General features: G+C 46.7%; 52 protein-coding genes, 1 tRNA gene and 1 pseudogene (2 of these 54 running past the window's edge). 48 read left to right on the top strand and 6 right to left on the bottom strand.

Annotation, left to right across the window (positions count from 1 at the left end; translation table 11 throughout):
- The 8 genes from mraY to sigE all read left to right on the top strand — a co-directional run.
- A protein-coding gene (gene mraY / locus DWZ45_RS03030) for a phospho-N-acetylmuramoyl-pentapeptide-transferase (RefSeq protein WP_022360215.1) crosses the window boundary here: on the top strand, window positions 1-601 show its 3' portion. It extends 356 nt beyond the left edge of the window; only the last 601 of its 957 coding nucleotides appear in the window; the start codon falls outside the window, past its left edge; it ends in the stop codon at window positions 599-601.
- 10 nt (window positions 602-611) lie between these two features.
- The gene (gene murD, locus DWZ45_RS03035) at window positions 612-1,961 is read left to right on the top strand and encodes a UDP-N-acetylmuramoyl-L-alanine--D-glutamate ligase (protein ID WP_106999726.1); all 1,350 of its coding nucleotides are present in this window, start codon (window positions 612-614) and stop codon (window positions 1,959-1,961) included.
- 239 nt (window positions 1,962-2,200) lie between these two features.
- Entirely contained in the window at window positions 2,201-3,355 is a 1,155-nt protein-coding gene (locus tag DWZ45_RS03040; protein ID WP_118467536.1) for a putative peptidoglycan glycosyltransferase FtsW, read from the top strand.
- Window positions 3,356-3,461: 106 nt separating this feature from the next.
- On the top strand, window positions 3,462-4,745 hold the full coding sequence (gene murA, locus DWZ45_RS03045) for a UDP-N-acetylglucosamine 1-carboxyvinyltransferase (protein WP_118467538.1): 1,284 nt from the start codon (window positions 3,462-3,464) through the stop codon (window positions 4,743-4,745).
- Complete coding sequence (locus DWZ45_RS03050) at window positions 4,717-5,490, top strand: cell division protein FtsQ (protein WP_227589531.1); 774 nt, start codon at window positions 4,717-4,719, stop codon at window positions 5,488-5,490. Before murA ends, DWZ45_RS03050 begins: the two co-directional genes overlap by 29 nt.
- Before the next feature lie 200 nt (window positions 5,491-5,690).
- Window positions 5,691-6,917, top strand: a complete 1,227-nt coding sequence (ftsZ, locus tag DWZ45_RS03055) for a cell division protein FtsZ (protein WP_022360220.1) — start codon at window positions 5,691-5,693, stop codon at window positions 6,915-6,917.
- A gap of 354 nt (window positions 6,918-7,271) precedes the next feature.
- A complete protein-coding gene (locus tag DWZ45_RS03060) occupies window positions 7,272-8,060 on the top strand; it encodes a sigma-E processing peptidase SpoIIGA (RefSeq protein ID WP_182426620.1) in 789 nt (262 codons plus the stop codon).
- 55 nt (window positions 8,061-8,115) lie between these two features.
- Window positions 8,116-8,874 carry an RNA polymerase sporulation sigma factor SigE gene (gene sigE, locus DWZ45_RS03065; RefSeq protein WP_106999729.1) on the top strand — a complete coding sequence of 253 codons (759 nt, stop codon included), beginning with the start codon at window positions 8,116-8,118 and terminating at the stop codon, window positions 8,872-8,874.
- Here sigE and DWZ45_RS03070 read toward each other — a convergent pair.
- Window positions 8,828-9,895, bottom strand: a complete 1,068-nt coding sequence (locus DWZ45_RS03070; RefSeq protein ID WP_118467544.1) for an acyltransferase family protein — start codon at window positions 9,893-9,895, stop codon at window positions 8,828-8,830. The genes sigE and DWZ45_RS03070 overlap by 47 nt on opposite strands.
- A gap of 242 nt (window positions 9,896-10,137) precedes the next feature.
- On the opposite strand from DWZ45_RS03070, the gene sigG reads away from it, so the two are divergent.
- The gene (gene sigG, locus DWZ45_RS03075; RefSeq protein ID WP_106999731.1) at window positions 10,138-10,914 is read left to right on the top strand and encodes an RNA polymerase sporulation sigma factor SigG; all 777 of its coding nucleotides are present in this window, start codon (window positions 10,138-10,140) and stop codon (window positions 10,912-10,914) included.
- 451 nt (window positions 10,915-11,365) lie between these two features.
- A complete protein-coding gene (locus DWZ45_RS03085) occupies window positions 11,366-12,154 on the top strand; it encodes an SseB family protein (protein WP_118467546.1) in 789 nt (262 codons plus the stop codon).
- 119 nt (window positions 12,155-12,273) lie between these two features.
- Here the strand turns inward: DWZ45_RS03085 and DWZ45_RS03090 are convergent, their stop codons facing one another.
- On the bottom strand, window positions 12,274-13,047 hold the full coding sequence (locus tag DWZ45_RS03090) for a type III pantothenate kinase (RefSeq protein WP_118467548.1): 774 nt from the start codon (window positions 13,045-13,047) through the stop codon (window positions 12,274-12,276).
- 309 nt (window positions 13,048-13,356) lie between these two features.
- Between DWZ45_RS03090 and DWZ45_RS03095 the strand changes: the two genes are divergently transcribed.
- The 15 genes and pseudogenes from DWZ45_RS03095 to DWZ45_RS03165 all read left to right on the top strand — a co-directional run bounded on the left by DWZ45_RS03095 (window position 13,357) and on the right by DWZ45_RS03165 (window position 28,594).
- Entirely contained in the window at window positions 13,357-14,946 is a 1,590-nt protein-coding gene (locus DWZ45_RS03095) for a peptide chain release factor 3 (RefSeq protein WP_118467550.1), read from the top strand.
- A gap of 247 nt (window positions 14,947-15,193) precedes the next feature.
- On the top strand, window positions 15,194-15,643 hold the full coding sequence (locus tag DWZ45_RS03100; protein WP_022360228.1) for a GatB/YqeY domain-containing protein: 450 nt from the start codon (window positions 15,194-15,196) through the stop codon (window positions 15,641-15,643).
- 32 nt (window positions 15,644-15,675) lie between these two features.
- Entirely contained in the window at window positions 15,676-17,079 is a 1,404-nt protein-coding gene (pepV, locus tag DWZ45_RS03105) for a dipeptidase PepV (protein ID WP_106999736.1), read from the top strand.
- 154 nt (window positions 17,080-17,233) lie between these two features.
- The gene (locus tag DWZ45_RS03110) at window positions 17,234-18,226 is read left to right on the top strand and encodes an FAD-binding protein (RefSeq protein WP_118467552.1); all 993 of its coding nucleotides are present in this window, start codon (window positions 17,234-17,236) and stop codon (window positions 18,224-18,226) included.
- A gap of 368 nt (window positions 18,227-18,594) precedes the next feature.
- The gene (locus tag DWZ45_RS03115; RefSeq protein ID WP_118467554.1) at window positions 18,595-19,893 is read left to right on the top strand and encodes a dicarboxylate/amino acid:cation symporter; all 1,299 of its coding nucleotides are present in this window, start codon (window positions 18,595-18,597) and stop codon (window positions 19,891-19,893) included.
- A gap of 266 nt (window positions 19,894-20,159) precedes the next feature.
- Window positions 20,160-21,176 carry an aminopeptidase gene (locus DWZ45_RS03120; protein ID WP_118467556.1) on the top strand — a complete coding sequence of 339 codons (1,017 nt, stop codon included), beginning with the start codon at window positions 20,160-20,162 and terminating at the stop codon, window positions 21,174-21,176.
- 518 nt (window positions 21,177-21,694) lie between these two features.
- Entirely contained in the window at window positions 21,695-22,711 is a 1,017-nt protein-coding gene (locus DWZ45_RS03125) for an aminopeptidase (protein WP_118467558.1), read from the top strand.
- Between the two features lie 518 nt (window positions 22,712-23,229).
- Window positions 23,230-24,216: a LysR family transcriptional regulator gene (locus tag DWZ45_RS03130; RefSeq protein ID WP_106999740.1), complete on the top strand. Its 987-nt coding sequence runs from the start codon at window positions 23,230-23,232 to the stop codon at window positions 24,214-24,216.
- A 300-nt stretch (window positions 24,217-24,516) separates the two neighbouring features.
- The gene (gene ispH / locus DWZ45_RS03135) at window positions 24,517-25,368 is read left to right on the top strand and encodes a 4-hydroxy-3-methylbut-2-enyl diphosphate reductase (protein WP_118467777.1); all 852 of its coding nucleotides are present in this window, start codon (window positions 24,517-24,519) and stop codon (window positions 25,366-25,368) included.
- Window positions 25,349-26,431 carry a 30S ribosomal protein S1 gene (rpsA, locus tag DWZ45_RS03140; RefSeq protein WP_022360427.1) on the top strand — a complete coding sequence of 361 codons (1,083 nt, stop codon included), beginning with the start codon at window positions 25,349-25,351 and terminating at the stop codon, window positions 26,429-26,431. The genes ispH and rpsA overlap by 20 nt, the downstream gene beginning before the upstream one ends.
- A gap of 106 nt (window positions 26,432-26,537) precedes the next feature.
- Window positions 26,538-26,630: pseudogene (locus DWZ45_RS03145) on the top strand (EamA family transporter); the annotation flags it as partial.
- Window positions 26,631-26,922: 292 nt separating this feature from the next.
- Entirely contained in the window at window positions 26,923-27,237 is a 315-nt protein-coding gene (locus DWZ45_RS03150) for a PadR family transcriptional regulator (RefSeq protein ID WP_022360428.1), read from the top strand.
- Between the two features lie 13 nt (window positions 27,238-27,250).
- Window positions 27,251-28,072 (top strand): DUF1700 domain-containing protein, encoded by an 822-nt coding sequence (locus DWZ45_RS03155; RefSeq protein ID WP_118467560.1) that lies wholly within the window; start codon window positions 27,251-27,253, stop codon window positions 28,070-28,072.
- Window positions 28,073-28,084: 12 nt separating this feature from the next.
- Complete coding sequence (locus tag DWZ45_RS03160) at window positions 28,085-28,345, top strand: hypothetical protein (protein WP_118467562.1); 261 nt, start codon at window positions 28,085-28,087, stop codon at window positions 28,343-28,345.
- 54 nt (window positions 28,346-28,399) lie between these two features.
- Window positions 28,400-28,594, top strand: a complete 195-nt coding sequence (locus tag DWZ45_RS03165; RefSeq protein ID WP_118467563.1) for a small, acid-soluble spore protein, alpha/beta type — start codon at window positions 28,400-28,402, stop codon at window positions 28,592-28,594.
- A 75-nt stretch (window positions 28,595-28,669) separates the two neighbouring features.
- Here DWZ45_RS03165 and DWZ45_RS03170 read toward each other — a convergent pair.
- Window positions 28,670-28,752 (bottom strand) — tRNA-Leu (locus tag DWZ45_RS03170).
- Window positions 28,753-28,959: 207 nt separating this feature from the next.
- Here DWZ45_RS03170 and DWZ45_RS03175 point away from each other — a divergent pair.
- From DWZ45_RS03175 to brxL, 20 genes are all read left to right on the top strand, one after another.
- The gene (locus DWZ45_RS03175) at window positions 28,960-29,298 is read left to right on the top strand and encodes a zf-HC2 domain-containing protein (protein ID WP_022360432.1); all 339 of its coding nucleotides are present in this window, start codon (window positions 28,960-28,962) and stop codon (window positions 29,296-29,298) included.
- 38 nt (window positions 29,299-29,336) lie between these two features.
- Complete coding sequence (gene polA, locus DWZ45_RS03180; RefSeq protein ID WP_118467565.1) at window positions 29,337-32,009, top strand: DNA polymerase I; 2,673 nt, start codon at window positions 29,337-29,339, stop codon at window positions 32,007-32,009.
- Between the two features lie 19 nt (window positions 32,010-32,028).
- Complete coding sequence (coaE, locus tag DWZ45_RS03185; RefSeq protein ID WP_107000385.1) at window positions 32,029-32,610, top strand: dephospho-CoA kinase; 582 nt, start codon at window positions 32,029-32,031, stop codon at window positions 32,608-32,610.
- A 7-nt stretch (window positions 32,611-32,617) separates the two neighbouring features.
- Window positions 32,618-33,415 carry an MBL fold metallo-hydrolase gene (locus DWZ45_RS03190; RefSeq protein ID WP_022360435.1) on the top strand — a complete coding sequence of 266 codons (798 nt, stop codon included), beginning with the start codon at window positions 32,618-32,620 and terminating at the stop codon, window positions 33,413-33,415.
- 261 nt (window positions 33,416-33,676) lie between these two features.
- Window positions 33,677-33,949 (top strand): ACT domain-containing protein, encoded by a 273-nt coding sequence (locus DWZ45_RS03195; RefSeq protein ID WP_022360436.1) that lies wholly within the window; start codon window positions 33,677-33,679, stop codon window positions 33,947-33,949.
- 30 nt (window positions 33,950-33,979) lie between these two features.
- Window positions 33,980-35,344 (top strand): PFL family protein, encoded by a 1,365-nt coding sequence (locus DWZ45_RS03200; RefSeq protein WP_118467567.1) that lies wholly within the window; start codon window positions 33,980-33,982, stop codon window positions 35,342-35,344.
- A gap of 12 nt (window positions 35,345-35,356) precedes the next feature.
- On the top strand, window positions 35,357-36,535 hold the full coding sequence (locus tag DWZ45_RS14790) for an SAM-dependent methyltransferase (protein ID WP_338126559.1): 1,179 nt from the start codon (window positions 35,357-35,359) through the stop codon (window positions 36,533-36,535).
- 8 nt (window positions 36,536-36,543) lie between these two features.
- Window positions 36,544-36,765, top strand: coding sequence for a hypothetical protein (locus DWZ45_RS14795; protein ID WP_118467568.1), 222 nt, complete (start codon window positions 36,544-36,546; stop codon window positions 36,763-36,765).
- A gap of 314 nt (window positions 36,766-37,079) precedes the next feature.
- Complete coding sequence (locus DWZ45_RS03215; RefSeq protein WP_106999747.1) at window positions 37,080-37,298, top strand: helix-turn-helix domain-containing protein; 219 nt, start codon at window positions 37,080-37,082, stop codon at window positions 37,296-37,298.
- 14 nt (window positions 37,299-37,312) lie between these two features.
- Window positions 37,313-37,918: a DUF1819 family protein gene (locus tag DWZ45_RS03220; protein WP_106999748.1), complete on the top strand. Its 606-nt coding sequence runs from the start codon at window positions 37,313-37,315 to the stop codon at window positions 37,916-37,918.
- Window positions 37,919-37,928: 10 nt separating this feature from the next.
- Window positions 37,929-38,489, top strand: a complete 561-nt coding sequence (locus DWZ45_RS03225; protein WP_106999749.1) for a DUF1788 domain-containing protein — start codon at window positions 37,929-37,931, stop codon at window positions 38,487-38,489.
- A 13-nt stretch (window positions 38,490-38,502) separates the two neighbouring features.
- Window positions 38,503-42,051 carry a BREX system P-loop protein BrxC gene (brxC, locus tag DWZ45_RS03230; protein ID WP_118467570.1) on the top strand — a complete coding sequence of 1,183 codons (3,549 nt, stop codon included), beginning with the start codon at window positions 38,503-38,505 and terminating at the stop codon, window positions 42,049-42,051.
- A gap of 9 nt (window positions 42,052-42,060) precedes the next feature.
- Entirely contained in the window at window positions 42,061-43,506 is a 1,446-nt protein-coding gene (locus DWZ45_RS03235; protein WP_118467572.1) for an SEFIR domain-containing protein, read from the top strand.
- 37 nt (window positions 43,507-43,543) lie between these two features.
- On the top strand, window positions 43,544-46,990 hold the full coding sequence (gene pglX, locus DWZ45_RS03240; protein WP_118467574.1) for a BREX-1 system adenine-specific DNA-methyltransferase PglX: 3,447 nt from the start codon (window positions 43,544-43,546) through the stop codon (window positions 46,988-46,990).
- A gap of 42 nt (window positions 46,991-47,032) precedes the next feature.
- Window positions 47,033-48,421, top strand: coding sequence for a hypothetical protein (locus DWZ45_RS03245; protein WP_227589541.1), 1,389 nt, complete (start codon window positions 47,033-47,035; stop codon window positions 48,419-48,421).
- A 15-nt stretch (window positions 48,422-48,436) separates the two neighbouring features.
- Entirely contained in the window at window positions 48,437-48,676 is a 240-nt protein-coding gene (locus DWZ45_RS03250; RefSeq protein ID WP_106999754.1) for a DUF3791 domain-containing protein, read from the top strand.
- On the top strand, window positions 48,673-49,143 hold the full coding sequence (locus DWZ45_RS03255; protein WP_118467576.1) for a DUF3990 domain-containing protein: 471 nt from the start codon (window positions 48,673-48,675) through the stop codon (window positions 49,141-49,143). The genes DWZ45_RS03250 and DWZ45_RS03255 overlap by 4 nt, the downstream gene beginning before the upstream one ends.
- Entirely contained in the window at window positions 49,140-49,358 is a 219-nt protein-coding gene (locus tag DWZ45_RS03260; RefSeq protein ID WP_118467578.1) for a DUF3791 domain-containing protein, read from the top strand. The genes DWZ45_RS03255 and DWZ45_RS03260 overlap by 4 nt, the downstream gene beginning before the upstream one ends.
- 86 nt (window positions 49,359-49,444) lie before the next feature.
- A complete protein-coding gene (pglZ, locus tag DWZ45_RS03265; protein WP_118467580.1) occupies window positions 49,445-52,042 on the top strand; it encodes a BREX-1 system phosphatase PglZ type A in 2,598 nt (865 codons plus the stop codon).
- 20 nt (window positions 52,043-52,062) lie between these two features.
- Window positions 52,063-54,180, top strand: coding sequence for a protease Lon-related BREX system protein BrxL (brxL, locus tag DWZ45_RS03270; RefSeq protein WP_118467582.1), 2,118 nt, complete (start codon window positions 52,063-52,065; stop codon window positions 54,178-54,180).
- 142 nt (window positions 54,181-54,322) lie between these two features.
- Here brxL and DWZ45_RS03275 read toward each other — a convergent pair whose 3' ends face one another.
- A complete protein-coding gene (locus tag DWZ45_RS03275; protein ID WP_147353094.1) occupies window positions 54,323-55,216 on the bottom strand; it encodes a selenium metabolism-associated LysR family transcriptional regulator in 894 nt (297 codons plus the stop codon).
- 341 nt (window positions 55,217-55,557) lie between these two features.
- Here DWZ45_RS03275 and yedE point away from each other — a divergent pair, with 341 nt between their 5' ends.
- Genes yedE through DWZ45_RS03290 form a run of 3 tightly spaced genes read left to right on the top strand, consistent with a single transcriptional unit; the run spans window position 55,558 to window position 57,216 of the window.
- Window positions 55,558-56,706 (top strand): YedE family putative selenium transporter, encoded by a 1,149-nt coding sequence (gene yedE / locus DWZ45_RS03280; RefSeq protein WP_338126562.1) that lies wholly within the window; start codon window positions 55,558-55,560, stop codon window positions 56,704-56,706.
- A gap of 19 nt (window positions 56,707-56,725) precedes the next feature.
- Window positions 56,726-56,947 (top strand): sulfurtransferase TusA family protein, encoded by a 222-nt coding sequence (locus DWZ45_RS03285; protein ID WP_106999760.1) that lies wholly within the window; start codon window positions 56,726-56,728, stop codon window positions 56,945-56,947.
- A 32-nt stretch (window positions 56,948-56,979) separates the two neighbouring features.
- Window positions 56,980-57,216 (top strand): DUF3343 domain-containing protein, encoded by a 237-nt coding sequence (locus DWZ45_RS03290; RefSeq protein ID WP_106999761.1) that lies wholly within the window; start codon window positions 56,980-56,982, stop codon window positions 57,214-57,216.
- Window positions 57,217-57,439: 223 nt separating this feature from the next.
- On the opposite strand, the gene DWZ45_RS14800 is transcribed toward DWZ45_RS03290, so the two are convergent.
- Both DWZ45_RS14800 and udk read right to left on the bottom strand, forming a co-directional pair.
- A complete protein-coding gene (locus DWZ45_RS14800) occupies window positions 57,440-57,574 on the bottom strand; it encodes a hypothetical protein (protein WP_338126560.1) in 135 nt (44 codons plus the stop codon).
- A 48-nt stretch (window positions 57,575-57,622) separates the two neighbouring features.
- A protein-coding gene (gene udk, locus DWZ45_RS03295; protein ID WP_338126561.1) for a uridine kinase crosses the window boundary here: on the bottom strand, window positions 57,623-57,671 show its 3' end. The gene runs 404 nt beyond the window's last position; only the last 49 of its 453 coding nucleotides appear in the window; its start codon lies off the right edge, out of view; its stop codon occupies window positions 57,623-57,625.

The raw sequence follows: 57,671 nt of genomic DNA on the forward strand, positions 1-57,671 counted from the left end.
AGGTATTTTTGCCTATTATATTGTAACCTCACCGGACATCGGAACAGGGATGCTGATTCCATTTACCGGCAAGTATTTACAGCTTCCGGTCTGGCTGTTTGTACCGGCACTGTTCTTCATCATTCTGGGAACTGACAATGGCGTGAACTTCACAGATGGTCTGGACGGCCTGTGCACCAGTGTGACGATTCTGGTAGCAACGTTCTTTACGATCGTGGCGATCGGGGAGAACAGCGGCATTAGCCCGATTACCGGCGCAGTAGTTGGAAGTCTTCTGGGCTTTCTTCTGTTCAATGTCTATCCGGCGCGTGTGTTTATGGGCGATACCGGTTCACTGGCACTCGGCGGTTTTGTCGCTTCCAGTGCCTTTATGATGCAGATGCCGATCTTTATCGCGATCGTGGGTCTGATTTATCTGGTGGAAGTATTATCTGTTATTATTCAGGTAACCTATTTTAAGAAGACGGGCGGAAAGCGTTTTTTCAAGATGGCGCCGATCCATCACCATTTCGAGCTCTGCGGATGGTCTGAGACCAGAGTCGTAGGCGTATTTTCGATTATTACGGCAATCCTTTGCCTTATAGCATACTTAGGATTATAGGAGGAAGATTATGAGTCAGAAAGTATTAGTAGCAGGAACAGGTATCAGCGGTATTGCAGCTGCAAAGCTCCTTCTCTCAAAAGGCGGAGAGGTAGTGCTTTACGATGGCAATGAAAAACTGGATCCAGAGGAGCTGAAAAAGAAATTTGACGAAGGCGCGACGATCACGTTCGTCCTCGGAGAGCTGAAAAAGACGGATTTGTTAGGCGTGGAGCTGGCAATTTTAAGCCCAGGCATCCCGACCGATGCACCGTTTGTAGAGATGATTCGTGAAACCGGTATTCCGATCTGGGGCGAGATGCAGCTTGCATATCACTGTGCCAAAGGACGTATGGCAGCCATTACCGGCACGAACGGAAAGACAACGACGACTTCCCTGACCGGCGAGATCATGAAGTCATTCTATGACAGCGTATTTGTAGTTGGAAATATCGGTGAGCCGTTTGCATTCCATGCATTGGAGACAACGGATGAGACCGTAACCGTTGCAGAGGTATCGAGCTTCATGCTGGAGACCATGACCGATTTCCACCCGAATGTAAGCGCTATTTTAAATATTACCCCGGATCATCTGGATCGTCATAAGACGATGGAATGCTACATCGAGACGAAAGAGAGCATTACCAAGAACCAGAAAGAGGGCGATGTCTGTGTCCTGAACTATGAGGATCCGGTACTGCGTGAATTTGGTGAGACTTTAAAAGACATCAAGGTGGTATATTTTTCCAGTCTGCGCACCCTGAAACAAGGTTTCTACCTGAAAGAGGATGAGATTGTATACAACGACGGCGAGAAAGAGACCGTGATTGTCAATATCCACGATCTGAAGCTACTTGGCCGTCATAACCATGAAAATGTTATGGCAGCGGTTGCTATCAGTATGAACATGGGCGTTCCGCTGGAGAAGATCCAGAAGGTGATCAAGGAATTCAAGGCAGTTGAACACCGCATTGAGTTCGTAACCGAGCGTTTTGGTGTCAAATACTACAACGATTCCAAGGGAACCAACCCGGATGCAGCGATGCAGGCGATCAAGGCGATGCCGGGACCGACCTTATTAATCGCAGGCGGATATGATAAGCATTCCGAGTTTGACGAGTGGATCGAGAGCTTTGGCGGAAAGGTACGCTATCTGGTGCTGATCGGTCAGACCCGCGACAAGATTGCCGAGTGTGCAAAACGCCACGGCTTCAATGATATCATGTACGCGGAAGATCTGCAGGAGGCTGTACAGGTATGTGCATCCTACGCAAATCCGGGCGATAACGTCCTGCTTTCACCGGCATGTGCAAGCTGGGGGCAGTTCAAGAACTTTGAAGAGCGCGGACGCAAATTCAAAGAGTTTGTGAGAAATTTGTAATACCAAGGTTCAAAGGTCGGAAATCCGACGCAAGATTGCTTGCAGGAGGAATTGTGACTTTTGAGAATTGCGGAGTGCAAAGCACGCAGCAATTCGGTATTGGAAGAATAAAGGCTTAATGTATTTAAGGGGTCTGTCGCAGCCGGCATTTGTCTGCGGCAGCCCTGATTTGAAGGAAAAACTGCCGTTTACAGGCAGAATTTCGAAACTGTAACAACAAAAAGCAGGGGAGTGGAAGTATGCCGGAACCGGGAAAAATTAAAAAGAAAAAACCACATCGGTTTTATGATTACAGTCTGCTGTTTACCATCATTTTCCTGACGGTATTCGGACTGATCATGATTTACAGCGCGAGCTCCTATAAGGCGCAGCTTGATTACGGCAATCCGGGATATTTTATGCTTCGTCAGGCGGGCATCGCGGGTGTCAGCTTTGTTGCGATGTATATCGTCTCCAAGATAGATTATCACTGGTTTGCGCGGTTTGCGATGCTGGGATATATCGCTTCATACGTGACGCTGCTTCTGACGCGTTTTACACCTCTGGGCGTGGCATCGCATGGTAAGAAGCGCTGGCTGCGCCTGGGACCGCTCCAGTTCCAGCCGACCGAGATTGTCAAGATTTCCCTGATTCTGCTTCTGGCGGTTCTGATTGCCAATCTGGGCGTGCGGATCAACCAGCTGCGGGCAGTCGGATTTATCGTGGCGCTGTCGGCGCCGCTGGCACTTTTGGTTACGGCGAACAACTTAAGTTCTGGTATCATCATCTGCGGCATCGTGTTTGTGATGCTGTTTGTGGCGTGCAAGATCAAATGGCCGTTTTTCCTCTGCATCGGAAGCGGCGTCGGACTTCTGGCGGTCGCCCCCTATATAGGGCATCTGCTGGTAAAGCTCCATATCCTGAAGGATTATCAGCTGGGACGAATCAATGTCTGGGTCAACCCGGTGCAGTATGCTCGTTCCGGCGGTTATCAGGTGCTCCAGGGTCTGTACGCGATCGGTTCCGGCGGTCTGTTTGGAAAGGGACTGGGCGAGAGTCTTCAGAAGCTCGGTTTCGTGCCGGAGGCGCAGAATGATATGATTTTTTCGATTATCTGTGAGGAATTAGGTCTGTTTGGCGCGATTTCGGTCATTCTGATTTTCATGTTTATGATTTACCGCTTCATGGTAATTGCTGGAAATGCACCGGATCTGATGGGTGCGATGATCGTGATCGGCGTGATGGCACACATCGCGATTCAGGTTATCCTAAATATCGCGGTTGTTACGAATACGATCCCGAACACGGGTGTTACGCTGCCGTTTATCAGTTACGGAGGTACGTCCGTCATGTTCCTGATGCTGGAGATGGGGATGGTGTTAAGCGTCTCGAACCAGATTAAGCTGGAGCAGTAGGAATATTTGGCGGAGTTACATATTTACTTCGGGAAATGTAGAAAATGAGAACCATTTTCTCTCGTTGGCATATAATAATACATAGATGCCGGTGGGAGGGGATTGTTTGGCTTTCATCGAGATTCACGGACCGTGCCGGATTCAGGGCGGACTCACGGTGCAGGGGTCGAAAAATGCAGTTTTGCCGATGATGGCGGCGTCGGTGTTAAACCGCGGAATTACCGTGCTTGAAAATGTCCCCAGAATACAGGATGTGTTCTGTATGATGGGGATTCTTGATTCTCTGGGATGCCGGTGTGCGTTGCACGGAAACCGTCTGGAAATCGATACTTCGAAGATGAATGGCTGGCGGATCGAGCAGAAAGCGATGGGGAGAATGCGCTCGTCCATTATGCTTTTGGGAGCGCTCCTGGGACGCTTTTGCGAGGCGGGGGTCTACAGCCCCGGCGGATGTATGATCGGAAAACGTCCAATCGACTGGCATTTGCGGGCACTCCGTGCGCTGGGCGCGGAAATACAGGAATCGGAGCCGGACGGCTTCCTGCATGCACAGACAACGGGACTTCGCGGGGCAGAGATTATTTTTCCGTTTCCGAGTGTCGGCGCGGTGGAAAATGCCCTGTTTGCCGCTGTGGCAGCGGTGGGGCGGACGGTTCTGCGGGGATGCGCGCGGGAACCGGAGATTGGACAGCTGTGCCATTTCCTAAATGGTATGGGGGCATCGATCCGGGGGATCGGGACGGATGCGCTGATAATAGAAGGCGGATTGCCGCTCCATGACAGTCGGTTTGTGATCGGCGGCGACCGGATCGTAGCCGGGACCTATCTTCTTGCCGCTGCGTCCTGCAGCGGTGAGGTGATCGTGGACGGCGTGCAGACACAGGAGCTGCGTGCATTGACCGGGGTGCTGGAGCATATGGGCGTTTCGCTTTATCAGGAACCGGAACTTATATATGTACACAGCGGACAGCGCCTGCGGGCGGTATCGGTGAAAACCGGACCGTATCCGGCGTTTCCGACCGATCTGCAGCCGTTTTTGATGGCGGCGCTGTCACGGGCAGATGGAACCAGTATGCTGCGGGAGACGGTATTTGAAAACCGGTTTGGCACAGCGGCGGAGCTTCAAAAAATGGGGGCGAACATCGAATGCAGCGGGAACATTGCCCGGATTGACGGAGTGGAAACCTTGCGGGGAGCTTTGGTGCGTGCCCGTGATCTGCGGGGCGGCGCAGCCCTGACGGTGGCAGCCCTGGGGGCGGACGGATGGACCAGAGTATCAGAATGTGAACATATTGAGCGGGGATATGAAGATATTTGCCGGGACTTGCGGGCATTAGGAGCAGAGATCCGGCGCCGGGAGGATGATGGAGATAGAGAAGATACAGAATGAAAAAAAGACAGAGGAAAAGGTATGGCGCCGCCGTGGAAAAAAACATATCTGGATCACGGCGGTAGCACTTCTTGTGGCAGCCGCGTTTTTTGTCGGTCTGTCGCTGCTTCAGATCAATACAATCCATGTCAGTGGAAACCGGCAATATACGGCAGAGCAGATAGAGGCGTCTATTTTCGATTCGCGGCTGAGCCGGAATCCGGTGTTCTGCTATCTGCAGTACCGCTTCCGGCCGCACAAGTCAATTCCGTTCGTGCAGGATTACAAGCTGGTGTTCCGCAGCCCGTCGGACGTGGAGGTGATCGTCTACGAGAAGAGTGTGGTTGGTTACGTTTCCTACATGAACAGTCGGATGTATTTTGACAAGGACGGCATCATTGTGGAGAGCACAAGCGAGACATTGCCGGGTGTGCCGAAGATTGCCGGACTTTCCTTTGGACATATCGTGCTGCATCAGCCGCTGCCGGTCGAGGATATCAGCGTTTTCAACGAGATTCTGAACCTGACGCAGGTACTGTCGGTCAACGAGGTTGCGGTGGACGAGATCCGTTTTAATAAGGAAAAGGAAGCGACGCTTCAAATCAGGAGCTTGAAGGTTGAGCTGGGAAGCAACAGTGAGATGAACGGGAAACTTTCGGAGCTGACGGATATTCTGCGGGATTATCCGGATCTGTCCGGAACCCTCTATCTGGACAGCTACGATGAATCGAATGCAAACCCGATGTACCGGTTTGATAAAAACTAGGAAGAATCGGCAAATTCCGTTACTGGCACGTATGCGTGAACAGTAACATTGTGACTGGTTTATTGAAAATTTATAAAAGAAACGATTGATTTTTTGCTGAAAATCAAATATAGTATTAGGTAGGCTAGATTTAAAAGACCCTAATTTTAGTATAAAGATGATAAAACCGGAACAGATGGGAAAATGAAGGAGGAAGTATCTTGTTAGAGATAAAGATAAATGAAGCAGAGAACTCTGCCAGAATTATAGTAGTAGGTGTCGGCGGAGCCGGTAACAACGCTGTCAACCGTATGATCGATGAAGATATTGCCGGTGTAGAATTTATCGGTATCAATACAGATAAGCAGGCACTGCAGTTCTGCAAGGCGTCCACAGCTATGCAGATTGGTGAGAAGCTGACCAAGGGACTTGGTGCAGGCGCAAAGCCGGAGATCGGTGAGAAAGCAGCTGAGGAAAGCCAGGAAGAGCTGGCACAGGCTCTCAAGGGTGCAGATATGGTATTCGTTACCGCAGGTATGGGCGGCGGTACCGGTACAGGTGCAGCTCCGGTTATTGCACGTATCGCAAAAGATATGGGCATCCTGACGGTCGGCGTTGTCACAAAGCCGTTCCGTTTCGAGGCAAAGACCCGTATGAGCAACGCGCTCAATGGTATCGAAAAACTGAAAGCAGCTGTCGATACTCTGATCGTTATCCCGAATGATAAACTTCTTGAGATCGTAGACCGCCGTACCACGATGCCGGATGCACTGAAGAAAGCAGATGAGGTTCTTCAGCAGGCAGTACAGGGTATTACCGACCTGATCAATGTTCCGGGTCTTATCAATCTTGACTTTGCAGATGTTCAGACCGTTATGGTGGACAAGGGTATCGCTCATATCGGTATCGGTCATGCGAAGGGTGATGACAAAGCACTTGAGGCTGTTAAGCAGGCTGTATCCAGCCCGCTGCTTGAGACAACCATCGAGGGTGCAAGCCACGTTATCATCAATATTTCCGGCGATATCAGCCTGATCGAGGCAAATGACGCAGCCAGCTATGTACAGGAGCTTGCAGGCGACGATGCCAATATCATCTTCGGTGCGATGTACGATGAGAATGCACAGGATGAGGCGACGATCACTGTTATTGCGACTGGACTGGATTCCCACGGTGTGAACACACCGGTCGCAAAAGCGATGACTGAGTTCAAGACTCCGTTCAAGGCAAAGACGACTGGCAATACATACGCTCAGCCGGCAGCACAGACTGCAGCGGCAGCGCAGCCGACCTACAAGGCACCGACCTTCCGTGCACCATCTGCAGCAGCACCGGCACAGCCAGTCGCTCCGAAGGAAGCACCGCAGTCGGCACCGGCACAGCCGTTCCGCCCGATGCGCCAGGAAACACAGATCAATATTCCGGATTTTCTGAGAAATAAGAAATAATATAAGAGTGAGAGATGAACTGCTCTTGCTTTAGTAAAAATACAAAATATATACAGAAGCAGTTGCTTTTGGAAGAGACACGCATTAGAAGTGAAAATTTCTGATGCGTGTTTTTTTTGTGTAATAGGAAATTCCTTGGAATCCCCTATTACACAAAAAGGCACTGACGTGCCAAGGCACATTCTTTTTTATCGTCGATTCAGACCTTCGATTTATGTCGAATCTATTCAAATTTCACGTTTTTCCCCCGATTTTTGGCGATCAAAACAGGCGTTTTGCGCCCTCGGTTTGACAAATTTTGCGGAACTTTTTTCTTATAATATCCCGTGTCGGACAGAAAGGTGGGAAGAGACAGTGACCTATCGTGTGTATGCGGATGTCATCCTGCTGCAAAATCTGGCAGCGGATTTCCTGCTTCTGTCGGTGGTGAAGAATTGCCTGCGTCTGCCGGAACGCCGGTATGGGCGGTTGGCAGGGAGTCTTCTGGGAGCCGTGTATGCGTTAGGAATGGTGTTAGCTCCGGTTCCGCTGGGATATGCCGGGCGGATGCTCCTAAGCGCCACGATGAGCGTGCTGATGGCATGGACGGCATTTTCCATCCGTAGGAAGTCGGAGGCGGCAGAAGCTGCGATCGGGCTTTACATAGCATCTATGCTGGCGGCTGGCTGCATGGAACTGGTTCAGCCGCTTGGAATACGGGTGAATCTTCTGTTCTGGCTGTTTACCGCGGGGGGCAGTTTTCTGATTCCATCTGCGGTGTGGCGGTTTGGTATGCAGCGGTGTATGAAGCTGGAACACCAGTACGCGGTAACGCTTTTTAACAAAGGCAGGGAGCGGCATGTGCAGGCGATTCTCGACACAGGCAACCATCTGACGATGCCGCTTTCGGGGCGTCCGGTGCAGGTGCTGGATGCGTGTGCGGCAGAGAGATTTTTTTCCTGGGAGGACGGTGTCCAATACATCCCATTTCGGAGTGTCGGAAAGGGCGGCGGCGTGATTCCGGCATATCAGGCGGAGCGGATGGAAGTGTCCGGTCAGGGCGGTATGCGGGTGATTGAGAAGCCGTGGATTGCCATTTCACAGGAGGCGCTGTCGCAGAAGGGCGAGTATCAGATGCTGCTCAATGAAAAATATTGGTTGTGAAGAAAAACAGCCGTTATGGTCTGAACCATAGCGAACAACATAAGGGGGAAAGCGTATGTTTATAAAAGTTTCAGTTCCAGGTCAGTTTCGTTTAAAAATGATGCCGTCGTTCCGGTCATTTCTGATGCACCGGGACGGAGAAGTTCATTATATCGGGGGAACCGATATCCTTCCGGCACCGTTTGACAGTGTGCGGGAGGCGGAGGTTTTAAGAAAATTTGGAACCAGTGAGGATAAAGAGGCGCGTTCAGCGCTGATCGAACACAACCTGCGCCTGGTGGTCTACATAGCAAGAAAGTTTGACAACACCAGCGTGGGAGTGGAAGATTTGATTTCGATCGGGACGATCGGTCTCATCAAGGCGATCAACACGTTTGACGTGGATAAAAATATTAAGCTGGCGACCTATGCATCCCGTTGTATTGAAAATGAGATTCTGATGTATCTCCGGAGAAATAATAAGACGAAGCTCGAGGTTTCGATCGATGAGCCGTTGAATGTGGACTGGGATGGAAATGAATTGCTTCTGTCGGATATTTTGGGAACGGATGAGGATATTATTTACCGGGATCTGGAGGATGAGACAGAGCGGAAACTGTTGAATGCGGCGATCGACCGCCTGAATCCGCGGGAACAGAAAATCGTGAAGCTGCGCTTTGGTCTGGGGAGAGAGCAGGAAGATGAAATGACCCAGAAGGAGGTTGCCGACCTTCTGGGTATCTCGCAGTCATACATATCGAGGCTGGAAAAGAAGATTATGAAACGCCTCAAGAAAGAAATTTCGCAGCAATGCGGTCTATACACCAGCCGATAAGTGCTGGAAGAAACAGACCGATCAGGATGTAAAACGGACCCATTTCATAGCGGAAGGAGACCGGGAAGTTGGAAAGCGTTTCCGGTATTTCCTTCAAAATGAAGCGGGCATAGGCAAAATCGATCAGCTTGAACAGCGTGAAATGAATCGCCATAATGTCAAAAGAATGGCGTCCTAAAAAGGCAAGGACCCTTGCCAGCGGTTTGATGCGCTCGGACAGGTCGGAGAGCGAAAGGACGAAGTAAATTCCAATGATGGAGATCGGATAAAATAAGACGCCCGGAATGTGCATGCTTGCCAGATCGATGAAAATGTGAAGCTTTGTGTTCGTCAGGTGCAGAAGCAGGGCGCTTATCAGGCAGCCGTACCAGACCGTATAGTGGCGGAAATTGGAGAAAAACTGCTGCATCAGCCAGGCGATGAGATAGACCGGAACAACGAGCAGCGCCGCCTGCAGATTGTAAGGGAGCGGGCAGCTTCTCATATTTAAGAAGACACCGGCAAGGCCAATCAGGATGCATGCAAATGCACATACAGGAAGCTTGACATTATCTTTCCGGGTAAAGCGGGCAGCTGCGCGTCCAAACCAGACGCATCCGGCAAAGAGTCCGGAGGACACCAGCCAGACCGGCAGAAACCAGAGGGCACCCTGAACCTGTTCCGGGGAGTTGAAGGAAAGACTGCTCATCCATGCCGTAAGCATTCTGGTGTGGTTGTAAAGTTCCTGTCCCGCATAGAGCCTGTGCGTCACAAAAAAGTTGTGGAGCAGGACAAAAAACAGCGTGTAGAACATATACCTGGGCCATGCACCGGCGAGACGGGAGCCGAAGTAAAGAAACGGCGTATCCCCGTATTTCGTTTCATTATAAAAATAGCCTGTGATAAAGAAAAACAGCGCCAGGTGGAACAGATAGACGAACGCACCGGCGAAATATCCGGTATGCCCCAGCACGATCGCAATAATGCCCCATCCCTTTACGATATCCCAGTAGAGGGAACGGGCTTTTTTTTGTGTGTTCATGAATGGATCTCCTTGTGGTTGAATTTTATTTTCTATAAATAATATTGATCGTAAAATCCTTGAAAATATATTTTACTATGGAACGGCAGAAAAGGCAAGAAATTGGAATGAGTGAAAACGGTTCTCATTTGTCCGGGTATAAATGAGCTTTGAATTGTCCATTCTAATGTATAGGTGACAAAACAAAAATCAAAACGATTCAACCGTTTGCGTTGATCGTCCATCATACGGAGGGAATGGAAATGCCGGTCTATAAAGTGGAAATCTGCGGGGTCAATACATCCAAGCTGCCTCTTTTAAGTAATGAGGAGAAAGAAGAACTGTTTCGCCGGATTCTAAAGGGCGATCGGGAGGCAAGAGAACAGTATATCAAGGGGAATCTGCGGCTGGTGCTCAGTGTAATACAGCGCTTTTCGGGCAGCCGGGAAAATGTGGACGATCTGTTCCAGATTGGCTGTATCGGCCTCATCAAGGCGATTGATAATTTTGATATTACCCAGAATGTCCGTTTTTCGACGTATGCGGTTCCGATGATTCTGGGGGAGGTGAAACGGTATTTGAGGGATAACAATTCAATCCGGGTCAGCCGGTCGCTCCGCGATACGGCATACAAAGCGATCTATACCCGTGAAAATCTGCTGAAAAAGCAGTCAAAGGAGCCGACACTCTGCGAGATTGCCAAAGAATTGGGAGTCAGCAAAGAGGAGATAGCGTATGCGCTCGATGCTATCCAGAGCCCGGTCAGCCTGTACGAACCGGTCTATACGGACGGCGGCGATCCGCTCTACGTGATGGATCAGCTCAGTGACAAGAAAAATTCAGAGGAACATTGGGTCGAGGATCTGTCGCTGGGGGAGGCGATGCAGCGCCTGCCGGACCGGGAACGCCGCATTATTGATATGCGCTTTTTTGAGGGAAAGACCCAGACGGAGGTTGCCGAAGAAATCCATATTTCGCAGGCGCAGGTGTCACGGCTGGAGAAGAGTGCGTTAAAAAGCATGAAGCATTATTTGAGCTGAATGTTGATAGGGATTGTGTTATAGGGATTGTGTGAGATTCTTCTGATTGATTGTTTGGCGGCTCTGTGTTAGAATATAGAAGATATAGTCTGCAAAAAGAATCTGAAAATCAAGCAGATGACTGTTATCTGAACTGGGGTTGAGCGGAGTATTCCATCTGATATAGTGATAAAGGCAGCTTGGCGATGCGGCGCTCAGGCAGTCATGGACAGCAGACAGAGTAGAAAAGACAGGCGCAGGCAGATTGAGCCTCGCGCATGATAAAATGTACTCTCGGAGTCTTTTCTGCACTCGCTTTTGTGGCTGATTTTCCGCCAGCCGTACCCGAATTTCATCAACGTACGCACCGCGTACGCCTCAGAAATTTGGGCACAGCTGACAAAAAATCATCTCACAAAATCAAGCACAGAAAGATTCCGAGAGTACATTAAAAAGAGCCGGAGGAATTCAAATGGAGAAATTACGTGAGCTGATGAAAGAACATCAGGATAAAGCAGATAAAAAAGTGATGGGAGAGGTTCTGGAGCTGCTTCAGAGAGAGCCGGGACTGTTTGTTGTGACTGTCCATGTGACGAAAAACTTCTTCCTGGGTGCAGAGAACGGCAAGGCGGCTGCTTTCCTTTACACCAGCCGCGAGTATGCAGATGAGTTCGTGAAAGGGCTGGAGATGGTCGGCGTAGAGACGAAGGTACTGGAGATCCGCCCATTACAGCGTATTTCCTTTTTCAACGACCTCTACCGCAGCGGTTTTGAGGCAGTTGTGATCGACAAGGGACAGGAAAATCATATGTCCATGTCGCTGTTCAGCATCATCGAGAAACCAAAGGATACATCCGAGATCGTGATGAACCCGTCCCTGGTCCGTTCTGCAAATCAGTTCTATCAGGCACTGGTACAGCACCAGGCATTCCCACAGATGCAGGATCTGATGTGCAAAGAGCTTTACGGTGCGCGTCTGCTGGTTCCGGTTGCTGACCCGCAGAAGACGACGGCAGTGCCGGTTCTGACCACCGGAAAGGGTGTACGCTATTACCCGGCATTTACGGATTTAGTAGAATTTGGCAAATTTGACCGTAAACATCAGTTTGGAGCGATGGAAGTCCGCTTCCGCGATCTGAAAAAATATCTGGATTACGTGAATGGAATCGTGGTAAATCCGTTTGGATTTGCACTCCGTCTGGACGGCGAGAAGCTGGATCGGATTGAGAAAGAGAATATGAAGCTGAAGGTTGTAAAATAAATGCTGCTGTGACCGTGACCGGTAATGAATAGATGTCAGCATAATAAACTGTGATAAAAAGGCTGTCTCCCATCAGAATGTATCATATAGATGCATCTGCCGAGAGACAGCCTTTTTGATTATTCGGTTCTCCTGTTTTTTTCATATAAATGTAATAATCCCTTCATCAACAGCGCCCCATCATACGTGATCGTATGCGAACAGAGCGGCAGGACAATCTTGGAGATGCCGCCGGTGGCGATGATGGAAGTTTTCTCTCCGAGTTCTTCCTCGATGCGATCCAGCATACCGTCGATCATCGCGGCATTGCCAAATATGACGCCGCTTCTCATGCAGTCTATGGTATTTTTGCCAATGACACGGCGCGGCGTATCGAGGCTGATGCGCGGCAGCTGGGCAGTGCTGGCGCTCATGCTGTCGAGGGAAACGCGAAGTCCCGGCAGGATCGCGCCGCCGACATAGCGTCCGTTTTTGTCGATGACAGACATGGTCGTAGCGGTTCCCATTTCGATGATGATGATTGGCGGTTCATGCTCTGCAAGGGCACCGACTGCGTTTACGATCATATCGCTGCCGACGGATTTCGGGTTGTCCATCAGGATGTTTAAGCCGGTTTTCATGCCGGAACCGACCAGCATTGCGTTTAGTCCCGTTATTTTACGGATGGCGGCAAGAATCGTCCGGTTAAGCGGCGGAACGACCGAGGAGACGATCGCACCATCAAGCTGATCTGGGGCGATATGGTAAATTTCAAGAATACTTTTCAGCGCCACGGCATATTCCAGATTCGGTTTTCCGATGGTGGTCGTGATGCGTTCTACAAAATGCGTTTTTTTTGCGTCGATCACGCCGATAATAATGTTGGTGTTTCCAACGTCGATAGCTAGAATCATAAAATAACTCCTTTATATCTCCTGCATCTCTACAATAATCAACATCTCTTATAAAATGTTGATTGTATAGTTATCGCAACGGTTTCATATGTTCAACTGTTACTATTTATTATATATCCACGTTAATAGTATGATTATATGTTTTTTAAAGAAAAGGATCAAGAAGAAGATGAAAAATGTTTTTAAGATCTGTTACCGATCGCGCGTGAGTGAACCGTAACTTGGACTTGCGTATTCGTTTAAAATAATATAGAATAAATACGTTTAGACAAAGTTAAAGAATGGTAGTAAGTTTGGAGGAAGATTTTTTTGGAAAATATAGCGGAGCAGATCAAAAAACGGCGTACATTCGCCATTATTTCCCACCCGGATGCTGGTAAGACAACCCTGACGGAGAAGTTTCTTCTCTACGGAGGCGCGATCAACCTGGCTGGTACGGTCAAGGGAAGAAAAGCGGCCAAGCACGCGGTTTCTGACTGGATGGAGATAGAGAAGGAGAGAGGTATTTCGGTTACCTCTTCCGTATTACAGTTTAATTATGAGGGATTCTGCATCAATATCCTGGATACACCAGGACATCAGGATTTCTCGGAGGATACCTACCGTACTCTGATGGCAGCCGATTCGGCGGTCATGGTCATCGATGGTTCTAAGGGTGTCGAGGCGCAGACGATCAAGCTTTTCAAGGTTTGCGTTATGCGCCACATCCCGATTTTTACCTTTATCAACAAGATGGACCGCGAGGCGCGCGATCCGTTTGAGTTGATGGATGAGATCGAGAGCGTGCTCGGCATCCGTACCTGCCCGGTCAACTGGCCGATCGGCTGCGGTAAGAATTTCAAGGGCGTGTATGACCGTGCCACAAAGAAGATCACAACCTTCACAGCAGCAATGGGCGGACAGAAGGAGGTTGCATCTGAGGAGTTCTCGTTAGAGGGCGATGAGGTTAACTCCATCATCGGTCCGGACTACCATCAGCAGCTGATGGATGATATCGAGCTTCTGGACGGCGCATGCGATGAGCTGGATATGGAGCGTGTCAGCCGCGGAAATTTATCCCCGGTATTCTTTGGTTCGGCGCTGACAAACTTTGGTGTAGAGACATTCCTGGAGCATTTCCTGAAAATGACAACCTCGCCGCTGCCGAGAAATACGACAACCGGCATGGTGGATCCGTTCTCTCCGAATTTCAGCGCGTTTGTCTTCAAGATTCAGGCAAATATGAACAAGGCGCACCGCGACCGTATCGCATTTATGCGTATCTGTTCCGGCAAATTTGAGGCAGGCATGGAAGTAACGCATGTGCAGGGCGGACGCAAGATCCGTCTCTCCCAGCCACAGCAGATGATGGCGCAGGATCGAAAGATCGTCGAGGAGGCATATGCGGGCGATATCATCGGTGTATTCGATCCGGGTATCTTCTCGATCGGTGATACACTCTGTACAGGTGAAAAGGTAGAATTTGAAGGCATTCCTACGTTCGCACCGGAACATTTTGCACGCGTGCGCCAGATGGACACGATGAAGCGCAAGCAGTTCATCAAGGGCATCAGCCAGATCGCGCAGGAAGGTGCGATCCAGATCTTCCAGGAGTTCAACACAGGTATGGAAGAGATCATCGTCGGCGTAGTCGGCGTCCTCCAGTTCGAGGTACTGACCTACCGTCTGGAAAATGAGTACAATGTAGAAGTCAAGCTGGAAAAACTTCCATATGAGTACATCCGCTGGGTAGAAAACGCTGACGAGATCGATGTAGCCAAGATTCAGGGAACTTCGGATATGAAGCGGATCAAAGACCTCAAAGACAATCCACTGCTTCTGTTTGTCAACAGCTGGAGTGTGGGAATGGTGGAAGAGCGGAATCCGAAGCTTAAGTTAAGCGAGTTTGGGCGTAACTAAAGCCATGCAGCGGAAAGCACCGTTTCAGCGAATGGAAAATTTATTTTTCAGGCGCTGAAAGGGGGATTTCTGCTATACGGCGCAGCCGGACAGGGGTGTGAAACCGCAGGTTTTGCACCTCTGGGCATGGTAAAACAAGAGAGAGTCCCTATCGCACCACTGGGCATGGTGAAACAAGAGAGGGTTCCCATCGTCCCACCTGGGCATGGTGAAAATATAGAAAAAATCAGAAAAGGAGACATTTCATATGAGCAGAGTAGATGTAGTACGTGCAGCCATGGTAGAAGCCATGAAAGCAAAAGACAAAGCAAGAAAAGATTCCTTATCCATGCTGTTATCCGCACTGAAAAATGCGGAGATCGACAAGCGTTCTCCGCTGACTGAGGAAGAGGCGGACGCAGTTGTAAAGAAAGAGATCAAGCAGACGAAGGAGACTCTGGAACTGGCTCCGGCAGATCGTGCGGATATCCGCGAGGAGGCACAGGCACGTCTGGCAGTTTATCAGGAATTTGCACCGGAGGATCTGACCGAAGAGCAGATCGCAGAGGTGATCAAAAGTGTTCTGGCAGAGCTTGGCATTGAAAATCCGGCACCGTCTGACAAGGGCAAAATCATGAAAACCCTGATGCCGAAGGTAAAGGGCAAGGCAGACGGAAAGGTAGTGAACCAGGTATTGGCTGGAATTCTGTCCAAATAATAACCAAAGGAAAAGAACGAGGCGGAAGATTTATGTATAAAAAGAAAATCGAGCAGTATATCGAGGCGCACAAGCAGGAGATGTTAGATGACATATGCACGCTGTGCAGCATCAACAGCGAGCGTTCGGCATACCAGGAGGGCGATCCGTTCGGCGAAGGTCCGAGCCGCGCACTGGCACAGGCACTCAAAATGGCGGAAGAGTATGGATTTTCCATCAACAATTACGATAATTATGTAGGAACCGCCGATTTAAACGACGGTGAGCACCAGCTGGATATTCTGGCACACCTGGATGTTGTCCCGGCAGGCGAGGGCTGGACTGTGACACAGCCGTTTGAACCGATTGTAAAAGACGGAAAGTTGTACGGACGCGGCACGGCGGATGACAAGGGACCGGCGGTAGCAGCTCTGTATGCGATGCGTGCGGTCAAAGAACTGGGAATCCCGGTGACAAAAAATGTCCGCCTGATTCTGGGAACAGATGAGGAGTGCGGCAGCAGCGATATTGAACATTATTATAAAGTGGAGAAGGAAGCGCCGATGACATTTTCCCCGGATGCTTCGTTCCCGGTTATCAATATCGAAAAAGGACGTTTCCCGGGGCATGTGACAGCTTCTTTTGAGGTATCGACGGAGAATGCGCGGATCCTGTCTATCGAGGCTGGCATCAAGATCAATGTTGTTCCGGGCAAGGCGCATGCGACAATTACAGGACTGACCGAGGAAGAGGTACGTCCGATGGCAGAGGGCGTGACGAAGGAGACTGGCGTACAGTTTGAACTTCAGGCAGAGGAAGATGTGATCGTGATCACCGCAGTCGGTGAGGGCGCACACGCCTCGACACCAGAGGAAGGCAAAAATGCGCTGGCATCCCTGCTTCTGCTTCTGGATCGCCTGCCATTTGCATCCTGCGGACAGACGAAGCTGATTCACAGCCTGACTGAGTGCTTCCCGTGGAATGATACCGAGGGTAAGGCGCTTGGCGTGGCGATGCAGGCAGAAGGATCCGGAGCGCTGTCTCTGGCATTCACGATGCTTACGATGACGGAGACACGGATGGAAGCGTACTTTGACGGACGTTTCCCGATCGGCGGCAATGATGACAACCTGTTGAAACCGGTGGAGGCAAAACTTGCGTCCCACGGCATGAAGTTAGAGTCCCCGCAGCTGCGAGAGCCGCATTTTGTAGACGGCAATTCCGAGTTTGTCAGAACACTTCTAAATGCTTATGAGCTTTATACCGGCAACAAGGGCGAGTGCAACTACACCGGCGGCGGCACATATGTGCATGACCTGAAAAACGGCGTTGCATTTGGCGCGTCGATGCCGGGCGTGGACAACCGTATGCATGGGGCGGATGAATTTGCCTATGTGAGTGATCTGGTGGCAAGCGCGAAGATTTTTGCACAGGTGATTGCGGATTTGTGTAAGTAACAGAAAATTTCGTTTTTTCCGCCGTAAGAATTAAAGAAACCTTAATTGATTCGCCGCAGGTTCTATGTTAGACTGAAATCCATAACCGAGAGGTACTGTGCATGTTTGAAGACGGCTGCAGGAACTCCGGCGAGAGGGAAAGGAGAGAACGATTATGAAAAAATCATTCCATACAGTTAAAAAGGCAGGGATTCTGACGGCGGCAGCGGTTCTGGGAACAGCGGCACTGGCGGGATGCGGCAGTAAGGCAGATATGGCAGAGAGTGCAGCGGCAAGCGAGGAAGCAACCGAAGCGGCCGGAGAGGCAGAAGCATCGGATGCACAGCTTGTCATCGCAGGCGGAGACAGCGCCGGACTGATCGCGGCGGTTCAGGCGGCAGCCGAGGGCATGGATCCGTCGAAGATCCTGATTCTGGCACCGGGCGAAGAGCTGGCGGCAGATATGACGGAGATGGCACCGTATGTCAATGCAGCCGATACGGATGAGCAGTTCCAGGCGAATCTTACGGATGATTTTGAGATTTATCTGTCCGATATTATGACGGCAGGAAATAATACGAACAATTCGGATATGGCGGCATATGTATCGGAGAACAGCGAAGAGGCGAAAGACTGGCTTGCCGACACACTGGGAATGGAGTATGGCGATCTGGCACAGGAGGCAGGTTCCTCGGTGGCCCGCAGTTTCCCGGCAAAAGAGGGAAATCTGAACGAGCTTGCACAGGAAGCGCTGCTTAAAAAAGTCGAAGAGCTGAAGATTCCGGTTGAATATAAGGCAGAATTAAAGAGCGTCGCTTACAATGAAGAAGGTGCGCTTGACCGCATCACTGTGACGGTGGACGGCAAGGATCAGGAGATTGACTGCCTGGCACTGGTAGCGACCGATGTCTCCCTGATTCCGGTTTTTGAGGAATCTCAGGTATATGAGGCAGATGGAAAGGCAGCTGCCTTGGTTGTCAGCAACAATGCGGAACAGCTAAACAAAGATAGCGGCGAGCTGATCAATGGTCTTTATGCAGCAGGTCCAATCCTGTCAGCGGCAGTAGACGGTGAAGGTGTGCTCTCCGGCAATGAGTTGACCGAGGCGGTTATGTTTGGTTCGACTGCAGGAACAGAAGCAGCGGTTTATGTTTCGGATAACCAGTAAAAGCTAAGCTGGTTCACCTGTAATGCCATTTCTAAAACAGTAGATGATGCAGACGAAATAAATAGAAATAAAATATGGAACCTTTAAGAAGAAGGTTCAAGCAAGAAGCGGGTAAAAGCGAAAAAACTTTTACCCGCTTTTGGTATTTTACAGAAAACAGCACGGAACTGATTTGCAAAAATAAAATTGTTTTTATTACGGAGACAATACCTAAAAAGTAAGTTGGAACTAACTCTGTATCACTGAATTATTATAACTTATTCGCGATTCGATATATTTGTTTATAATAATCTGGCTTTTTGATACTATGTAGTCAAACCTCATGAGGAACACGAGAAATAAAAAACCATTACATAAGGGGGTATTACATGGTGGAGAAAACTAAAAATGGGGCGGAGAAAAAAGAAACTCCGTTGTACGTGAAAATATTCATTGCATTGTTTGCAGGTATTGCGTTTGGTTACGTCTTAAATTTTATGGGCGGCGTGGAGAATGAGATCATTAACGGATATGTCCTTCCGTTCTTCCAGTTCATTGGAGATTTGTTTATCAAGTTGATCAAGATGATTGTCGTTCCGCTGGTGTTCTTCTGTATCATCGACGCGGCGCTCTCACTGGGTGATATCAAGAAACTTCGAAGCATCGGCGTTAAAACCATCATCTGGTTTTTAGCAACTGGCGGTATTTCAGCAACCATCGGTCTGATACTTGCCAATATCATCAAACCGGGACGCGGCTTGCAGCTGGGAACGGCAGAGACAGCAATGGAGGTGAAAGAACTTCCGGGTATCTACCAGACACTGCTCGACTTAATCCCGTCCAACCCATTTCAGGCACTGACAAGCGGCGAGATGATGCAGATTATCGTCTTCTCCCTGTTTCTTGGATTTGCCATCATCAGCATTGGCAAGGAAGCACAGCAGTTATGTGACATCATCAGCCTTTGTTCACGGACGATGTTTAAGGTTATCGACATGATTCTTGGAATCATCCCTTACGGCGTATTCAGTTTGATGACTGTAGCACTTGCAAAATATGGCGTTGCCATCTTCGGACCGGTTCTGAAATTCATCTTAACTGATTATCTTGCCTGCATTATCATGAGTACTGTTGGATACGGCATTTTCCTTACCGTGATTGGAAAGGTAAATCCGATGAAGTTCTGGCGCAAAGCGTTTGAACCTTGGATGATCGCATTTAGTACCTGTACTTCTTCAGCAGCTCTTCCGGTATCAATGGAAGTAGCACCGAAGAAGATGGGCGTTCCGAGAGATATTGCGAGTTTCGTACTTCCACTTGGATGTACCGCTCAGATGAACGGAACGTGTGCATACTTTGGTATCGTTGTTCTCTTTGCCGCACAGCTGTACGGCGTAGAGTTAAGTATTCAGCAGCAGATTATGCTGGTTGTACAGGCGACCTTCTTAAGCGTTGGCTGTGCAGCAACTCCGCAGATTGGTCTGGTTATCAGCTTAACCCTGATGACCCAGATGGGACTTCCGCTGGATGCATACGCGCTGGTAGCTGGAATCTATCGTATCATCGACCAGATTCACACATCTACTAACTCTGTAGGCGACCTGGTAGCATCTGTCTGTATCTCTGAAATGCAGGGTGAATTGAACCACGATGTTTTCAATCAGGTAGAACAGAAGAAAGCAGCGTAAGGCGGCTGGAAAGTAGTTAACAAATATGTGAATCAGTATATCATCCGGAAAATGGAAATAGGTAGATTGACCGAATGCTTTGAGCGAAGAATATTCCGGCTTAAGAGGCAGGAAATATTCAGATAAAACGGCACATGGGGCACCCGGCCCTGAGAAGAATCTGTTTTCCGGATTCAAATAAAAAAGAATACAACGCAGAAAATGCGAACCTTTTTGCAACGGCGCAAAAAATCAGAAAAATCAGATAAGAAAAGGAGATTTGAATTATGAGTGATAACAGAATTATCGAATGTATGGAACGTGCACAGTATCTTCTTGGCAACCTGATGGCTGTAAAACCGGGCGAGGAAGTTTTGATTGTCGTTGACCCTCAGACCGATGAGAGAATGACCCAGGCGATGGCAGCAGCCGCTTTAAACTGTGGCGCTGAGTACGGTGTATACATGATGCCGATTCGTGGAAAAGACAAAGCAACCATCTTCCCGAAATCCCTGGAACTTGGCATGGATGCCTGCGATGTATTTGTCGGCATGACTACTGCATCCGGTGCAGCGATTTACAATAACCACTTAAAAGAGCTCATCAACCAGAAGAGACTCCGTGAGGTTTCCATCTGCTTAAGAAACATCGACAACTTCACACGCGGCGGCGCACTGGCTGATTATGAAGCTGTTTACGCAGACGGCGAGAAGCTGCAGGCAATCTGGAGAGGCCACAAGATGGCTCACATCACCACACCGGCTGGTACAGACCTTTACATGGAAATGAACCAGATGGAGCCGATCATCGAGTGTGGTATCGCAAGAAATCCGGGCGATGCAATGGCGTGGTCTGACGGCGAAGTTTCCTTAGGACCGGTTATCGATACAACCCACGGAAAACTGGTAATTGATGGACCTATCTGCTACTACGGCTGCCCGACCACACCGGTTGAGTTAAAGATTGAGAAAGGTCGTATCGTAGAAGTAGTCGGCGGCGACCCGAAGATCTGCAAAGAGATCCGTCGTCAGATTGCAGAAGTCAAAGATTCCGACAACATCGCAGAGATCGGACTTGGCCTGAACCCGGCTTGTATGTTCAACGGAGACTTCGAGGAAGAGAAGAAGGCAAGAGGAACCTGCCACATCGCAATGGGCAACGGCTTCTACTATGGACAGCCGGCACGCTCGACCGTACATATCGACATGGTACAGTACAATCCGACCGTTATCTTCGACGAGGGAACACCAGAAGAGGTTCTGATTGTAAAAGACGGCAAGGTTGTTTGTTTGGGCGACAAATAAAACTATTGCATCCAACTAGACAGTTCACCCCAATTATAACCATATAAATATACCTTACTGTTTTGTATGACGCCAGGAATCCCCGTTCAGCCAGTGTATCGGCTGAACGGGGATTCTTGGTATTTTTAAGTCTGATTTGGATGTGAAGTACCGCCTCCCGAGCAAGAAAAACAGGTGACATTGAGCCGGTATGGAACTGCGGCTGGATGGCAAGCAAGCCGATGCAGGCGATTATCGTCCTGCTGTACGGCAGTACCGTATTCTACGCAATTTTCAGCGCACTGGGAATGCTTCCAGCAGGATGGTAAACCCCTTATCACGAAATATTTATAACATATTCGCAAATGGGTATATTTGTTTATAAGTGTGTGCGGGTTTGATAGTATATAGTCAAACCTCATGAGGAACAGAAAAAACTAAATAAACAGCTATGAAACAGAGAACAATGACAGGCAGATAGCTTAAATCGGCTGGATGCAGAGACTGTCAAATAATAACAAAAGCGAGGAGAATGAGTTATGAGTGATAACAGAATTATCGAATGTATGGAACGTGCACAGTATCTTCTTGGCAACCTGATGGCTGTAAAACCGGGCGAGGAAGTTTTGATTGTCGTTGACCCTCAGACCGATGAGAGAATGACCCAGGCGATGGCAGCAGCCGCTTTAAACTGCGGCGCTGAGTACGGCGTATACATGATGCCGATTCGTGGAAAAGACAAAGCAACCATCTTCCCGAAATCTCTGGAACTTGGCATGGATGCCTGCGATGTATTTGTCGGCATGACCACCGCATCCGGTGCAGCTATCTACAATAACCACCTGAAAGAGCTCATCAACCAGAAGAAACTTCGCGAGGTTTCTATCTGCTTAAGAAATATCGACAACTTCACACGAGGCGGCGCTCTGGCAGACTACGAAGCAGTTTACGCAGATGGCGAGAAACTGCAGGCTATCTGGAGAGGTCATAAGATGGCTCACATCACCACACCGGCTGGTACCGACCTGTACATGGAAATGAATCAGATGGATCCGATCATCGAGTGCGGTATCGCGAGAAATCCGGGCGATGCAATGGCTTGGTCTGACGGCGAGGTTTCCTTAGGACCGGTGATCGACACAACCCATGGCAAACTGGTAATTGATGGACCTATCTGCTACTATGGATGCCCGACCACACCGGTTGAGTTAAGAATCGAAAAAGGGCGCATCGTAGAGGTAGTTGGCGGCGATCCGAAGATTTGTAAAGAAATCCGCCGTCAGATCGCAGAAGTTAAAGATTCCGACAACATCGCAGAGATCGGACTTGGACTTAACCCGGCTTGTATGTTCAACGGAGACTTCGAGGAAGAGAAGAAGGCAAGAGGAACCTGCCACATCGCAATGGGCAACGGCTTCTACTATGGACAGCCGGCACGCTCGACCGTACATATCGACATGGTACAGTACAATCCGACCGTTATCTTCGACGAGGGAACACCAGAAGAAGTTCTGATCGTAAAAGACGGCAAGGTTGTTTGTTTGGGCGACAAATAATATGGCTATATATTAAGAAATATCAAGAACGAATTGTCAATGAAAGACTGCATGAATTGCGGCTGTGATTTCCCCTTGAGCAGCCGCAATATAAAACATCAGGAATTTGTAAAAGCTTAGGAATTGAATAAACCTCCATATTAAAAATGGAAGCTGTGGACGCAGGTTAGCTGCCTTAGATGTGCAGAGCGCAGGTGTTCGCAGCTTCTTTTGAGTGCTGATTCACGCACCTGGAAGTTTTGTAAAATAAGCTGGATTCTGCCTGAAAACGGACGGAAAATACAGTTTATTTGTTTACAGATATAGAAATCTTATGATAAAATAATAACAATAAAAAATAACTGTTAGATATGGCGGTTATATTCGTTTATAGCAGATTTTAGCATAGAGATATGGGAAAGCGGATCAGCCATATTTAAGTGTAGAGCCATGGCAAAATTCGTTATGGGTCATGTGTGCAAGAACCGTAACATCATTTAAGCAAAGCAGGATGGAAAATGGACAGGGGGAATTGACAAATGCTGAATGAAATGAAGTACGTGTATGAGGTTTACAAAGAAAAGAGTTTTTCCAAAGCGGCGAAGAAGCTTTTTATCAGCCAGCCAGCACTCAGCAACATGGTGCGGAAGGCAGAGAAAGAGATGGGAGCGCCGATTTTTGATCGCAGTACGATTCCGCTGACGGTGACGAAGGAGGGCGCGTATTACATCCGTACCGTTGAAAAGATTCTTTTTCTGGAACGGAATTTGGAACGGTATTTTCAAGATATTGCGGGGCTTCAGGGCGGCACGCTGGCGCTCGGCGGTGCATCTTATTTCTGCTCGTTTGTGTATCCGGATCTGATTGCCCGTTTTCAGACAAAATATCCGCAGGTTACGATTGACCTAACAGAAGGAAATACGCGGGAGCTGAAAGCGGGGTTGGAAAATGAGTCGCTGGATCTGGTGTTGGAGACGGCGATGGAGAAGGACGATACTTCGATCAAACGGTATTTATTCCGGAAGGAAAATCTGATTCTGGCAGTTCCGGAAAGTTTTCCGGTTAACCGGAAGCTGCAGCCATACCGACTGTCCAGGCAGGAGATTCTGTCCAAGTCCTTTTTAAAACCGGAGGTGGAGGCAGTTCCGTTAAAGGAATTTAAGGATGTGCCGTTTATCACGATGAAACCGGGCAATGATATGTATAAACGAGGCGCGAAAATGTGCCGCAACAGCGGTTTTACGATGAAAACTGTGATGATGGTGGATCAGGTGCTGACTTCTTTAAATATCGTCTCCAATGGGGTTGGAGCGATGTTTGTGCGTTCTGATATTGTACAGTGGCGTCCGGAGGACCCGAGGCTGGTCTATTATAAGATAGACGACCCGTTGTCTGAGCGGGAGATCACATTTTCGGTCAAGCGGGGGCGTTATGTGACGGCGGCGATGCGTGAGTTTATGCGTCTAGCAGGCATCCGGTCGGATGATCCGGACGCCGATCCGGCTGCCGGGAGGCAAAAGGAGTAACGGCAATTTCCGAAGACAGGGACTGAATGCGGCGTAAATTCCGAAATGCGGTTGCAAAATCAGTTAATCGTGTAAATTTTATATAATTTTACGTCGATTTAGACTTTACCAGCAGTCCAAAGTATGATAAACTATAACAATGAGGGTAAATGAGTTGCCGATTAAAGGCGGAAGAATTTCTATTCTGGAGAATTCGCGGGATGCTATGAGAGACAGGAGCAAAGGTGGATTTTATGAAGGAGACAGAGGGGATTTATTTATCCAAGACGATGAGGAATAGGAGGAATGGCGGGCAGGAACATGGAAATCACAGTTGCGAAGACGGCTGGCTTCTGCTTTGGCGTGAAGCGGGCAGTCGAGAAGGTATATGATCAGATAGCGACGGGGAAGAAGCCGATCTATACCTACGGTCCCATCATCCACAATGAAGAGGTGGTGCGGGATCTGGAAGAGAAGGGCGTACAGGTCATCAATTCGAAGGAGGAACTGGAAGCCCTGAAAGAAGGCGTGGTCGTCATCCGTTCCCACGGCGTAGGCAGGGAGATCTATGAACTCCTGGAACGCCAGGGACTGGAGCTTGTGGACGCGACCTGTCCATTTGTCAAAAAGATCCACAAGATTGTCCGGGAACAGTGCGAAGCCGGACGCCGCGTGATTATCGTGGGAAATGAGCACCACCCGGAGGTCGAGGGTATCAAAGGCTGGGGAAATGAGTATACTCTGGCAGTCGAGTCACTGGAGGAATTTGAAAATCTGGCACTCAGACCGGATGAAAAGCTCTGTATCGTGGCGCAGACGACATTTAACTACAATAAATTTCAAGATTTAGTTGAAAAAATTTCAAAAACGTATTATGATATACTTGTTTTAAATACGATTTGCAATGCAACACAGGAGAGACAGGTTGAGGCGAGGCAGATAGCTTCACAGGTTGATGTTATGATTGTGATTGGAGGCAAGAACAGTTCTAACACACAAAAGTTGTATGAGATTTGCCGCAGGGAATGTAAACACACTTACTACATTCAGACACTGGAAGATTTCAAGCCTGAGATAACAGGTACTGTGCGCAGCGTAGGTATTACAGCCGGGGCATCGACCCCAAATCAAATTATCGAGGAGGTTCATACTAATGTCAGAATTAAGTTTTGAACAAATGTTTGAAGAATCATCATTCAAGAGATTACGTACAGGAGAGGCTGTTACCGGTCAGGTTATCGGTGTCAAGGAAGACGAAATCATTCTCAGCATCGCTGGAAGCAAATCCGAAGGCATCATCACAAGAAGCGAATTCACCAATGAGCCGGGCGTAGATCTTAGAACCAAAGTTCAGGTCGGCGACGAACTGGAAGCAAAAGTTCTGAAAGTAAACGACGGAGAGGGCATGGCTGCTTTATCTTACAAGAGACTGGCTGCTGATAAGGGTCTGAAACGTCTGAAAGAAGCTTTCGAGAACAAGGAAGTTCTGAAAGAGAAAGTTACACAGGTTATGGAGAAAGGTCTCGTAGTAGAGGTTGAGGGAACCCGTGTATTCATTCCGGCAAGCATGGTTTCTGATACTTATGATAAAGACTTATCCAAGTACGCAGGTCAGGAGATTGAGTTCGTAGTTACCGAGTTCAATCCGAGCGGAAGAAGAAGCCGTATCATCGGCGACCGCAAGCAGATCCTGCTTGAGAAGAAAGCTGCTATGCAGAAAGAATTATTCGAGAAGATCGCTGTTGGTCAGACCGTAGAAGGTGTTGTTAAGAATGTAACTGATTTCGGTGCATTTATCGACCTTGGCGGCGCTGACGGTCTGCTTCACATCTCTGAGATGTCCTGGGGCAGAGTTGAGAACCCGAAGAAGGTTTTCAAAGTAGGCGATAAAGTAAAAGCTCTGATCAAAGATATCAACGGCGAGAAGATTGCTCTGAGCTTAAAGTTCCCGGAGAGCAATCCGTGGGCAAACGCAGCTGAGAAATATGCTGTAGGCAACGTAGTAGAAGGCAAGGTAGCACGTATGACTGATTTCGGCGCATTCGTTGAGCTGGAGCCAGGTGTAGATGCACTTCTTCACGTATCCCAGATTTCCAGAGAGCATGTTGACAAACCATCCGACGTACTGAGCGTAGGACAGGTTATCACTGCTAAGGTAGTTGATTTCAACGAGGCAGACCGCAAGATCAGCCTGAGCATGAAAGCTCTTGAGAATCAGGAAGCAGAAGAAAACTAATCAAACGGTTGACGCTAGTTTCTCATCGGACAGATAGTGCGTCAGTCGGAGGATGAAAGAATCATCAGGCTGTCACTTCCACAGGAAGAATGTGGAGGTGGCAGCCGTTTTTGTGATGGCGTGGGGCATGGTATTCTTGACCGGAACGCAGTTGGGTATTTCTGGGATTGGAAGAAAGAGCTGGCTGTTTCTGGTGCTGTAGAAAGCTATTTGGTGATTTTATTAAGATAAAAATGAAAACAGGCAGTATGGCGTATGTGATGGAACATAGGTTGTACGGTCTGTTTTTTTGCGTGATGAGGAGCGGGATACGGCGTGGTGAAGGGTTGTGGGAGCAGAAAGATGGATTGGAGTGAGTCATAAGGATATTTGGAAAAATATTGACAAAGAAGATACACTGATATATAATTCAGGTACAATATTATATAACATATAATATTAAACAAGAAAAAATATTATATTTTAAATCAGTGAATCTTAGGAGGGATAAGATGGTTTTTAATACAGGAGCTGCGCTTCTGGATGCGATCGTCCTTTCAGTTGTATCAAAATCTGCAGAAGGAACATATGGGTATAAGATCACGCAGGATGTCCGTCAGGCAATCGAAATATCGGAGTCCACGCTTTATCCGGTGTTGCGGCGGCTTCAGAAGGATGACTGCCTGGAAACATATGACCGGGCGATCGACGGCAGAAACCGACGGTATTACAAAATAACGGAGGCGGGACGGATTCAGCTGAATCTTTACCGGGGTGAGTGGAACGTGTATGCAGGAAAAATTTCAGAGATACTGAAAGAGGGATAAGGAGAGGCAGATCATGAAAAAAGAAGCATTTTTAGAGAGGCTGGAAGCGCTCTTGCAGGATATTCCGGAAGAAGAAAAACGGGATGCGATTGACTATTACCGCGATTATCTGGAGGAAGCGGGACCGGAGAAGGAAGAAGAGGTACTTGCAGAATTTCAGAGTCCGGAGCATATTGCCGAGGTAATCCGGATGGAGCTGCAGAGTGAATGGAGTGGCGGCGAATTTACAGACCGGGGGTACAATGACAGCCGGTTTGAAGAAAAGCGGACGACTTTATCCAGAAGCGGTGGGGCAGAACAGGGAGAACGAGAAAAAGAAGCAGGATTTCAGGCTGGAACCGAGGATGCCCCATTCCGGGAATTTCGGGATGAGGAAACGGGAGAAAATGCGGCATCCAATGAGAATCAAAGAAGCCGTCTGAGCGAGATGCTGCATTGCTTAAAAGAAAAAATAACCGGTTCCAAGATTGGAATGGTTGTGGCAGTTCTGGTAGTGCTTGCAGTTCTTCCATTTATCTTTTCGCTGGTAACGGGAACTGTGGGAAGTGTTTTTGGGCTGGCAGTCGCACTGGCAGCGATACTGGTGGTGCTGGGACTGATGACGGTGCTGGTGTTTGTTGGCGGAATTATGCTGTTTGTTCTGGGTACGGCGAGTCTGTTTGAACATTTTGCGATGGGACTGATGTTCATCGGATTGGGTATCGCGGCAGAGGGCAGCTGTCTGCTTCTGATATGCGGCTGTATCCTGTTTTACGGTGTATTTCTGCCGTGGGCAGTCAAGGGAATCATTCAGCTTTGCCGTCAGGCGGCAGGTTATCTGTCAGCCAGGGCGTAGGAGGATAGGAAAATGAAAAAATGGATGAAAAAAATGGCAATCATAGGCGCCGTCCTCTTTGTGGGTGGAATCGGCGTGACATCGATTGGCGCTGCCATCGGAGGCGCAGCTGCCGGGCTGGATTTTCTGATCGATCAGGAAAAAAATTTTCAGGATAAATATAACTGGGGAGATTCGGAGGAGATATGGGATGATACGGAGCAGCTGCCGGAAGAGATCGACGAGCCGGATGAGATGGAAGAGCAGCTGGACAGAGAAAAACAATGCGAATAGTTTTCCAGAAAATGGACATACTCTGAGTACACAAGGTGGAAAGGAGTATTTTTTATGGATGAAAATAAGGTGGATTTTGAGAAAATGACCCCGGCAGAGCGGCTGAAATATGAGGTGGCGGAAGAAATTGGACTGGCGGACAAGGTACGGCGGTATGGCTGGAGAAGCCTGACTGCCAAGGAGAGCGGGCGGATTGGCGGTCTGATGACGAAGAAAAGGCGGGAGATGAAACAGGATAAGAAAGGCTGATAGATATTTGCTTGAAAACACCAAAAGCCCTTGAAAATAAAGGAAAAATCCAATATTTTCAAGGGCTTTCAAATCTGCCGGCTGCGGGACTTGAACCCGCACGGTGTTGCCACCAATGGATTTTGAGTCCACCTCGTCTGCCATTCCGACAAGCCGGCTGTCTATCGACGCTTTTTATCTTACCAAAATTGGAGACAGATTGCAACTGTTTTTTTGTTTGTTTTGAAATTAAGAAGCGAAGCATTCGCAGGGGCTTGCGTGTTTCATTAAAATAAGGTATGATTAGGTTCAAATGGGTTTATGAACGCGTCATGCGTGAATGATAATTCATATGGAATGACAGACTGGAAAAGGAGGTGGCGTCTGTGACCTGTCGGGAAGCGGAGCGTCTTGTGACGCCGTATATCCAGGATAAACTGAGCGGGGATGAGCTGGAAGCGTTTCTGGAGCATCTGGAACATTGCCGCAACTGTCAGGAAGAATTGGAAATTTATTTTATGGTGGATGTCGGACTGAAACAGCTGGACACCGGATCGGGTACTTTTGATATCATGGGCGCACTGCAGAAGCGGATCGCTGAGTCATATGCCCGCGTGCGCCGGATGTGGCGCTTCCGGAAAATGGAGTATGCGGTCAATACGCTGGGCGTGATGGCGGTATTGGTGACGGTGATGCTGCAGGTCAGGATTTGGCTGGCACCATAGAAAAAAGCAACAAGTGATAGAACAGGAGACGGAAACAGATGGGCAAATTAGTGCTGATAGATGGTCATAGTATACTCAACCGGGCATTTTACGGGGTGCCGGAGTTGACAAATTCGAAGGGACTCCACACCAATGCAGTGTACGGATTTTTAAATATCATGTTCCGGGTGATCGAAGATGAGGGGGCAGACTATCTGGCAGTGGCATTTGACTTGAAAGAGCCGACATTCCGTCACAAAATGTATGCGGCATACAAGGGAACGAGAAAACCGATGCCGCAGGAGCTGCATGAGCAGGTTCCGGTGATGAAGGAAGTGCTGACAGCGATGGGCGTGCCGATTCTTACCAAGGCGGGATATGAGGCAGACGATATTCTGGGAACGATCGCGAAACACTGTGCGGCGGAGGGCGTGGAGGTTTCTATCGTATCAGGAGATCGTGATCTGCTGCAGCTTGCAGATACGCACATTAAGATTCGGATGCCGCGTACTTCGAAAGGTACGACGGAGATACGCGACTATTACCCGGAGGATGTGAAGGCGGAGTATCAGGTGACGCCGATCGAATTTATTGATGTAAAGGCGCTGATGGGCGATACTTCGGATAATATTCCGGGCGTGCCATCGATCGGTGAAAAGACGGCAACCAGCCTGATTACCACCTACGGAAGCATTGAGAATGCGTATGCACACATTGATGAGGTAAAGCCGCCGCGCGCACAGAAAGCGCTTCGGGAGCATTATGACATGGCGCAGATGAGCAAGGATCTGGCAACGATCCGCATCAATTGCGAGATTGGTTTTTCGCTGGAGGAGGCGAAGCTGGATTCGCTTTACACGCCGGAGGCATATCAGTATATGAAGCAGCTGGAATTTAAGTCCATTCTGCAGAAATTTGGTGAGGACGCCTTTGCGTCATCAGAAATGGAAAAATCTTTCCGTCTGGTAAATGATTTTGGCGAGGCACAGGTGATTTTTGACCGTGCACAGCGCGCGGAGGAGATCGGCGCGCAGCTGGTGATTGAAAAAGGAGAGGTTGTGGCACTGGCACTCTGCCTGGACGGGACATCGATCTATGCGATCCCGGCGGCTGGGTTCCTGACCGGACAGTATCTGGCGGAGGAGCTGGAACGCCTGATGGAGGTGGTTCCGTCTGTGACGGTTCTGGATCTCAAGATCCAGCTTCCATTTCTTAAAAATCACAGCCGCCGGATCGTGGACGGCATCCGGAATGCAGAAGGAAACCGTGCGGTTATGGACGCAGGCGTGGCGGCGTATCTGTTAAATCCGCTCAAGGATACCTATGGATATGATGACCTGGCGCGCGATTACCTGGATATGACCGTGCCGTCACAGGTCGATTTGCTTGGAAAAACGGCGCTGTCGGATGCATTTGAGACAATGCCGGAGAAAGCGTTGAATTGTGTCTGCTACATGGCATATACGGCGTGGAAATCGCGGGAAATCCTGCTGGGGCAGCTTCGAAGACATGGAATGCTGCATCTCTTTTATGAGATAGAGATGCCGGTTATTTACAGCCTCTACCATATGGAAGAGGAAGGTATTCAGGTGCGCCGGGAGGAATTGAAAGCCTACGGCGAACGCCTCCAGACGCAGGTAGAGAAACTGGAGCAGGAGATTTACGCCGAGACGGGCTGTGAATTTAATATTAATTCCCCGAAGCAGCTGGGTGAGGTTTTATTTGAAAAAATGTCCCTGCCGGGCGGCAAAAAGACGAAGACCGGCTATTCGACGGCGGCGGATGTGCTGGAAAAACTGGCGCCGGAGTATCCGGTTGTGCGGAAAGTATTAGACTATCGCCAGGTGGCGAAACTCAAATCGACCTATGCGGACGGGCTGGGTGCATTTATCCGGGAGGACGGACGAATCCACGGAACCTTTAACCAGACGATCACAGCGACAGGACGTATCAGCAGTACAGAGCCGAACCTGCAGAACATTCCGGTGCGTATGGAGCTGGGACGCGAGATCCGGAAGCTGTTTGTACCGCGCGAGGGCTGTGTGCTGGTTGACGCTGATTATTCCCAGATTGAGCTGCGTGTGCTGGCGCATATGTCGAATGACAAGAACCTCATCCAGGCATACCGACAGGCGGAGGACATCCACGCGATCACGGCGTCGCAGGTATTCCATGTGCCGCTTGAGGAAGTGACACCGCAGCTTCGCCGCAATGCAAAAGCAGTCAATTTCGGTATCGTATATGGTATCAGCGCGTTTGGGCTGGGCGAAGATCTCGGTATTTCCCGCAAGGAAGCAACCGAGTACATTGAGCGCTACTTTGAAACCTACCCGGATGTCAAACGTTTTCTCGATGGTCTGGTAAAAACGGGCAGGAAATACGGCGAGGTCAAGACTATGTATGGGCGTGTGAGACCGATTCCGGAGCTGAAATCCGGCAATTTTATGCAGCGTTCGTTCGGTGAGCGTGTGGCGATGAATTCCCCGATTCAGGGAACTGCAGCCGACATTATCAAGATTGCGATGATCCGCGTCGATCAACGCCTGCGCCGCGAAGGACTGCGTTCCCGCATTGTCCTCCAAGTGCACGATGAACTCCTGGTTGAAACCTGGAAAGAAGAGCTGGAACAGGTGCAGTCGATTCTGGCGACGGAGATGAAACGTGCGGCGCAGCTGCAGGTGGAGCTGGAAATCGATATGAAGACGGGAAATTCGTGGTTTGAAACGAAATAATGGAAAGGTACAGATAAACATGAAGATAATCAGTATTACCGGAGGCGTTGGTTCCGGTAAGAGTGAGGTCCTGCGTGTGCTGCAGGAGGAATTTGACGCGGAAATTATTAAGGCAGATGAAGTGGCTCACCAGCTCATGGAGCCGGGTAAGAAAGGCTATCAGCATGTGGTAGAGGCGTTGGGTGATTCCTTTTTAAATAAGGACGGCAGCATTGACCGCAAAAAGCTGGCGGCGCTTATTTTCCAGAATAAAGAGGCGGTGGAGACGATGAACGCCATCATCCACCCGATGGCGTGGGAGGAGATCCGCTATGCGATCAACCATTCCGACAAGGAGATCATCGTTGTGGAGGCAGCTCTCTATGATGACGACCATAATGCGATGTTTGATGAAATCTGGTATGTATACACATCGGTGGAAAACCGCATCAAGCGTCTGATGGCAAGCCGCGGCTACAGCGAGGAAAAATGCCGGGGCATCATGGCAAATCAGGCATCCGAGGACGATTACCGGAGTTTTGCGACGCGTGTGTTGGACAACAACGGCGGGATTGAGGATATTCGGAAGCAGATAGCGTCATTTTTAGGAAAAGAGGATTAGGATACATATGCGGATGGTTAGTATTGCCAGCGGCAGCAGCGGGAATTGTATTTATATAGGAAGCGACAACACCCACGTTCTGGTGGATGCGGGGATCAGCAACAAGCGTATTGAGATGGGGTTAAATGACCTGGGGCTGAATGCGCGGGAACTGGATGGAATTCTCATCACGCATGAACATTCCGACCACATCAAAGGGCTCGGCGTGCTGGCGCGCAAATATGGCACACCTATTTACAGCACAAAAGAGACATTAGAGGAAATTCAGGATTCCAAGAGTCTTGGCGAGATTCCGGAAGATCTGATGCACCCGATTACGCCGGATGTTGATTTTATGGTAGGAGATCTGGAAGTCAAACCGTTCCGGATCGACCATGATGCAGCGAATCCTGTTGCCTACCGGGTTCAGAATGAAAAAAGATCGGTGGCGGTGGCGACGGATATGGGGCATTATTCCCAGTACATCATTGACCATCTGCAGGGGCTGGATGCGATTTTGCTGGAAGCCAACCACGATGTCAAAATGCTGGAGGCAGGACCGTATCCGTATTACCTGAAGCGTCGTATCTTAGGCGATTACGGACACCTTTCCAATGAAAATGCGGGACGGCTTTTAAGTTCCATCCTGCATGACAATTTGAAGCATATTTTCCTGGGGCATCTGAGTAAGGAAAATAATTACGAAGAGCTGGCATATGAGACGGTGCGTCTGGAGATCACAGAGGGAGATACGCCGTATAAGGCGAATGATTTCCCGATCACAGTGGCAAAACGCGATGCAGTGTCGCAGATTGTGACGGTGTAGAAGACGTAAAAGTATTAAAATTGGTTATACAAAGTCTGAAAACAAGCCAGAAGATATATTTGGGGTTATGGCTTGGAGGCATGAACAAACGTGTGGGGTTGACAGAAATATCGTTACTGTACACGCATACGTGTCCAGTAACGGAATATCATTTTAGGTGTAAAAGTCAGCAGCCGGATGGCAGTTGAGTTTTTATAGAAATTAGTAAGTCATAAAAACATTTCCGCCATAGGACGGAGAGCACACAGGAGGATGAAAGCTATGAGTAAGATTATTATTACTATCGTTGGACAGGACCGCGTCGGTATCGTTGCAAAAACGTGTAACTATCTGGCTGACCACAACATGAACATTCTTGACATCACGCAGACGATCCTGCAGGAATATTTCAACATGATGATGATCGTGGATATTTCCGGTTCCAAGACATCCTTTGATGATATGGCGCATGAGCTGGACAAGCTGGGACAGGAGATCGGCGTAAAGATTCTCTGTCAGAGAGAAGAGATTTTTACCAGTATGCACAGAATCTAAGCAAATATTTTCAGAAAGGACGTAAAACCAATGATTAACATGCAGGAAGTTCTGGAAACTAATAACATGATCGCGCATGAAAAACTGGATGTGCGGACGATCACGATGGGTATCAGCCTCTTAGACTGTGTGGACAGTGATCTGGCGAAGATGAATGAGAAGATCTACAATAAGATTACAACTTATGCGAAAGATCTTGTATCGATCGGCGATGCCATCGGACGTGAATTTGGGGTTCCGATCGTCAATAAACGTATCTCGGTTACTCCGATCGCGCTGGTAGGTGGAAGTGCCTGCAAGAAGAGCGAGGATTTTGTAGAGATTGCGAAAACACTTGATAAGGCGGCGAAAGAAGTGGGCGTCAACTTTATCGGAGGCTATTCCGCATTGGTTTCCAAGGGGATGACACCGGCGGAAGAGCTTCTGATCCGCTCGATCCCGCAGGCACTTGCCTGCACCGACCGTGTGTGCAGCTCCATCAATGTCGGTTCTACCAAGACAGGTCTTAACATGGATGCGGTCCGCCTGATGGGCGAGATGGTTGTGGCAACCGCAGAGGCAACGAAGGACAATGATTCCCTCGGCTGTGCGAAGCTGGTTGTATTCTGCAACGCGCCGGATGATAACCCGTTCATGGCAGGTGCATTCCATGGCGTGACTGAGGCGGATGCGATCATCAACGTCGGCGTCAGCGGTCCGGGAGTTGTAAAGACGGCTCTGGAAAAGGTACGTGGCGAGAACTTTGAGGTGCTGTGTGAGACGATCAAGAAGACGGCGTTCAAGATCACCCGTGTTGGACAGCTGGTAGCACAGGAGGCGTCCAAACGTCTGGGCGTTCCGTTTGGCATCATTGATCTGTCGCTGGCACCGACTCCGGCAGTCGGAGACAGTGTGGCGGAGATTCTGGAAGAGATCGGCTTAGAGCGCAGCGGTGCACCGGGTACAACAGCAGCGCTGGCAATGTTAAATGATCAGGTTAAGAAGGGCGGCATCATGGCGTCCTCCTATGTTGGCGGACTCAGCGGTGCGTTTATTCCGGTCAGCGAGGATCAGGGCATGATCGATGCAGTTTCTGAGGGTGCGCTTACGATTGAGAAGCTGGAAGCAATGACCTGTGTCTGCTCTGTAGGTCTTGATATGATTGCGATCCCAGGCGATACGAAAGCGACCACGATCGCCGGTATCATCGCGGACGAGGCGGCAATCGGCATGATCAACCAGAAGACAACGGCAGTCCGCCTGATTCCGGTCATCGGAAAAACAGTGGGCGATACGGCAGAGTTCGGCGGTCTGCTTGGCTATGCGCCGATCATTCCGGTCAACCGTTTCTCCTGCGACAACTTTGTCAAACGTACCGGACGTATCCCGGCACCAGTACACAGCTTTAAGAACTAATAGGAGTTTCATATGGAAAAATCACAGGAACTGAGAGAGGTGCTTCTGCGGTATCTCGATGCCGATCTGGAGCGAATCATTTTCAGCAACCCGAGAACCCGTGAATCCTATCTGAAATTAACCGTGCGTCCTCTGCTTTTGCGGGGGGCGCTTGCTTTTCAGACGGAAGAATTTACGGAAAAACAGGCATTTCAGAAAAATCAGAACGCAGAAAAGACCGTCGAGTACCTGCTCGGAGAACTGGAAAACCGTTACCGCAATGCGGAGATCGCGTCGCTTCACGGGATTGTCAATATTCTGATCAGTAAGAAGGGGACAGTGACGATCAAAGAGAAGAAGGTGGGGGTTAAAAGGGCAGAGAATCGGACGGTATCGGTGGCAGCAGGTGATGTGCAGAAAGCTGGAAAGCAGATGCCGACGAAGAGTCATGCAGATGTGAAAGAAAATTCGCTCGAAAAATCGGGTCAGAGTCAGTCAAGTCACGAAAACGGAAAGATGCAGAGAAGTGCTAAAATACAGGGAAATGGTAAACTGCAGAGCAATGCGAAACAGCAGAAAAATGCAGGAACAGGACTGTCGGCTGGCATGGATGCCGCAGCGTTTTCAGAACGTCTGGCTTCGTTATCCCATAACCGTACTAAAAAATACGTCCTTCAGGAAGGCGTCCCAGTCCCATTTCTGGTAGATCTCGGTGTCATGACGGCAGAAGGCAAAGTTGTGAAATCCCGCTACGACAAATTTCGCCAGATCAACCGTTTCCTGGAATTTATTGAGGATGTACTTCCGAATCTCGATCCGAACCGGACGAATACGATCATTGATTTCGGATGCGGGAAATCATATCTGACGTTTGCGATGTATTACTATCTGCATGTACTGAAAAAATATTCGATCCGTGTCATCGGTCTGGATTTGAAAAAAGATGTCATTGCGCTTTGCAACCGCCTGAGCAAGAAGTTTGGATTTGAGAACCTGACCTTCCTGCACGGCGACATCGCCGGATATGAGGGCGTCGATCAGGTCGATATGGTCGTGACGCTGCACGCCTGTGATACAGCGACCGATTATGCGCTGGCAAAAGCGGTCAAATGGGGCGCAAAAGTCATTCTTTCCGTTCCATGCTGTCAGCATGAGATTAACAAGCAGATTCAGAACGACCTTCTGTCGCCGGTTTTACAGTACGCCTTCTGAAAGAACGTATGTCGGCGCTTCTGACCGACGGAATCCGTGGGCAGCTCCTCGAAATGTCCGGCTACCGGACGCAGATTCTCGAATTCATCGACATGGAACATACACCGAAAAACATCATGATCCGTGCGATCCACCAGGGCAAGAAAGCAGACGGGGCGGCATTGGAGGCAATGATGAAGGAATTGCATGTGAAGCCGACGTTGTATGGATTGTTGGTGGGGGATGAGTAGAAAAACTGTGGCAGGTATAGTTGTATACTGAAGCTTATTTTTTGAATGAACGTTCAAAAAGTGAGTTATTAGGAACAACTATACCTGTTTTTGTTTTGTGTATATTCAGCAGTTGGAACAGTTCTTAGAAAATTGTGATATTGCAGATTTTGGAAGCTTTTAGAATAAAGAATTGAAATGATAGATCAAATGCGAAATATCAGAAATTAAATTTGATATTTATCATATAAGATTGTTCACATCGCATTTTCATGATATGATAAAAGGAAGAAAGAGTATTTGTTAAAAAAAATGATAGAACAAGAGGTGACATTATGGCGGTTAGTTATAAAAAGCTGTGGAAAATGCTAATTGATAAAGATATGAGGAAGAAAGACTTACGTGCATTGACTGGATTTAGTACAACAACAATGTCCAGATTGGGCAAGGATGAGAATGTGAGTACGGAAATTTTATCAAAAATATGTTCTGCTTTAAGTTGTGATGTTGGAGACATCATGGAATTTGTTCCTGATAAAAAAGAGGAACAGTAAGGAGGTACGGTAGTATGGATCATTCTTATCCTTATATTGCGTCTCTGACCAGAGAACCGTTCCTTTTCTACGAGATGCGTTCTACCGCAAAGCTAATGGCAGAAGGAAATTCAGATGATGCGATTGTGAAAGAAATTGTAGAGCAGAATCTTTTCCAGTACCCAACGGAAAAATCTATCACACGCATGGCGAAAGCCTGTATCAAACGGCTTCATGCTCTGGAAGATGATTCTCTGGTTTCTGCGATTGCGTCACAGCCAACAGATGTAGCAAAACAGATTTGTCTGTATGCGTTGATGAAGCAGAGCCGACTGGTCTGGGAATTTATGCTGACCGTCATTGGTGAGAAGTACAGATTAAGGGACACGTCTTTTGGTAAGATAGATTTGAATACATTTTTTATGCGCTTGCAGGAGCAGAATGATACCGTGGCTTCCTGGTGCGATACTACAATAACAAAGTTAAAACAGATCATTGCCAGAGTGCTTGTTGAAACAGAATATCTCGACAATCTCAAGGCAGATCATTTGAATCCAGTATGGCTACATCCTGTTTTGGAGAATGCCATCAGAAGCAATGGCGACACAGCGATACTGCCAGCGTTTAATTGCTTTTCTTAGGAGGTAGCCAATGAGTGACATAAAAGAACGCCTGGACAAAGTTCGGGTATTGATTCAGGAACCGGAGTTCCTGGAAGGCAAAGGACTCAGCAATGAGGTGAATATCAGAATCTTCTGCTATGAACCGGAGAATGAAATGGTTGTCCGCCATTTTGTGAATCAGTTGGAAACCGATCAGTCCTTAGATTGCCATTTGATCGTTTGTAATTTATATAAAACATTTCTCTCTATCTGCGATGATATGGACATCACAGATGCGATTCCCGATATGGAGGAAGCTGACGGGAGTGTTTATCTTCTGGAGCAGCTTAACTCCGCAATCGGTAATGGAGAGTTTATTGATAAAATCCAGTATGAGCCACATGAACCGGGTGATGTGCTGATGCTGACAGGTGTGGGCGAGGTGTTCCCGTTTATGAGAATCCATACGTTACTGGAAGCCTTGCAACCGTATTTTTCGGATGTTCCGATTTTGGTTATGTATCCGGGTGAGTTTGATGGTCGTCATGTAAAACTGTTCAATCGGTTGACACCAAATGATTATTACCGGGCATTCAATGTCATAGATTAAGGGGGATAAAGCCATGATGATTCGAGATATGTTTGCGGATGATATTAACCGCAAAATCAATGGTGTAATTAAAGTAGATCAGGCTGCTGATGATGTAATCGAGCAAGAGTTAAATGAATATGTCATTACCAGAGAATTGAAGAAACACTTTATTACATTCTTCAATTATTACGGTGATGCTTTCGACCAGCCGACAGCCGATATGGGTGTTTGGATTTCCGGTTTCTTTGGAAGTGGTAAATCTCACTTCTTGAAAATGCTTTCCTACCTTTTGGAAAATAAAGAGGTAAAAGGCATTCGCAGTGTGGAGCGTTTCCGTAAAAAGTTTGAGGATGACCCGGCAACTTTTATGCTGATCGACCGTGCCACGAAGGGTCAGACGGAAACCATTCTTTTCAACATTGATATTGAAGGCTTCAGCAATAAAGACAAGACTGCTGTACTTCGTGTTTTTGCAAAGATGTTCTACAACCATCTGGGATTTTACGGTGAAAATCTTAAAGTTGCCATGATGGAGCGTTATATTGACCAGCAGGGTAAGACAGAGGAGTTCCGCAGAGTTTTTGAAAAAAAGAAAGGCAAGCCATGGCTTGAAATGCGCCGTGCCTTTGCTTTCAATGGAAAGTTCATCATCCCGACACTGATGGAAGTTTTAGATATGAGTGAGGACGATGCCAAGACGTGGTTCAATGATAAAACCGCAACAGAAATTTCTATTGCACAGCTTGTGGAAGATATGAAAGCCTATGTAGATACTAAACCTGCAAACTTCCGTCTGCTGTTTATGATTGACGAGGTTGGACAGTATGTTGGTACGGATACCGATATGCTTTTGAACCTCCAGTCTCTGACCGAAAAAATCGGAAGTGAGTGCGAAGGTAAGATTTGGGTGATCTGCACTGGGCAGGAAGCCATTGATGAAATCATCAAAGTTCGTGCGGATGAGTTCTCCCGTATTCAGGCTCGTTTCAAAACAAGACTGAGTTTATCTTCTTCCTCTGTGGATGAAGTCATCCAGAAACGTATTCTGAAAAAGAAAGCGGAAGCAGTCGAAGAGCTGGAAGATGTTTATGAGCAGAATGATTCAGTCCTTCGCAATTTGTTCAGCTTTAGCGGTTCCGTTTTGGATATCAAAGGCTACTCCGGTCCGAGGGAATTTACAGAGAACTTCCCGTTTGTGCCGTATCAGTTCATCATCATGCAGAAGGTATTTGCTGAAATCCGCAAGCACGGAAATTCCGGCAAGCACCTGTCCGGTGGTGAGCGTTCCATGCTGTCCGGTTTCCAGGAAGCTGCACAGAAAATTCAGGAGAAGGACGAGTATGCACTTGTTCCATTCTTCCGTTTTTATGATACCGTACATACTTTCCTGGACGGTTCTATCCGTAGAGTGATTGAGCGTTGCCAGAAAGCTGCTGACAATGGCGATGGAATCGAACAGCAGGATGTGGATGTACTGAAACTTTTGTACTTGATTCGATATCTAGATGATATTCCTTCCAATCTGGACAATATCGTTATCCTCATGGCAGACGATATTCGTGTAGATAAGATTATCATGCGTGAAGCTGTCCGTGGAAGCCTTGACCGTCTGATGAGCCAGAATTATATCGGCAGAACTGGCGATACCTACAATTTCCTGACGGATGAGGAACAGGACATTCAGCGTGAAATCAGAGATACCAATGTGGATACCGTTTCTATTGTGGAGCGTATTGCCAAGATGATTTATGGTGATATTTTTAAAACCAGTAAATTTCGCTATGGAAACAATGATTTTGCATTTGACAAGATGGTAGATGGTATTACGGTTGGTGTGGCAACAGGCGGCATGTGTCTACGTTTCTTGACCGTTGCTATTGATGCTATTGAAAAAACAGATTATCGTCTGATGGCAGAATCCAAGGGCAACGAAGCAATCGTTGTTCTGGCTGATACGCCTTATTATGAATCTCTGGAATCTGCCATGAAGATTCGCAAGTATGTAATGCAGAGAAATGTAAGCTCATTACCAGATACAGTACAGAAAATTATTGAAAATCAGCAGAGTGAAGCTGGAAAATATGAGCTGAGTGCTATGACTGAATTGCAAAATGCCATCGAAGGGGCACAGTTCTATGTAGATGGCGAGCATCTGGAAATCAAAGCCGGAAATGCCAAGAGCAAAATTGACCAGTCTCTTGAATATCTGGTTGCTCATGTATATAGCAAGCTCGACCTGATTACAGATAATGCAGGCAGTGACGCAGATATTATTGCGATTCTGACAGGTGCAGTAACGGCACTTCCAGGCATGGAACCGAACCGTGATGCTGCTTCTGCTATGGAAGAATATCTGGAAATGCAGGATGCGAAAAAGCTACCGACTTCTATGGCAGATGTGCAGAGCAAATACAGTGCGATTCCGTATGGCTGGAAAGAAATCGACATTGCTGCGGTTGCGGCACAGCTGATTTATTCCCAGAAAGTAACCATCAAGTATGCAGGCAATACCATTCAGCCGGATGACCCGAAACTGCCGGATATGCTTCGTAAAAAGAGTGAGATTGGCAAGACTTCCATCAGCAAGCGTAAAACCATTTCCGCTACGATGATGCGTGATGTGAAATCAATGCTCCGGGATTATTTCGATGTTATGGATGTACCGGACGATGAAGATGGTCTGATTCGCTTTGTGACTGAGAAATTCAGTGAACAGCGTGATTACTATGCTTCTCTGGATGCCCGTTATGACGGACATAAATACCCGGATCGTGCATTGGTGCAGGAAGCCATTCATCTGATGGATAATGTACTTTCTCAGAAGAAAGACAATATTGCCCTGATTGAGCGTGTGCTGAAAAAAGAGGATGCTCTTTTCGATAACAAAGAAGCCATGAGCAACGGCATTGAAAACTTCTTCAAGACTCAGGTAACAGTATTCGACCAGGCGGTGCAGTTTGAAAAATCTCTGCATGATGACATTGACCGTATTGCAGAAAATGAGGAAGCACACAAGGCACTGAATACTATTCGTCTGATTACGATGGTTCAGACTGGAAACGAGTTCAACTATACCCGGATTCGTGAACTGAATCCGTTGATGGATACGGTTCGTACCGCCCATGACAAGATGCTGGAAGAAAAACGTGCCGAGGTTCTGGAAACGGTTCGTCAGTGTATGGAAGCGACCCACACTGCCGCAAACGGCGATTCCAAGGCATCCCATCTGATTGAAAAATCAGATCGGTATTTCAGCCAGTGCAAGGAGAAAATCGCAGAATTAAAGAGCCTCGCCCTTTTGGATGCCATGTTCCTGCCGATGTGCCAGTATAAGGATGATACCGTCAGCAATATTGAGTCTGTTCTGGCTCCGCCTGCACCGAAGCCGCCAGTACAGCCGACACAGCCGGGGAAAGAAGCTGCTCCGGCAAAGAAAAAGGTTGTCCGTGCCTATAACCGACAGGTTGTATTCCATGCAAAGACCTTACAGACGGATGCGGATATTGATGATTATGTAGAGAAGATTCGTTCTCAGCTGAAACAGTTGCTGAAGCATTGCGACGAAATCAAGCTGAATTAAGGAGGAGTTATGAAAAGTACGATAGAACATCCAAAAGTATTTATTTCTTATGCATGGGGAACTGAAGACTATAGATTGAAAGTTCGTTCTTTTGCAACAGACTTAATAGAAAATGGTATTGATGTTTTGTTAGATCAATGGTCTTTGAAAGAAGGAAATGATACATATGCATTTATGGAGCAGAGTGTGACAGATCCAACAATAACAAATGTATTAATACTACTGGATCCGATATATGAGAAAAAAGCAAATGAAAGACATGGTGGGGTAGGAACAGAAACACAGATTATTTCACCGGAAATTTACAACAAAGTTAAACAGGAGAAATTTTTACCTGTAATTTTTGAACGGAGAGAAAACGGAGAAATTCCAAAACCTCAGTATTTAAAAACGATGTTACATTTTGATTTATCTCAGGAAGAAAAGTATGATTTAGAATATCAGAGATTAGTGAAACGCTTATACGGAATAGAAATAATAGAAAAACCAGAATTAGGTAAAAAACCATCATGGCTGGAAGAAAGCTCTATTATTTCAACAAAAACGCGTACAGGATATGAATGTTTAAAACAACAGAAATCAGATAATGTTAAGAAAGACGAATATAGAAATTTTTTATTTGCTGTAAAAGAGAAAATGGTAAATTTTAGTAAGGATGAACTGGAAAATGGCGTATCAGCAGATGAGTATATAGAATTATATTCTAATACAAAATTATATCGGGATGATTTTTTGCATTTATTAAAATATTCACTTTATGTTCCAGAGGCATATAAAATTATAGCATCGCTTATGGAAGAAATATGTGTGGAAATAAAGGAAAAAGGTGGATGTGAAGGCGAAGTCGTAAAAACCTTGCTGCACGAGATATTCATTTATGTAGTGGCATTTTATTTGAAAAATAAAAATTCTGATGCTGTATCGTATATTTTGTCAAAGACATATTTTGTAGGTAGATATGGATATAATGAAGCTCAGAGTTTTGATGCCTTTTATTATAATAATGAGAATTTAGACAGAGCTGTCTCACAAAAAGATGGTAAAAATTATTATTCTGGGACAGCTAGTTATTGGATTAATAATATCAATGTAGAAGTATGTAACAAGAATGAATTTGTTTTTGCTGATATCTTTTGTCATAATGCATCTATGTTTATTGAAAATTACACTAGAAAGTGGTTTTGGTTTCCAATAACATATATATATGATAAAGCGGAATATGGAAGTAGTCTTTTCAGGCAATTTGCAATGCGTTTGAAATCAAAGGAGCATTTACAAGAAGCTGTTAAAATAATGGGATTTTCAGATACAGATGCATTTAAAAAGAAATATATTGAAATCGAAAGCAAAATTAAAGAAGGAAAGATTGGAGAATATCGATATAACAGTGCGTTTGAATCAGCACCAGTTATATGTCAATATGTTAAATCGGAAGAATTAGGGATCAGAAATTAATAGAAAAGTTTGGTAAAGGAAAATTAGTAGAAAATAAATGGATAAGAATGCGATTAAAAAATTTGCTGTCTGGGCAAGAACAGAGCTAATTGCCCGTGTTTCCCTGAAAGGTGTGGAATACGGTATCACAGAGGACAACATTGAGGATGCCAATGCGGACAGCGTTGGCGGCAAAGTCCTCACTGCCGATGAAAAGAAACAGCGTCAGGCTCTCATTGCCGAGATTAACGATAAAGGCTATAAGCAGGTCATGGAGGAGGTTGCCTACACTTGGTTTAACCGCTTCTCTGCTCTGCGATTTATGGAAGTCAACGGTTATCTTCCTTCCCATGTGCGAGTATTCACGGACGAGGAAAACAACTTTAAGCCGCAGATTATAACCGAAGCTATTCATCTGGATTTGGATGGACTCAATATGGAAAAGGTCTATGAGCTAAAAGATGCTGAAAAGACTGAAGAACTGTATAAATATTTGCTGATCGTGCAGTGCAACGCTCTGAATAAGATTCTGCCGGGAATGTTCCAGAAGATTGCGGATTACACCGAGCTTCTTCTGCCGGATAATCTGCTCCGTGAAGGTAGTGTGATTCAGCAGATGATCGAGCTGATACCAGAGGAGGACTGGAAGGATGCTGTCCAGATCATCGGCTGGCTGTATGAAGCATATAACATCGAAAAGAATGAATTGGTTTACAATGGCAATATGTCAAAATCAAGAATCTCCAAGGATCTATTGCCAGCAGCAACAACGATTTTTACACCAGATTGGTCTGTTCGTTATATGGTAGAGAACAGCCTTGGTCGTTTATGGCTGGAGGGACACCCGGATGTGAAAGAGCAGCTTCTGCCGACAGAGGAAGAACAGTCTGCTTATGCTGCCGGAAATCGTGACCTGGAAGATGCCAAATGGCACTACTATCTGGAAGAAGCTGAGCAGGAACCGGAAGTGCAGACACAGCTTGCCGAGATTCGTAAGGAATACGCCGCACTGACACCGGATCAGCTGAAAGTCATTGACCCTTGCTCTGGCTCTGGTCATATTCTTGCATATATGTTTGATGTGCTGATAAAGATTTATGAATCCTATGGCTATACCACCCGTGAAGCAGTGGCAAGCATTGTGGAAAATAATCTTTATGGTCTGGATATAGATGACCGTGCGGCACAGCTGGCTTACTTTGCGGTAATGATGAAAGCCCGTCAGTATGATCGTCGTTTTTTCAGCCGCGGCATTCAGCCCCATGTATATGCTATTGTGGAGAGTAATCATGTAGATAAATTCGCTATGTACTATTTCTGCAATGGTGATATGAAGCTCACAGCTACTATGGATACCATCATCAAAGAGCTGCATGATGCAAAGGAATATGGTTCTATTTTGAACATAACACCGCAGGATTGGTCTGCATTGTATGATCGTTTTACTGAGATTACGGAAGATATCAATATGTCCCGTGAGACGGCACTCAGAGAATTACTGCCGTTGGTGCAGGTGGCGGAAGCATTGGCACAGAAGTATGATGTGGTTGTGACGAATCCGCCGTATTTAGGTAGTTCGAGATTTAGTCCTAAATTAGATTCATTTGTAAAAGAGCATTATCCAGATGTAAAAACAGATCTTTCAATGGTAATGTTTAAACATTCTTTGAGAGATTTATGCAAAGATAAAGGATATGTTTCCTTTATTACAACAACTTCATGGATGTTTTTATCGAGTTTTGAAAAATTACGAGAGTATGTGATTGATGGGTATACTTTTGGTTCGTTGGTTGATTTTGGAACAGAATTATTTGAAGGTAAGGTAGGGCATAATCCGATCGTGGCATGGGTGAATTGCAAGTCAAACATTAAAGCAAATATGACAGCAATACGATTAGTGGACTATTGTTATTCAAAGCGTGATGAAAAAGAAGCAGAGTTCTTTAATTCTCAAAATCTCTATGTTTCAAATCAGAATAAATTTAAAATGATACCAGGAAGTCCTATTGCATATTGGTGGGAGAATTTCAAAATTTTTTCATTGCCGCAAGTTCAAGATTTCTATGAATCCGCAGGGAGAAATAAAACACATAACAATGAATTATATACAAGAAATTGGTGGGAAATATGTGATATGGACAGATGGCAGCCGTATGCAAATGGAGGTCCTTTCAGAAGATGGGAAGGAAATTCGCTTGATGTTGTTGATTGGTCTATTGCCGCTAAAGAGTTTTATGCAAGTCATGGAGGTTTATATAATCAGAAGTATTGTGGAAAGAGAGGTATTTGTTGGAATTTAATTACATCTTACAAAAATGGCTTTAGAATAAAATATAAGAATTATCATTATAGCTCTGCCGCACCCACTATTATTGCAAAAAAAGAAAATTTTGATTTTTGGATGCTTGCATTTTTGAATGGGATTGTAGCTTCTACAATTTTAAACATGTATAATCCTACACTTAATACAACTGTTGGAGATATTCTTAGTTTACCAGTCCAGTTCAAGAAAAGAGAACAAATTGAACCTATTGCAGAGAAAAACGTAGAACTTTCACAAACTGACTGGGATTCTTTTGAAACCTCATGGGACTTTCAGCACCATCCACTGCTTCGTAAAGTTTCTACCATTGCGGAAGCCTTTGAACAATGGAAAACGGAATGTGATGACCGTTTTAATCAGCTGAAAACTAATGAGGAAGAACTGAACCGTATTTTCATTGACATTTATGGCTTGCAGGACGAGCTGACACCGGAAGTTGAGGATAAGGATGTCACTGTCCGCAAGGCTGACCTTGGCAGAGATATTCGTTCTTTCATTTCCTATGCGGTTGGCTGTATGTTTGGTCGCTACTCTCTGGATGTGGACGGTCTTGCCTATGCAGGTGGCGAATGGGATGCCAGCAAGTATGCTTCTTTTGCTGCGGATAAGGATAACATTATCCCGATTTGCGACGATGAATACTTCGAGGATGATATGGTTGGTCTGTTTGTAGAGTTCGTGAAAACCGTTTACGGTGCAGATACTCTGGATGAAAACCTGAAGTTTATTGCCGACGCTCTGGGTGGCAAAGGTCAGCCGAAGGATGTGATTCGGAATTACTTCCTGAGCGACTTCTACTCCGACCACTGCAAGATTTATCAAAAACGCCCGATTTACTGGCTGTTTGACAGTGGTAAAAAGAATGGCTTTAAGGCTCTGATTTATATGCACCGCTATCAGCCGGACACCATTGCCCGTATCCGTACCGACTATGTGCATGAACAGCAGGCTCGTTATCGCACCGCCATTGCCGATTTGGAACAGCGTATTGCCAATGCTTCCACTGGCGAGCGTGTGAAGCTGAATAAAAAGCTGACCACCTTACAGGCACAGGATACCGAAATCAGAACCTACGAGGAAAAGATTCATCACCTTGCCGACCAGATGATTTCCATTGACTTGGACGATGGCGTGAAGAAGAATTATGCAATTTTCCAGGATGTTTTGGCTAAAATAAAGTAAGGAGGGATAGTTATCGAACCGAAACAAAAGAAATCTGTTCTCTTGGGGAATGGAGTAAACATACAGTTTGGTGGAAAAGCCTATTCAAATAGATTCATTTTGTCAAGAATTATCTTTAACGCACAGTGCGATAAGTATGATAGTCTTTTTGAAGGTACGCTGTCGGGAAGTGAAATTGAACAGATATTTCGAGGACTTCTTCCTACTGTAAATGCTGTGCTTGATGGAAAATATGATAAAGTCAATGCTGACGATGTAGTGAAAAGAGCTGTAATGGAGTTCAAGGCACAAAACGCAGAACGCAGCAAATTTGAGCATTATTATGAAATTCCATTAGAAGATTGGTTTTTGTTACTTCGATTATTCTTCATGGATAATCCAGATTTGAGTGATATGTGGAAAGCATCAAAACAAGGATTTGAATGGATGATTCTGGATGCTATCTATAATGCTGGTAAAATTCAAGAAATTTATCAAAAAATGAAAAAGCCTGTCAAACATTTTTTTAAATCGTTTGATTCGATATTTACATTGAATTATGATAATAATATTGAAAAGTTGACTAATAAAACAATTTACCATTTGCATGGGGATTATTCTGTCCTTGCAGATTCTGAAAATCCTGAAACAGTTCAGGGATTTTTGAACAAGCAAAACGGAAAAATCGTTATGAATCCAGATTATCTGCAATGTTATTGTAATGCGTTACTTAATTTTAGTGGACAGAATAAATATAAAGAAGCTCAGGATAAAGTGAAAGGAATTGAGGCACTTCAAAGACTAAAGCAATTACATGATTCGGATGTAGAGAAATTTGAGATAATGAGAGCAGGTGTAGAATCAGAAAAAGCTCAAATTATAGATACTTATATCAAACATCCAGAACTGAAAATTGCTACGGATTATCATTTTGGGGAACTTGAAAAACTTTCAGGTGAATTGCATATTATAGGGCTTTCACCACAGAATGACAGTCATATATTTGCTTGTATAGAAAAAAGCTCATTAGATAAGGTGGTTTTCTATTCGTATGGTGAGCCGCCAAAGAAATTGCCATTGACTAAACCATATGAATTTGCAGATATTAAGCAGTTATGGAAGTCATTGGATGCGAATCAGCCACAATATAATTGTGGTAGAAAATATCCGGATTCTGATGAAGCTAAAAAGTTTTTTGAACTTTTTAATGCATTATCCCTTGATCCGATCACAAAAGAAGAAATTGAGAAAGAAGCAAATTCAATTCCTGAATATATGGCGTTGCCATTATGCAAAGAAGCTATGAATTTGATTAAGGTTCAGACAACACCAAAAAGTGAAGAAGAACTTATGAAACAGTTTAGAATGGTTAGTAGAATAGCTTTAAGAGAGGGAATTTATCCGTCTGCTTTTTATTTGATTTTAATAGACAATTTTTCAAAATTATCGTAAAAGGAGGGCTTGCATATGATAACGGATGAAAGAATCAAAAATTCCAGTGAGCTGGAGTTTGCTGTATTTTGTATTGAAAATGTAGCAGCAAAGCTGGGTGTGGATGCAGAGCGTGTCTATCAGGCATTTACTGAACAGAGTGATATTTTGCACGGTTACATCGTGCCGGAATATGAAGTGCTGCATACCCAGAGTCGGGAATATATCGTTGATGACCTCCTTGATGTGATGAAAGAAAGGGGTGTGGAAGTATGATTCTCTATCATGGTTCTTTCTTAGAGATTGCAAAGCCGGATTTGGTTCATTCCCGTCCCAATGTAGATTTCGGGCGTGGCTTCTATGTCACGCCGCTGTATGAACAGGCGGCGAAGTGGTGCGGCAAGTTCAAACGCCGTGGGAAAGATGGCATTATCTCTCGGTATGAATACGATGAAAGCCGGGAATCTGAACTGAAAACGCTGAAATTTGATTCTTATTCCGAAGAATGGCTGGATTTCATTCTGAACTGCCGCAGCGGAAAAGATTCGACAGATTACGACCTTGTTGTGGGCGGTGTTGCCAATGATAAGGTGTTCAATACCGTGGAGCTGTTTTTTGACGGACTGATTGATAAAACGGAAGCTATCAACCGCCTGCGTTATGAAAAGCCGAACCTGCAAATATGTTTCCGCACAGAGAAAGCACTATCTCTGTTGCATTTTGAAGGGAGTGAAGCACTATGACAGCGAACCCGATTTTGCTTCAGAAAAAATATAGCCGTGTTATTGAATGCTTTGCTAAACAGCAGGGACTTTCGCTGGATGCGGCATTGGATTTCTTTTATCATTCCCAGGTTTATCAGCTGATCCGTGATGGTGTTTCTGATATGCACTGCATGAGCGATGCGTATCTGGCAGAGGAACTGGAACAGGAATATGCCGAGAAAATCGCCGGATAAGTGCCGTTAAACTGCCGGATACTACAAAAAGTGCCGGGAAAGTGCCGACAAAATGCCGGATACCAAGGAAGGAAAGAAAGTGACTTATGGATACAGACAAAGTAATACAAGACTTAAACCGCAGGTTTGCTGCACTTCTGCCGGAGTTTTATCAGCGTCGTATCATCTTCTGGTACGATGAAGATAAGGAATTTGAGGATAAACTGGACGAAGTGGTTCTGGAAAATGCAAAGGTAATTGCTCTGACCGGAAACAATGCCTTTTCTATGAAGAAACTGCTTTCGGTGGACGATCTGACCACAAACTATCTGGTTTACAGTCCATTAGCATATAACCGCCCAGATGATAACTGGCTTCTGGATGTGGAGCTTTACAGTGAGGAGTTCCGGGCAGACCTGATTTCCATTTGGATGGATGAGATGGGGCTTGCATCGAATCCGGCCATGCGGAAGCAGGTCAAGAATTACCGTGCTTATTTCAATGCGAAAGACCGTCGATTGAAAGTCAGCACACAGAATAAAGTTCCGGCAACTCCGGCACAGTTGCACATGGCTGTCATGGCGGCGATTTGCGGATTGAAAGACGCACAGCCGAATATGATTCTACGCAGCGTGTTCCGGGCAGGGCTGGATTTGAAGAACAATACTATTTATCAGGATTTTGTAAAATATCATGCTGATGGTGCATTTTGGGCGATGGTTCGCCAGGGCTGCGGATTTGTAGAGGAAGAACCAGACCTTGGACGACTGGCAATTCATTTGCTGTTGACCGCCGCTACCCGTACCATGCGGCAGGAGTATCTTGCCGGACTGGATAGTTTTATCTCCATGCCACACCAGGCATATTGCTATGATTTCATTTCTGAATGGCTTCACAGCGAGGACATTCAGCAGCTATATGATGTGGCACGGTATGTTGAGGATGAAGCACGTCTGCATCAGCGTTTTGAAAAGCTGACAGTGGATGATCTGGCAGGAACCGAGTGCTTCCCATGTATCAACGAAGTGATTTTAACAAAGCTGATGATAGAGATCAGCGACCATATCATTGATGTGGATACGATCACATCTACCGTTGAAAAGCGGAGAACCTGCGCGTGGTATGAGCCGTTTGAGAATTTCTATGATGGTATCTTGCAAGTGGCAAATATGCAGAGCTTCTTCAAGGAACACTCTGCCGGATTCCATACCGCAGAAGCAAAAGGCATCTGGAAAGAATACACGGAAAGCTACTATCAGATGGATACCTATTACCGTTTGTTCCATCTGAGCTTCCAAAAGAGCCTGGGAATTTCCAATATCTTGCTTGACGATTTGTTCAAGCACGTTGTCGATAAAGTGGAAGGACTCTATACGCATTGGTTCTTAGGCGAGCTGGGTAACAACTGGTCGGATGTGTGTGTGGATGAACTGGAAAACTACGGTAAGGTTTTGGAAGTGCCACAGCAGGAAGAATTTTACCGTTCTCGCATTAAGACTTCGGATACTAAGGTATTCGTGATTATTTCAGATGCTATGCGGTATGAAGTGGCGGCTGCGATGGCAGATCAGCTTCAGAGAGAAACCCAGAGTAAGGTTTCCATCAGCAGTATGCAGAGTATCTTCCCGTCTATCACAAAGTTTGGTATGGCAGCGTTATTGCCACATAAAGAACTGACAGTAGAAGTTCGGAACGATATTTTGACGGTTCTGGCAGATGGTCAGTCTACGGCAAGCACTTACCGGGATGAAGTTCTGAAATCAGAAGATCCGGCGAGTGTAGCTTTGAAATACAATGACATCATTGCCATGAAACGAGCAGAACGAAGTGCGCTGGTAAAGGGCATGGATGTGGTTTACATTTATCACGATACTATTGATGAGGCCAGCCATACTTCTGACACCGCTGTTTTTTCTGCCTGTGATAAGGCAATTTCAGAGTTAAAAAACCTTGTGCGTATTATTGTGAATGAATTTGGCGGTACGAATATTCTGATTACGGCTGACCACGGATTCCTTTATACATACAGTCCGCTGACTGAGGATGACAAGGTAGATAAGACCAGCTTTAACGGCATGGATGTGGAATATGGCAGACGCTATGCAATCATGCAAAAAGGCGCACAACCGAACTATCTGTTGCATGTGAAGTTCCTGGGCGGCAAAACGGAATTTGATGGATTTGCACCGAGGGAAAGTATCCGTATCAAGATGAATGGCGGCGGCATGAACTTTGTCCATGGCGGTATCAGCTTACAGGAAATGGTTGTTCCGGTGATCGAGTACCATTATCTCCGCAATGATTCTATGGAATACAAGCGTAATAAACAGAAATATGATACCAAGCCGGTAACAGTCAATTTGCTGTCTGCAAACCGTAAAATTAGCAATATGATTTTCTCATTGAACTTTTATCAGAAGGATTCAGTCAGTGCAAACCGTGAAGCGGCTACCTATCAGGTTTACTTTACGGACGAAAATGGCAAGCAGATCAGTGATGTTCAGAAGATTATTGCAGATAAAGCCAGCGACAACGGTGCAGAGAGAACTTTCCGTTGCCAGTTTAATCTGAAGTCTCTGAAATACAGCAATACTGCTACTTACTATCTGGTAATTGCAGATGAACAGAGCTTGCAGATGCCGCAGCGTGAGCCGTTCCAGATTGACATCGCCTTTGCGGTGGATGAGTTCGATTTCTTTAGTTAATACTGCAGGAGGATAGAAAGATGGGGCAATTTACAGAGGGTGAAAGCACCCGTGAAGAAATAAAGAATAAGCTCCGTCAGAACTTTGACGGTAAGATTGTTCGGAAAGACCTGACAAAGAAAATCAAGGAAGGGGCAAATGTCCCGGTGTATGTCCTTGAGTTCCTGCTGGGTCAGTATTGCAGCTCAGATGATGAAACGGTCATTGAAAAAGGCGTACAGAACGTGAAGCGTATTCTTGCTGATAATTTTGTACGCCCGGATGAATCGCAGAAGATTCTGTCTCAGCTGCGAAAGAAAGGCAGTCACACTATCATTGATATGGTGACTGTCCGACTGGATATGAAAAAGGACTGCTTTTTTGCGGAGTTTTCCAATTTGGGCGTTGGCAATGTACCGATTGCCGACGAATACCCGGAGAAATTTGACCGCCTGCTCTGCGGAGGTATCTGGTGTATCGTTCAGCTGGATTACGAGGTTGAGGGCGACAATAACTTTGGCATTGAGGATATTGACGGAAATCCGCTTCGTTCCAAACAGAAAAAACAAAAAGATATTTCTCCGATCAGTATCCGTAAGCTGACACCGATCCAGATGCCGCACATTGATATTGATGAACTGAAGCAGGGACGAAAGGCTTTTACGAAAGATGAATGGCTGGATATTCTTCTTCGTTCTATCGGCATGGAGCCAGATGAATTTACATATCGTGAGAAATGGCTGCTCCTGACCCGTATGATTCCATTAGTTGAAAACAACTTTAATCTTTGTGAGCTGGGACCGAGAAGTACCGGTAAATCTCATCTTTACAAAGAAATTTCACCGAACAGTATTTTGATTTCCGGTGGGCAGACGACGGTTGCAAACCTGTTTTACAATATGGGACGCAAAACGGTCGGACTGGTCGGCTTATGGGACTGTGTAGCTTTTGATGAAGTGGCAGGTATCAAGTTTAAAGATAAAGATGGCATTCAGATTATGAAGGATTACATGGCATCCGGCTCTTTTGCCCGTGGCAAAGAAGAAAAGTCTGCTATTGCGTCGATGGTATTTGTGGGAAATATCAATCAGAGTGTGGATGTGCTGTTGAAAACGTCCAGCCTGTTTGCACCTTTCCCGCAGGAAATGGGAACAGATACAGCATTTCTTGATCGTATGCACTGCTATCTTCCAGGATGGGAGATACCGAAGTTCAGACCGGAACATTTTACCGATGATTACGGTTTTATCAGTGATTATCTGGCTGAATTTATCCGGGAACTTCGCAAAGAACAGTATGGTGATGCACTTGACCACTACTTCCGCCTGGGAAGAAATCTGAATCAGCGTGATACGATTGCAGTCCGCCGTATGGTAGACGGTTATCTGAAGCTGATGTACCCGAATGGTGAGTTTACCAAAGAGGAACTGGAAGAAGTCATTCAGATTGCATTGGAAATGCGCCGCCGTGTAAAAGAACAGCTGAAAAAGCTGGGCGGCATGGAGTTTTACGATGTGAACTTCTCCTATATTGACCTAGAGGATATGTCAGAACATTATGTTTCCGTACCGGAACAGGGTGGCGGTAAACTGATACCGGATGGAATGTGCAATCCGGGACAGGTTTATACCGTATCCAGAGGAAAAAGCGGCATGATTGGCGTGTTCCGTCTGGAAAGTCAGATGCTTCCGGGCAATGGCAAGATTGAACGGACAGGCTTAGGCAGTGATTCCAAGTGCAAGGAAGCTGTGAACACGGCGTTCAATTATCTGAAAGCCAACGGCAACCGGATCAGCGGTTCTATCAGCACTTCGACCAAGGATTACATCATCAATTATCAGGATTTGCAGGGTATCGGTATGACAGACAAATTGGCACTTCCAACATTGATTGCACTTTGTTCGATTGCCCTTGGAAAGCCTGTTGTCAGCAACTTGGCAGTGTTGGGAGATATAACAATTAGTGGCACAATGATAAAGGTGGATGAACTTGCCAATACGCTTCAAGTGTGCCTGGACAGTGGTGCAAAGAAGGTACTGATTCCGAGTACCTCATTTGTTGATTTCGCAAGTGTTCCGGCTGATCTGATGAGTGCATTTCAGCTGATTCCGTATCAGAGTGCGGAGGATGCGGTGTTTAAGGCGTTGGGGGTAGAATGATTGAAGAAAGACGTAATTGTGCTTATAGATTCACGAAAAGAAATAGAAAAGATGTTCCATCCGTTTGATGGAGGTATGGGAACATCTTTTGAACGGATCGGTGATGTGCCTAAATTTCAGAATTGGCTATGAAAAGTTAAAGTTATAACTTATAAAACCTCTTCGCAAACTCCAAAAACACCCCGCCTTCCTCCGCCATATACTTAACCGGCGAATACACCAGATAGAGTTTCCGGAGAAAGGCAGCTTCCCCAAGCGGAAAGAGAAGCAGTTTCCCCTGCCGTGCATCTGCCTGCACAGTTGCTTTTGAGAGAATGGAGATGCCCATTCCCAGCATGATACATTGCTTGAGGGCGGCGGCATCGTCCATCACGGCAATAACATTTAAATCATCGAGTGAAAGCCCTTTATTTTTCAGGAAATAAAGGGTTTCCTGTTTTGTGCCGGAATTATCTTCCCGGAGCAGAAACGGTTCTTTTAAGAGGGCATCCAGCGGTGATGGCATAGTCTGGTAAGCATGATAATGTGGCGTGGCGGGGGCGGCGATCACAAGCTCATCGGAGGCAAAGGGGAGAAATTCGCAGGAGGTGTCCGAGGTAGTAGTTCCGACCAGACCGATGTCGCAGATGCCGTCATCCACCTTATGTACAACGTCCAGACTGTCTGAGCAGGAGGCATAGACACGGATATCAGGATGAACTGCGTGATAAGCGCTTAAAAGTTCCGGCAGAAAATAAAGGGACGGAACGGAGGATGCGCCGATCCGAAGCTGCGGTTTCGTCTCGTTGGCGAGTTCCACGATTGCTTTCTGCTGCAGGGTCAGAATCTCCGTGGCATAGGAATATAATTTTGTCCCGGCAGGAGTCAGGGAGAGCGATTTGGTGGTGCGCTTTAAAAGCTGGGTGTGAAATTCCTCCTCCAGACTGCGGATGTGGGCGCTGACAGTCGGCTGTGAGATGTACAGCTTCTGGGCGGCAAGCGAAAAACTCTGATATTTGACGGTATACACGAAAGCTTCTAATTGGCGGATGTCCATATATTTAAAATCCTTTCTATAGATAAAATCAATTTTTAATGATTCTATGATAAAATCCAAAATTAAAATGAATAGTAGACAGGTGAAGACAATCTCTAAAGAAGAGTGTAGCTTTATTTATTGAAAATATCAATAAGTTTATAGCAAATATCAATATAAACGATTTTACCATAAAAATACAGGATGTTATACTTGTCTGCGGAAAGTATGGATAGATCCATGAAATGTACGCGCTTGAAATTTTTCATGTTTGATTTTGTGAGATGATTTTTTTGCCAGATGCACTCAAATTTCTGATATGTATTGATGAAATGCGAGTGTGGTGCGTGAAATCACCCACAATGACGAGTGTGAGAAAAACTTTAAGAGTACATGAAATAAAAAAGGAGGCAGGTATGAAAGTATTTGACAAGACATGGAAGCTGGCAGTGGCAGGCGCGCTTGTGGGTGTGCTGGCAGCATTGCTGGCGTATTTTGGAAATCCGGCCAATATGGCGATCTGTATTGCGTGCTTCGTACGTGATACGGCGGGCGCGCTGAAACTTCACTCAGCAGCACCGGTTCAGTATTTCCGTCCGGAGATTGTAGGATTTGCAGTGGGAGCATTTGCAATCTCACTGGTGACGAACGAGTATAAGGCGACAGCAGGTTCTTCACCGATGATCCGCTTTGTTCTGGGTGCGATCATGGTAATCGGCGCGCTGGTATTCTTAGGGTGTCCGCTGCGTATGGTTCTGCGTATGGCAGCCGGTGACCTGAATGCGTATGTAGCGCTGGTTGGATTTGCAGGCGGTATTGCAACCGGTTCGTTCTTCCTGAAAAAGGGATTTTCGCTGGGCAGAGCGTATGAGACGCAGAAATCAAGCGGATATGTGCTTCCGGTGCTCCTTCTGGCGCTTTTTATCATTGGAGCAGTAACAGGCGTATACGCAGCCAGCACGGAAGGACCGGGAAGCAAGCACGCACCGATTCTGATTTCCCTGGTTGCGGCTCTCCTGATTGGTGCACTGGCACAGAAGAGCCGTATGTGTTTTGCAGGCAGCATCCGTGATGTGATTCTGATGAAAAACTTTGATTTGCTCAGCATTATCGGCGCACTGTTTGCAGTCATGCTGATTTTTAACCTTGCAACTGGCAATTTCCATTTGAGCTTTTCCGGTCAGCCGATCGCGCACTCCCAGCATCTCTGGAATATTCTGGGTATGTATGCCGTTGGATTTGCAGCCGTTCTGGCTGGCGGATGCCCGCTGCGTCAGATCATTCTGGCAGGGCAGGGCTCCTCGGACAGTGCGGTAACCTTTCTGGGAATGCTGTTAGGTGCGGCACTTGCACACAATTTTAACCTGGTTGGTGCGGCAGCAAAAGCGGCAACCGAGACAGAGGCAGCCGTTTTGGGTGGTCCGGCGATGCCGGGCAAAATTGCCGTAATTGTATGTATTGCCCTGTTATTCGTGATTGTAGCGGCAAATATGAAACGTAGAAAGAAATAAAGAAAAGAGGAAACGGAAAATGTCAGATTTTGTTGAGGTAGATGTGCGGGGACTCTCCTGTCCGGAACCGGTTTTGATGGTGATGGATGCGATGGACGAACATCCGGGAAAACAGATCCGTGTGCTTGGCGATGAGGCACACACCCGGACGAATATTGAGCGCACGTTGGAGTATCATGGAAAAGAGGGGCACACCGAGGTGCTGGAAAACGGCTGTTTCACCATTACCTTTGAAGCGTGATGCTGCTCTGGAATATTAAATAGGTGGAAATGATGAGGCAGAAACGGGAATATCGGATTTTTACCTTTCACACGACGGCTGCGGCGATGGAGATGGAGGCATTCTGCCGGGAACAGGGAATCAGAGGGCGCCTGGTGCCTGTCCCACGCGAACTCTCAGCAGGCTGTGGAATTGCCTGGCGGATGGAACCGGCGGAATATGAACGGTTTCAGGGAGTGATTGCGGAGAGCCAAATTGAGATCGAGCAGAGCTGTGTGGTTATGAATTAAATAAAATGTTATGTTAGAGCAGGCATCATAGAAAAAGTATATAGGAAAAAGCGGCGGTATCGGCAGTGGCGAGACATTCAAAAAAGAATGGAGCGCTGACTGTGTGATACCGCTGCTTTTTGGCGTGTAAATCGAGGTCAGAATGAGGTCATTGAGGTCAGAAATCAAATCATGACCTCGATGACCTCATTTGTGACCTCGATGATCCCAATATTTTGAAATATTATTCTTCCGCCTTCGCCGCCTCCAGCAGCCGTGCAATCTCCCCCCGCACCAGCGAGAATGCAACCTCATTCCGTCCGCTGTTTGTAACGACATCTGCATAGGCGCGGGTCGGTTCAACAAAGAGAGCATGCATCGGTTTGACGGTGGTCAGGTACTGATCGATGATGTTTTCGATATCGCGTCAGCGCTCTTTCGTGTCACGTAAGATTCGGCGGAGAATTCGCTCATCG

The sequence above is a fragment of the Clostridium sp. AF32-7AC genome (assembly GCF_003477925.1).
GTDB lineage: Bacteria > Bacillota > Clostridia > Lachnospirales > Lachnospiraceae > Otoolea > Otoolea fessa.

Excerpts from the sequence above, each read along its gene's own strand:
- rpsA (WP_022360427.1), top strand. The coding sequence starts at position 25,349 with ATGTCAGAATTAAGTTTTGAACAAATGTTTGAAGAATCATCATTCAAG.
- DWZ45_RS03115 (WP_118467554.1), top strand. The coding sequence starts at position 18,595 with ATGGTGGAGAAAACTAAAAATGGGGCGGAGAAAAAAGAAACTCCGTTG.
- DWZ45_RS14800 (WP_338126560.1), bottom strand. The coding sequence starts at position 57,574 with ATGCATGCTCTCTTTGTTGAACCGACCCGCGCCTATGCAGATGTCGTT.
- DWZ45_RS03110 (WP_118467552.1), top strand. The coding sequence starts at position 17,234 with ATGAAAAAATCATTCCATACAGTTAAAAAGGCAGGGATTCTGACGGCG.
- DWZ45_RS03130 (WP_106999740.1), top strand. The coding sequence starts at position 23,230 with ATGCTGAATGAAATGAAGTACGTGTATGAGGTTTACAAAGAAAAGAGT.
- DWZ45_RS14790 (WP_338126559.1), top strand. The coding sequence starts at position 35,357 with ATGGAAAAATCACAGGAACTGAGAGAGGTGCTTCTGCGGTATCTCGAT.
- DWZ45_RS03155 (WP_118467560.1), top strand. The coding sequence starts at position 27,251 with ATGAAAAAAGAAGCATTTTTAGAGAGGCTGGAAGCGCTCTTGCAGGAT.
- murD (WP_106999726.1), top strand. The coding sequence starts at position 612 with ATGAGTCAGAAAGTATTAGTAGCAGGAACAGGTATCAGCGGTATTGCA.
- DWZ45_RS03195 (WP_022360436.1), top strand. The coding sequence starts at position 33,677 with ATGAGTAAGATTATTATTACTATCGTTGGACAGGACCGCGTCGGTATC.
- DWZ45_RS03085 (WP_118467546.1), top strand. The coding sequence starts at position 11,366 with ATGGAGAAATTACGTGAGCTGATGAAAGAACATCAGGATAAAGCAGAT.
- DWZ45_RS03220 (WP_106999748.1), top strand. The coding sequence starts at position 37,313 with ATGGATCATTCTTATCCTTATATTGCGTCTCTGACCAGAGAACCGTTC.
- DWZ45_RS03120 (WP_118467556.1), top strand. The coding sequence starts at position 20,160 with ATGAGTGATAACAGAATTATCGAATGTATGGAACGTGCACAGTATCTT.
- DWZ45_RS03215 (WP_106999747.1), top strand. The coding sequence starts at position 37,080 with ATGGCGGTTAGTTATAAAAAGCTGTGGAAAATGCTAATTGATAAAGAT.
- DWZ45_RS03070 (WP_118467544.1), bottom strand. The coding sequence starts at position 9,895 with ATGAACACACAAAAAAAAGCCCGTTCCCTCTACTGGGATATCGTAAAG.
- sigG (WP_106999731.1), top strand. The coding sequence starts at position 10,138 with ATGCCGGTCTATAAAGTGGAAATCTGCGGGGTCAATACATCCAAGCTG.
- DWZ45_RS03235 (WP_118467572.1), top strand. The coding sequence starts at position 42,061 with ATGAAAAGTACGATAGAACATCCAAAAGTATTTATTTCTTATGCATGG.
- DWZ45_RS03165 (WP_118467563.1), top strand. The coding sequence starts at position 28,400 with ATGGATGAAAATAAGGTGGATTTTGAGAAAATGACCCCGGCAGAGCGG.
- DWZ45_RS03200 (WP_118467567.1), top strand. The coding sequence starts at position 33,980 with ATGATTAACATGCAGGAAGTTCTGGAAACTAATAACATGATCGCGCAT.
- DWZ45_RS03260 (WP_118467578.1), top strand. The coding sequence starts at position 49,140 with ATGACAGCGAACCCGATTTTGCTTCAGAAAAAATATAGCCGTGTTATT.
- DWZ45_RS03160 (WP_118467562.1), top strand. The coding sequence starts at position 28,085 with ATGAAAAAATGGATGAAAAAAATGGCAATCATAGGCGCCGTCCTCTTT.
- DWZ45_RS03125 (WP_118467558.1), top strand. The coding sequence starts at position 21,695 with ATGAGTGATAACAGAATTATCGAATGTATGGAACGTGCACAGTATCTT.
- coaE (WP_107000385.1), top strand. The coding sequence starts at position 32,029 with ATGAAGATAATCAGTATTACCGGAGGCGTTGGTTCCGGTAAGAGTGAG.
- yedE (WP_338126562.1), top strand. The coding sequence starts at position 55,558 with ATGACGAGTGTGAGAAAAACTTTAAGAGTACATGAAATAAAAAAGGAG.
- DWZ45_RS03275 (WP_147353094.1), bottom strand. The coding sequence starts at position 55,216 with ATGGACATCCGCCAATTAGAAGCTTTCGTGTATACCGTCAAATATCAG.
- DWZ45_RS03090 (WP_118467548.1), bottom strand. The coding sequence starts at position 13,047 with ATGATTCTAGCTATCGACGTTGGAAACACCAACATTATTATCGGCGTG.
- DWZ45_RS03150 (WP_022360428.1), top strand. The coding sequence starts at position 26,923 with ATGGTTTTTAATACAGGAGCTGCGCTTCTGGATGCGATCGTCCTTTCA.
- pepV (WP_106999736.1), top strand. The coding sequence starts at position 15,676 with ATGTATAAAAAGAAAATCGAGCAGTATATCGAGGCGCACAAGCAGGAG.
- polA (WP_118467565.1), top strand. The coding sequence starts at position 29,337 with ATGGGCAAATTAGTGCTGATAGATGGTCATAGTATACTCAACCGGGCA.
- pglZ (WP_118467580.1), top strand. The coding sequence starts at position 49,445 with ATGGATACAGACAAAGTAATACAAGACTTAAACCGCAGGTTTGCTGCA.
- DWZ45_RS03250 (WP_106999754.1), top strand. The coding sequence starts at position 48,437 with ATGATAACGGATGAAAGAATCAAAAATTCCAGTGAGCTGGAGTTTGCT.
- DWZ45_RS03225 (WP_106999749.1), top strand. The coding sequence starts at position 37,929 with ATGAGTGACATAAAAGAACGCCTGGACAAAGTTCGGGTATTGATTCAG.
- DWZ45_RS03050 (WP_227589531.1), top strand. The coding sequence starts at position 4,717 with ATGATGGAGATAGAGAAGATACAGAATGAAAAAAAGACAGAGGAAAAG.
- DWZ45_RS03040 (WP_118467536.1), top strand. The coding sequence starts at position 2,201 with ATGCCGGAACCGGGAAAAATTAAAAAGAAAAAACCACATCGGTTTTAT.
- DWZ45_RS03100 (WP_022360228.1), top strand. The coding sequence starts at position 15,194 with ATGAGCAGAGTAGATGTAGTACGTGCAGCCATGGTAGAAGCCATGAAA.
- brxC (WP_118467570.1), top strand. The coding sequence starts at position 38,503 with ATGATGATTCGAGATATGTTTGCGGATGATATTAACCGCAAAATCAAT.
- pglX (WP_118467574.1), top strand. The coding sequence starts at position 43,544 with ATGGATAAGAATGCGATTAAAAAATTTGCTGTCTGGGCAAGAACAGAG.
- ispH (WP_118467777.1), top strand. The coding sequence starts at position 24,517 with ATGGAAATCACAGTTGCGAAGACGGCTGGCTTCTGCTTTGGCGTGAAG.
- brxL (WP_118467582.1), top strand. The coding sequence starts at position 52,063 with ATGGGGCAATTTACAGAGGGTGAAAGCACCCGTGAAGAAATAAAGAAT.
- DWZ45_RS03290 (WP_106999761.1), top strand. The coding sequence starts at position 56,980 with ATGAGGCAGAAACGGGAATATCGGATTTTTACCTTTCACACGACGGCT.
- DWZ45_RS14795 (WP_118467568.1), top strand. The coding sequence starts at position 36,544 with ATGTCGGCGCTTCTGACCGACGGAATCCGTGGGCAGCTCCTCGAAATG.
- DWZ45_RS03190 (WP_022360435.1), top strand. The coding sequence starts at position 32,618 with ATGCGGATGGTTAGTATTGCCAGCGGCAGCAGCGGGAATTGTATTTAT.
- sigE (WP_106999729.1), top strand. The coding sequence starts at position 8,116 with ATGTTTATAAAAGTTTCAGTTCCAGGTCAGTTTCGTTTAAAAATGATG.
- DWZ45_RS03255 (WP_118467576.1), top strand. The coding sequence starts at position 48,673 with ATGATTCTCTATCATGGTTCTTTCTTAGAGATTGCAAAGCCGGATTTG.
- DWZ45_RS03285 (WP_106999760.1), top strand. The coding sequence starts at position 56,726 with ATGTCAGATTTTGTTGAGGTAGATGTGCGGGGACTCTCCTGTCCGGAA.